Origin of the sequence: Streptomyces sp. NK15101 (assembly GCF_020400725.1) — a bacterium.
Taxonomy (GTDB): domain Bacteria; phylum Actinomycetota; class Actinomycetes; order Streptomycetales; family Streptomycetaceae; genus Streptomyces.
This window is the reverse complement of the sequence record NZ_JAINVG010000010.1, coordinates 114,316-157,512: the sequence shown is the minus strand read 5'-3', so window position 1 is coordinate 157,512 and position 43,197 is coordinate 114,316. Positions and strand designations below refer to the sequence as shown.

42 protein-coding genes, 5 tRNA genes and 3 pseudogenes (1 of these 50 only partly in view) are annotated in these 43,197 nt (G+C 71.8%); 37 read left to right on the top strand and 13 right to left on the bottom strand.

Features of this window, described 5'->3' with window-relative positions; genetic code table 11:
* From K7G60_RS08520 to K7G60_RS08485, 9 genes and pseudogenes are all read left to right on the top strand, one after another.
* Positions 1–471 (top strand): annotated as a pseudogene (locus K7G60_RS08520) (IS5 family transposase); the annotation flags it as partial.
* A 44-nt stretch (positions 472–515) separates the two neighbouring features.
* Positions 516–776 (top strand): annotated as a pseudogene (locus K7G60_RS39135) (DUF4241 domain-containing protein); the annotation flags it as partial.
* Between the two features lie 74 nt (positions 777–850).
* On the top strand, positions 851–1,189 hold the full coding sequence (locus K7G60_RS39130) for a DUF4241 domain-containing protein (protein ID WP_308080475.1): 339 nt from the start codon (positions 851–853) through the stop codon (positions 1,187–1,189).
* Positions 1,190–1,496: 307 nt separating this feature from the next.
* The gene (locus tag K7G60_RS08510; RefSeq protein ID WP_225800180.1) at positions 1,497–2,219 is read left to right on the top strand and encodes an HAD family hydrolase; all 723 of its coding nucleotides are present in this window, start codon (positions 1,497–1,499) and stop codon (positions 2,217–2,219) included.
* A 95-nt stretch (positions 2,220–2,314) separates the two neighbouring features.
* A tRNA-Gln gene (locus K7G60_RS08505) sits at positions 2,315–2,386 on the top strand.
* Between the two features lie 39 nt (positions 2,387–2,425).
* A tRNA-Glu gene (locus tag K7G60_RS08500) sits at positions 2,426–2,498 on the top strand.
* Positions 2,499–2,559: 61 nt separating this feature from the next.
* Positions 2,560–2,635, top strand: a tRNA-Glu gene (locus K7G60_RS08495).
* 19 nt (positions 2,636–2,654) lie between these two features.
* A tRNA-Gln gene (locus K7G60_RS08490) sits at positions 2,655–2,726 on the top strand.
* 42 nt (positions 2,727–2,768) lie between these two features.
* Positions 2,769–2,841 (top strand) — tRNA-Glu (locus K7G60_RS08485).
* Positions 2,842–2,967: 126 nt separating this feature from the next.
* Here the strand turns inward: K7G60_RS08485 and ndgR are convergent.
* Positions 2,968–3,684: an IclR family transcriptional regulator NdgR gene (ndgR, locus tag K7G60_RS08480; RefSeq protein ID WP_005311436.1), complete on the bottom strand. Its 717-nt coding sequence runs from the start codon at positions 3,682–3,684 to the stop codon at positions 2,968–2,970.
* A gap of 140 nt (positions 3,685–3,824) precedes the next feature.
* On the opposite strand from ndgR, the gene leuC reads away from it, so the two are divergent.
* The 4 genes from leuC to K7G60_RS08460 all read left to right on the top strand — a co-directional run bounded on the left by leuC (position 3,825) and on the right by K7G60_RS08460 (position 7,035).
* Complete coding sequence (gene leuC, locus K7G60_RS08475; protein WP_225800179.1) at positions 3,825–5,249, top strand: 3-isopropylmalate dehydratase large subunit; 1,425 nt, start codon at positions 3,825–3,827, stop codon at positions 5,247–5,249.
* 6 nt (positions 5,250–5,255) lie between these two features.
* Positions 5,256–5,849, top strand: a complete 594-nt coding sequence (gene leuD / locus K7G60_RS08470; protein WP_225800178.1) for a 3-isopropylmalate dehydratase small subunit — start codon at positions 5,256–5,258, stop codon at positions 5,847–5,849.
* Positions 5,850–5,953: 104 nt separating this feature from the next.
* The gene (locus K7G60_RS08465; protein WP_225800177.1) at positions 5,954–6,181 is read left to right on the top strand and encodes a hypothetical protein; all 228 of its coding nucleotides are present in this window, start codon (positions 5,954–5,956) and stop codon (positions 6,179–6,181) included.
* A 143-nt stretch (positions 6,182–6,324) separates the two neighbouring features.
* Positions 6,325–7,035, top strand: a complete 711-nt coding sequence (locus K7G60_RS08460) for an HU family DNA-binding protein (RefSeq protein WP_225800176.1) — start codon at positions 6,325–6,327, stop codon at positions 7,033–7,035.
* 61 nt (positions 7,036–7,096) lie between these two features.
* Here K7G60_RS08460 and K7G60_RS08455 read toward each other — a convergent pair whose 3' ends face one another.
* A complete protein-coding gene (locus K7G60_RS08455) occupies positions 7,097–7,306 on the bottom strand; it encodes a hypothetical protein (RefSeq protein WP_030551092.1) in 210 nt (69 codons plus the stop codon).
* Positions 7,307–7,316: 10 nt separating this feature from the next.
* On the bottom strand, positions 7,317–7,982 hold the full coding sequence (cofC, locus tag K7G60_RS08450; protein WP_225800175.1) for a 2-phospho-L-lactate guanylyltransferase: 666 nt from the start codon (positions 7,980–7,982) through the stop codon (positions 7,317–7,319).
* 126 nt (positions 7,983–8,108) lie between these two features.
* On the opposite strand from cofC, the gene K7G60_RS08445 reads away from it, so the two are divergent.
* The 3 genes from K7G60_RS08445 (at position 8,109) to K7G60_RS08435 (ending at position 11,080) form a co-directional block, all read left to right on the top strand.
* Complete coding sequence (locus K7G60_RS08445; RefSeq protein WP_225800174.1) at positions 8,109–8,861, top strand: 1-acyl-sn-glycerol-3-phosphate acyltransferase; 753 nt, start codon at positions 8,109–8,111, stop codon at positions 8,859–8,861.
* Positions 8,858–9,859 carry an NAD(P)H-dependent glycerol-3-phosphate dehydrogenase gene (locus K7G60_RS08440; protein ID WP_225800173.1) on the top strand — a complete coding sequence of 334 codons (1,002 nt, stop codon included), beginning with the start codon at positions 8,858–8,860 and terminating at the stop codon, positions 9,857–9,859. Before K7G60_RS08445 ends, K7G60_RS08440 begins: the two co-directional genes overlap by 4 nt.
* A gap of 81 nt (positions 9,860–9,940) precedes the next feature.
* Positions 9,941–11,080 carry a D-alanine--D-alanine ligase family protein gene (locus K7G60_RS08435; protein WP_225800172.1) on the top strand — a complete coding sequence of 380 codons (1,140 nt, stop codon included), beginning with the start codon at positions 9,941–9,943 and terminating at the stop codon, positions 11,078–11,080.
* A 22-nt stretch (positions 11,081–11,102) separates the two neighbouring features.
* On the opposite strand, the gene K7G60_RS08430 is transcribed toward K7G60_RS08435, so the two are convergent.
* Positions 11,103–11,600, bottom strand: coding sequence for a DUF3515 domain-containing protein (locus tag K7G60_RS08430; protein ID WP_225800171.1), 498 nt, complete (start codon positions 11,598–11,600; stop codon positions 11,103–11,105).
* A gap of 20 nt (positions 11,601–11,620) precedes the next feature.
* On the bottom strand, positions 11,621–11,854 hold the full coding sequence (locus K7G60_RS08425; protein ID WP_017947604.1) for an Lrp/AsnC family transcriptional regulator: 234 nt from the start codon (positions 11,852–11,854) through the stop codon (positions 11,621–11,623).
* A gap of 233 nt (positions 11,855–12,087) precedes the next feature.
* On the opposite strand from K7G60_RS08425, the gene K7G60_RS08420 reads away from it, so the two are divergent.
* On the top strand, positions 12,088–13,050 hold the full coding sequence (locus K7G60_RS08420) for a thiamine-phosphate kinase (protein WP_116158650.1): 963 nt from the start codon (positions 12,088–12,090) through the stop codon (positions 13,048–13,050).
* Positions 13,047–13,841, top strand: coding sequence for a bifunctional hydroxymethylpyrimidine kinase/phosphomethylpyrimidine kinase (thiD, locus tag K7G60_RS08415; RefSeq protein ID WP_225800170.1), 795 nt, complete (start codon positions 13,047–13,049; stop codon positions 13,839–13,841). The genes K7G60_RS08420 and thiD overlap by 4 nt, the downstream gene beginning before the upstream one ends.
* 160 nt (positions 13,842–14,001) lie before the next feature.
* On the opposite strand, the gene rpmB is transcribed toward thiD, so the two are convergent.
* Positions 14,002–14,187: a 50S ribosomal protein L28 gene (gene rpmB, locus K7G60_RS08410; RefSeq protein WP_003957616.1), complete on the bottom strand. Its 186-nt coding sequence runs from the start codon at positions 14,185–14,187 to the stop codon at positions 14,002–14,004.
* A gap of 237 nt (positions 14,188–14,424) precedes the next feature.
* Between rpmB and K7G60_RS08405 the strand changes: the two genes are divergently transcribed.
* The 9 genes from K7G60_RS08405 to mutM all read left to right on the top strand — a co-directional run bounded on the left by K7G60_RS08405 (position 14,425) and on the right by mutM (position 23,418).
* Positions 14,425–16,068: a DAK2 domain-containing protein gene (locus tag K7G60_RS08405; protein WP_225800169.1), complete on the top strand. Its 1,644-nt coding sequence runs from the start codon at positions 14,425–14,427 to the stop codon at positions 16,066–16,068.
* Between the two features lie 59 nt (positions 16,069–16,127).
* Complete coding sequence (recG, locus tag K7G60_RS08400; RefSeq protein ID WP_225800168.1) at positions 16,128–18,320, top strand: ATP-dependent DNA helicase RecG; 2,193 nt, start codon at positions 16,128–16,130, stop codon at positions 18,318–18,320.
* 61 nt (positions 18,321–18,381) lie between these two features.
* Positions 18,382–18,963, top strand: coding sequence for a 16S rRNA (guanine(966)-N(2))-methyltransferase RsmD (gene rsmD, locus K7G60_RS08395; protein ID WP_225800167.1), 582 nt, complete (start codon positions 18,382–18,384; stop codon positions 18,961–18,963).
* A 26-nt stretch (positions 18,964–18,989) separates the two neighbouring features.
* Positions 18,990–19,469, top strand: a complete 480-nt coding sequence (gene coaD / locus K7G60_RS08390) for a pantetheine-phosphate adenylyltransferase (RefSeq protein WP_225800186.1) — start codon at positions 18,990–18,992, stop codon at positions 19,467–19,469.
* A gap of 110 nt (positions 19,470–19,579) precedes the next feature.
* Positions 19,580–20,641 (top strand): ATP synthase F0 subunit B, encoded by a 1,062-nt coding sequence (locus K7G60_RS08385; RefSeq protein WP_225800166.1) that lies wholly within the window; start codon positions 19,580–19,582, stop codon positions 20,639–20,641.
* Positions 20,642–20,779: 138 nt separating this feature from the next.
* Positions 20,780–21,442 (top strand): DUF177 domain-containing protein, encoded by a 663-nt coding sequence (locus K7G60_RS08380; RefSeq protein ID WP_225800185.1) that lies wholly within the window; start codon positions 20,780–20,782, stop codon positions 21,440–21,442.
* A gap of 2 nt (positions 21,443–21,444) precedes the next feature.
* A complete protein-coding gene (rpmF, locus tag K7G60_RS08375; RefSeq protein WP_015036448.1) occupies positions 21,445–21,618 on the top strand; it encodes a 50S ribosomal protein L32 in 174 nt (57 codons plus the stop codon).
* A 19-nt stretch (positions 21,619–21,637) separates the two neighbouring features.
* The gene (gene rnc, locus K7G60_RS08370; protein ID WP_225800165.1) at positions 21,638–22,423 is read left to right on the top strand and encodes a ribonuclease III; all 786 of its coding nucleotides are present in this window, start codon (positions 21,638–21,640) and stop codon (positions 22,421–22,423) included.
* Between the two features lie 134 nt (positions 22,424–22,557).
* Positions 22,558–23,418, top strand: coding sequence for a bifunctional DNA-formamidopyrimidine glycosylase/DNA-(apurinic or apyrimidinic site) lyase (mutM, locus tag K7G60_RS08365; protein ID WP_225800164.1), 861 nt, complete (start codon positions 22,558–22,560; stop codon positions 23,416–23,418).
* A 4-nt stretch (positions 23,419–23,422) separates the two neighbouring features.
* On the opposite strand, the gene K7G60_RS08360 is transcribed toward mutM, so the two are convergent.
* Complete coding sequence (locus K7G60_RS08360) at positions 23,423–23,809, bottom strand: helix-turn-helix domain-containing protein (protein ID WP_225800163.1); 387 nt, start codon at positions 23,807–23,809, stop codon at positions 23,423–23,425.
* Between the two features lie 123 nt (positions 23,810–23,932).
* Here K7G60_RS08360 and K7G60_RS08355 point away from each other — a divergent pair, with 123 nt between their 5' ends.
* Positions 23,933–24,517, top strand: coding sequence for a flavodoxin family protein (locus tag K7G60_RS08355; RefSeq protein WP_225800162.1), 585 nt, complete (start codon positions 23,933–23,935; stop codon positions 24,515–24,517).
* A 52-nt stretch (positions 24,518–24,569) separates the two neighbouring features.
* Here the strand turns inward: K7G60_RS08355 and K7G60_RS08350 are convergent.
* From K7G60_RS08350 to K7G60_RS08340, 3 genes and pseudogenes are all read right to left on the bottom strand, one after another.
* Positions 24,570–24,710, bottom strand: a pseudogene (locus K7G60_RS08350) (IS481 family transposase); the annotation flags it as partial.
* 77 nt (positions 24,711–24,787) lie between these two features.
* Positions 24,788–25,294 (bottom strand): DinB family protein, encoded by a 507-nt coding sequence (locus K7G60_RS08345; protein ID WP_225800161.1) that lies wholly within the window; start codon positions 25,292–25,294, stop codon positions 24,788–24,790.
* Positions 25,295–25,435: 141 nt separating this feature from the next.
* Positions 25,436–26,380 (bottom strand): CAP domain-containing protein, encoded by a 945-nt coding sequence (locus K7G60_RS08340; protein WP_225800160.1) that lies wholly within the window; start codon positions 26,378–26,380, stop codon positions 25,436–25,438.
* A 201-nt stretch (positions 26,381–26,581) separates the two neighbouring features.
* Between K7G60_RS08340 and K7G60_RS08335 the strand changes: the two genes are divergently transcribed.
* From K7G60_RS08335 to K7G60_RS08320, 4 genes are all read left to right on the top strand, one after another.
* Positions 26,582–26,863: an acylphosphatase gene (locus K7G60_RS08335; protein WP_225800159.1), complete on the top strand. Its 282-nt coding sequence runs from the start codon at positions 26,582–26,584 to the stop codon at positions 26,861–26,863.
* A gap of 389 nt (positions 26,864–27,252) precedes the next feature.
* Complete coding sequence (locus K7G60_RS08330) at positions 27,253–27,471, top strand: hypothetical protein (protein ID WP_030690660.1); 219 nt, start codon at positions 27,253–27,255, stop codon at positions 27,469–27,471.
* A gap of 228 nt (positions 27,472–27,699) precedes the next feature.
* A complete protein-coding gene (smc, locus tag K7G60_RS08325) occupies positions 27,700–31,236 on the top strand; it encodes a chromosome segregation protein SMC (RefSeq protein ID WP_225800158.1) in 3,537 nt (1,178 codons plus the stop codon).
* A 180-nt stretch (positions 31,237–31,416) separates the two neighbouring features.
* Positions 31,417–32,850, top strand: a complete 1,434-nt coding sequence (locus tag K7G60_RS08320) for a sugar porter family MFS transporter (RefSeq protein ID WP_225800157.1) — start codon at positions 31,417–31,419, stop codon at positions 32,848–32,850.
* A 74-nt stretch (positions 32,851–32,924) separates the two neighbouring features.
* Here the strand turns inward: K7G60_RS08320 and K7G60_RS08315 are convergent, their stop codons facing one another.
* Both K7G60_RS08315 and K7G60_RS08310 read right to left on the bottom strand, forming a co-directional pair.
* On the bottom strand, positions 32,925–33,896 hold the full coding sequence (locus K7G60_RS08315) for an LLM class flavin-dependent oxidoreductase (protein ID WP_225800156.1): 972 nt from the start codon (positions 33,894–33,896) through the stop codon (positions 32,925–32,927).
* Between the two features lie 52 nt (positions 33,897–33,948).
* Positions 33,949–35,406, bottom strand: coding sequence for a cytosine permease (locus K7G60_RS08310; protein ID WP_225800155.1), 1,458 nt, complete (start codon positions 35,404–35,406; stop codon positions 33,949–33,951).
* A 273-nt stretch (positions 35,407–35,679) separates the two neighbouring features.
* On the opposite strand from K7G60_RS08310, the gene ftsY reads away from it, so the two are divergent.
* On the top strand, positions 35,680–36,894 hold the full coding sequence (gene ftsY / locus K7G60_RS08305) for a signal recognition particle-docking protein FtsY (RefSeq protein ID WP_225800154.1): 1,215 nt from the start codon (positions 35,680–35,682) through the stop codon (positions 36,892–36,894).
* Positions 36,895–36,957: 63 nt separating this feature from the next.
* Here the strand turns inward: ftsY and K7G60_RS08300 are convergent, their stop codons facing one another.
* Complete coding sequence (locus K7G60_RS08300) at positions 36,958–37,611, bottom strand: bifunctional DNA primase/polymerase (RefSeq protein ID WP_225800153.1); 654 nt, start codon at positions 37,609–37,611, stop codon at positions 36,958–36,960.
* Positions 37,612–38,036: 425 nt separating this feature from the next.
* Between K7G60_RS08300 and K7G60_RS08295 the strand changes: the two genes are divergently transcribed.
* The 4 genes from K7G60_RS08295 to K7G60_RS08280 all read left to right on the top strand — a co-directional run.
* Entirely contained in the window at positions 38,037–39,512 is a 1,476-nt protein-coding gene (locus K7G60_RS08295; protein ID WP_225800152.1) for a hypothetical protein, read from the top strand.
* Positions 39,513–39,914: 402 nt separating this feature from the next.
* The gene (locus K7G60_RS08290; RefSeq protein WP_225800151.1) at positions 39,915–41,261 is read left to right on the top strand and encodes an ammonium transporter; all 1,347 of its coding nucleotides are present in this window, start codon (positions 39,915–39,917) and stop codon (positions 41,259–41,261) included.
* On the top strand, positions 41,258–41,596 hold the full coding sequence (locus K7G60_RS08285) for a P-II family nitrogen regulator (protein WP_015036464.1): 339 nt from the start codon (positions 41,258–41,260) through the stop codon (positions 41,594–41,596). The genes K7G60_RS08290 and K7G60_RS08285 overlap by 4 nt, the downstream gene beginning before the upstream one ends.
* Before the next feature lie 20 nt (positions 41,597–41,616).
* Positions 41,617–43,197 carry the 5' portion of a [protein-PII] uridylyltransferase gene (locus K7G60_RS08280; protein WP_225800150.1) on the top strand. The gene runs 882 nt beyond the window's last position, so the window shows 1,581 of its 2,463 coding nt (coding positions 1–1,581); it begins with the start codon at positions 41,617–41,619; the stop codon falls past the right edge of the window.

The following is a 43,197-nucleotide window of genomic DNA, read 5'->3' as shown; positions in this document are numbered from 1 at the left end:
CACCTCGCCGTCGACGGCCGGGGCCTCCCGCCGTCCATCGTGCTCACACCCGGCAACGTCGACGATGCCACCGCGTTCGGTCAGGTCCTCGACAGCATCCGCATCCCGCGCGCCGTTACAGGCCGACCCCGCACGACACCGGCGCGGGTGCCGGCGACAAAGCGTATTCCAGCCGGGCGATACGCCACCCGCTGCGGCGCCGGGGCATCATTGCCACGATCTCCGAACGCCGCGACCAGACGGCCAACCGCCAGCGACGTGGAACCCAGGGTGGTCGCCCACCCTCCTTCGACAAAGGCATATATCGCGACCGCAGCGTGGTCGAACGATGCTTCGCCCGTCTCAAGCGGTTCCGTGCGATCGCGACGAGGTTCGACAAGCTCGCCGATCGTTACCGGGCTGGAATCGTCGTGGCAGCTCTGGTCCTGTGGCTCCGCGAACCCGCCGGGTGATCATTTGTCAGACAGGCCCTGGGGTCGGCGCTGTCGCGCACCACTTCCGAGAGGCCCACCGCCATGTCGAGTCCCGCCCCGGACTTCGCCCGGATCTTCACTCCCGGCACCTCCTTCTCGTACGGGGACGACGGACGGCGTGGAACCCTGTCCGTCGTCGAGGTCGGGAAACCGGGCCTGCCGACCGGCCGGCTGGTGGCCTGTGATCCCTTCGTGTACCTGGGCACCGGCGACGCCGAGCCCTTCACCGTCGAGGTGGACCCCGGCCGGTATCGCGTCGACGCCGCCGTCGCCACGCTCGTCCACCCCGCGGACCGGCCCGGGGCGCGGCCGCACACCCGGATCGCCGCCGCCCGGCTCGTCGTCCGCGACGTCCCGGCCGTTGCCGGGAGCTCGCCCTGGTTCCGGGCGACGATCCTGCCGAGCCGGGTGAGGACGAGGACTTCGGGTACGGCGTGGACGCCGGGACCGGCTGCTTCTACGACGCCTCCGCCGACGGCGCCTTCCCCGGCACGGAGGACGAGGAGGGAGCCGTATGGGCCGCGATGGAGACCGTCGGGTACGGACCGGCCGTCTTCATGGCCGAGGGGGACGACGGTCACAGTCTGGCCGGGTTCGCCTCGGGCTGGGGTGACGGCTGCTATCCGACGTGGATCGGACGGGACGCCTCCGGCGAGGTCGTGTGCTTCGTCACCGATTTCCGTGTCGCACCCCGCGATCTCGACCTCACGGCCTGACCGCCGCCCCAGGGGGAGGGAGCAGGGGGGCGGCCGCGAAGGTGCCGTTCCCGCACCGGGCGAGGAGTGGCGCGACCGCCTCGCGGAGAACCGGGCCGTCGCTCACCGCATCCACCTGGACGTGATCCGTGGCCGCCGGCGTCCCGGCGCCTCCTGGACTCGCAAGGCCCTCCCCGTCGTCCTCCTCGCCGCGCTCCGGGCAGGTGGGGTGGCCGGTGTGGACATGGACGGGATGCCGATCGCCTCGCCCAGGCGTGGGGCCGAGACCCACTCCTGCTCACTGCTCAGGAGCGGTACCGTCGTTCCCATGACCATCCGCGCGGTGCTCTGGGACATCGACGACACGATCTTCGACTACGCGAGCGCCGACCGGACCGGGATGCGGGCGCATCTCGCCGCCGAGGGGCTGCTGGACGCCTGGGGGTCCGCGGAGGAGGCCCTGCGGCGCTGGAAGGAGCTCACGGAGCTGCACTGGCGCCGGTACGAGGCCGCGGGCGGGGACTTCCGGGAGCAGCGGCGCGGCCGCGTGCGGGACTTCCTCGGTCGGCCGGCGCTCACGGCCGCCGAGGCCGACGACTGGTTCGACCGGTACGTGATCCACTACGAGGCCGCCTGGGAGCTCTTCCCCGACACCGTGCCCGTCCTCGACCTACTGGCCCGTGACTACCGTCACGGAGTGCTGTCCAACTCCAGCATCCACAACCAGGACCACAAGCTCCGCGCGCTGGGCGTACGGGACCGCTTCGAGGCCGTGGTGTGCGCCGCCGAGCTGGGGGTGGCCAAGCCGGCCCCGGAGGCCTTCCACGCCGCCTGCGCCGCCCTGGGCCTGCGCCCCCACCAGGTGGCGTACGTCGGGGACCAGCCGGACATCGACGCCCGGGGCGCCGTGGAGGCGGGGCTCCGGGGGATCTGGCTGGACCGCGCGGGGACCGGCGGGAGGCCCGAGCTGACCCGCATCACCGACCTCCGCCAGCTGCCCGCGCTGCTGCGTGCGGATACGCGTTTTGGAGCACCGTCCACCTTCGGGTAATGTTCTTTCTGCGCCGAGGGGAACGGGCCGAAAGGCCGGAAAGCCCCGGAAGCGCAAGCCGAGCAGGATCCCTTCTCGAAGTGATCAAGTTCCGGTGGCCTATGGTGTAATTGGCAGCACGACTGATTCTGGTTCAGTTAGTCTTGGTTCGAGTCCAGGTAGGCCAGCTCGCAGAGCTCATCTGCACCTGTGGATGGCATCCACAAGCCCCCGTTGTGTAGCGGCCTAGCACGCCGCCCTCTCAAGGCGGTAGCGCCGGTTCGAATCCGGTCGGGGGTACAGATCCTTCCCGCGGGATCACCTGGGTAGCTCCCGGTGATCCTGATGCAGGATCGCTAGGGCCCCCGTTGTGTAGCGGCCTAGCACGCCGCCCTCTCAAGGCGGTAGCGCCGGTTCGAATCCGGTCGGGGGTACCAACTGGTCCTAAACCACCAGTGGCCTATGGTGTAATTGGCAGCACGACTGATTCTGGTTCAGTTAGTCTTGGTTCGAGTCCAGGTAGGCCAGCGCAGTAAATCCAGGCGATCCGTCGCGTGGACGCAAGATCTTGCCCCCGTTGTGTAGCGGCCTAGCACGCCGCCCTCTCAAGGCGGTAGCGCCGGTTCGAATCCGGTCGGGGGTACGAGACGAAGAAGCCCTTCCCTTCGGGGGAGGGCTTCTTCGCTGTTCGGCACCGCGCGCACAACTCCGGCCCACCGCTGCGGCGTTGGAGCGGTGGGCCGGGGAACGTACAGGTGAAGAGGGAAGATCAGCCGTTGCGGCGGAGCGCCTCGGAGAGACGGGCGGCGGCGTCGATGACCGCCTGGGCGTGCATGCGGCCCGGGTGGCGCGTCAGACGCTCGATGGGGCCCGAGACCGAGACGGCGGCCACCACGCGGTTCGAGGGGCCGCGTACGGGCGCGGAGACGGACGCGACGCCCGGCTCCCGCTCGCCGATCGACTGGGCCCAGCCGCGGCGCCGCACGCCCGACAGGGCCGTCGCCGTGAAGCGGGCGCCCTGGAGGCCGCGGTGCAGCCGCTCGGGCTCCTCCCAGGCCATCAGGATCTGCGCGGACGAGCCGGCCTTCATGGTCAGCGTCGAGCCGACCGGGACCGTGTCCCGCAGACCCGAGAGCCGCTCGGCCGCCGCCACGCAGATGCGCATGTCGCCCTGGCGCCGGTAGAGCTGGGCGCTCTCGCCGGTGACGTCGCGCAGATGCGTCAGAACGGGGCCCGCGGTCGCGAGCAGGCGGTCCTCGCCGGCCGCGGCGGCGAGCTCCGCCAGGCGCGGTCCGAGGATGAACCGGCCCTGCATGTCGCGCGCCACCATCCGGTGGTGTTCCAGTGCCACGGCGAGACGATGTGCCGTGGGTCGTGCGAGTCCCGTCGCCGCGACCAGTCCTGCGAGGGTGGCCGGACCGGACTCCAGGGCGCTCAGGACAAGGGCTGCCTTGTCGAGAACGCCTACGCCGCTAGAGTTGTCCATGCAACGATATTCGCGTCTCACTCTGTGAAACGCAAGTTCAATTTTTCTCGGAACCTGTGACTCTGGTGAGGCGGCCGCACAACGGCCCGCGAAACGGGTCTCTAGTTGTGCCGGCGTAGACGTCGGCCGGAGGGAAAGCGATGGGTAGGACACTCGCGGAGAAGGTCTGGGACGACCACGTCGTCCGGCGCGCCGAGGGCGAGCCCGACCTCCTCTTCATCGATCTGCACCTGCTGCACGAGGTGACCAGCCCGCAGGCCTTCGACGGCCTCCGCCAGAACGGCCGACAGGTGCGGCGCCTCGACCTCACCATCGCCACCGAGGACCACAACACCCCGACCCTCGACATCGACAAGCCGATCGCCGACCCGGTCTCGCGCGCCCAGCTGGAGACCCTCCGCAAGAACTGTGCCGAATTCGGTGTCCGGCTGCACCCGCTCGGCGACGTCGAGCAGGGCGTCGTCCACGTCGTGGGCCCCCAGCTGGGCCTGACCCAGCCCGGCACCACCGTGGTCTGCGGCGACTCGCACACCTCCACGCACGGCGCCTTCGGCGCGCTGGCCTTCGGCATCGGCACCAGCCAGGTCGAGCACGTGCTCGCCACCCAGACGCTGCCGCTGGCCCGCCCCAAGACCATGGCGATCACGGTCGACGGCGAGCTGCCCGAGGACGTCACCGCCAAGGACCTGATCCTGGCGATCATCGCGAAGATCGGCACCGGCGGCGGCCAGGGCTACATCCTGGAGTACCGCGGCTCCGCCATCGAGAAGCTCTCGATGGAGGCCCGGATGACCATCTGCAACATGTCGATCGAGGCCGGCGCCCGCGCGGGCATGATCGCCCCCGACGAGACCACCTTCGCCTATCTGAAGGGCCGCGCCCACGCCCCCGAGGGCGAGGACTGGGACGCCGCCGTCGCGTACTGGAAGACCCTGAAGTCCGACGAGGACGCGGTCTTCGACGCCGAGGTCGTCATCGACGCGGCCGAGCTGGCGCCCTTCGTCACCTGGGGAACCAACCCCGGCCAGGGTGCGCCGCTTTCGGCGAGCGTCCCCGACCCGGCTTCGTACGAAGACGCTTCGGAGCGCCTGGCCGCCGAAAAGGCCCTGGAGTACATGGGGTTGACCGCCGGGCAGCCGCTGCGCGACATCAAGGTCGACACCGTCTTCGTAGGCTCCTGCACCAACGGCCGCATCGAGGACCTGCGCAACGCGGCCGCCCTGCTGGAGGGCCGCAAGGTCGCCGACGGCGTCCGCATGCTGATCGTCCCCGGCTCGGTCCGGGTCGCCCTGCAGGCCGTCGAGGAGGGCCTGGACAAGGTCTTCAAGGAGGCCGGCGCCGAATGGCGGCACGCGGGCTGCTCGATGTGCCTGGGCATGAACCCCGACCAACTGGCCCCCGGTGAGCGCTCCGCGTCCACCTCCAACCGCAACTTCGAGGGCCGGCAGGGCAAGGGCGGCCGGACGCACCTGGTCTCCCCCCAGGTCGCCGCCGCCACCGCCGTCCTGGGCCACCTGGCCTCCCCGGCCGATCTGTCCGACGTCGCCACCACCGCGGGGGTCTGAGGAACCATGGAAGCTTTCACCACGCACACCGGCCGGGCCGTCCCGCTGCGCCGCAGCAACGTCGACACCGACCAGATCATCCCGGCGCACTGGCTGAAGAAGGTCACCCGCGACGGCTTCGAGGACGGTCTCTTCGAGGCCTGGCGCAAGGACTCCGAGTTCGTCCTCAACCGCCCCGAGCGGCAGGGCGCCACGGTCCTGGTCGCCGGCCCCGACTTCGGCACCGGCTCCTCCCGCGAGCACGCCGTCTGGGCGCTCCAGAACTACGGCTTCCAGGCGGTCATCTCCTCCCGCTTCGCCGACATCTTCCGCGGCAACTCGCTGAAGAACGGCCTGCTGACCGTCGTCCTCCCGCAGGAGACGGTGGACGCCCTCTGGGAGCTGACCGAGGCCGACCCGACCGCCGAGATCACCGTCGACCTGGAGGCCCGCAAGGTCCTGGCCGCCGGGATCGAGGCCGACTTCGAGCTCGACGAGAACGCCCGCTGGCGACTGCTCAACGGCCTCGACGACATCAGCCTCACCCTTCAGAACGAAGCCGACATCGCTGCGTACGAGGCTGCTCGACCGGCCTTCAAGCCCCGTACAATTACGGTCTGAGCAGCGCTTTTCCAAGACTGCGCCCCCCACCGACCGGTGGGGGGCGCAGTCGCTTGTTGAGACCCTGTCGGGCGACAACTCGCCCTAGATGGCACAATCGGTGCATGGAACGCGACAGCCAACTCGAGCTCTACGAGGCAGTCGCCGCCCGATTGAAGGAAGCGCACACAAGGGTGCGCTCACTGCAAGTCCCGGAGGGCGTAAGGATGGCGCTGTCCCGGAAGCTGCTGGGCGTCACGGCAGCGGCGAAGCACGATCTCAAGGACGCGGCGACGCGTCTCGACCGGTTGATGAAGGACCTCGACGAGGGCCGATTCCCAGAGGACGACTGACACCAGGAACTCCGCAACGGAACTTCCGCGTTGCGGCACTAGGGTGATTAGACCGTTTCGTGTTTGATTTGCGGTATATACATGCCTAACGTGCGAAAAAGCTTGAACACTTTCGTTCTGGCAATGTCTCCGAAGGGGAAGACGTGAACAAGGCGCAGCTCGTAGAAGCGATTGCCGACAAGATGGGCGGTCGTCAGCAGGCCGCCGAAGCCGTCGACCACGTGCTCGACGCCATCGTGCGTGCCGTGGTGGCCGGTGACCGGGTCTCGGTCACCGGTTTCGGCTCGTTCGAGAAGGTCGACCGGCCGGCCCGCTACGCCCGCAACCCGCAGACGGGTGAGCGCGTCCGGGTCAAGAAGACCTCCGTCCCGCGCTTCCGTGCAGGTCAGGGCTTCAAGGACCTGGTCAGCGGCTCGAAGAAGCTCCCCAAGGGCGGCGAGGTCTCCGTCAAGAAGGCCCCCAAGGGCAGCCTCACCGGTGGCGCCTCCGCGACCGTGAAGAAGGCCGCCGCCAAGAAGGCCACCACCGCCAAGAAGGCCGCCGCGAAGAAGGCGACCCCGGCGAAGAAGGCCACGACGGCCGCGGCGAAGAAGACCACCGCCGCCGCCAAGAAGACCACCACGGCCGCCGCCGCGAAGAAGGCGCCGGCCGCGAAGAAGACCACGACGGCCGCGGCGAAGAAGACCACCGCCGCCGCCAAGAAGACCACCACGGCCGCCACCGCCAAGAAGGCGACCAAGGCCCCCGCCAAGAAGACCGCGCCGGCCGCGAAGAAGGCCACGGCGACGAAGGCGCCCGCCAAGAAGACGACGGCGCGCAAGACGACCGCCAAGAAGACCGCCGCCAAGAAGTAGGACGCGCGGTACCGACCCGCCGGGCCGGGCTCCCCCCGGGGAGCCCGGCCCGCGGCGCGTCTCAGAAGGTCTGCAGCGTCACCAGGGTGATCCGGAGCCCCGCCCCCGACGTGCCGGGCTCGGCCTCGATCCGCACCCGCTGCCCCGGCCGCAGCAGCCGCAGCCCGCCCGCCTCGAAGGCCTCCGCCCCGAACTCCACGGGGGTGCCGTCGTCGAGCAGCACACTGCCGCTGCGGGTCTCGGGGTCGTACGTGAACGCGGTCGCCTGCATGGACCGCAGCCTATCCGGCCGCCGTCGCCCACCGGGCGGCCGTCCGCGGACCGAGCCCCAGCGCCAGCGCCGCCGCCAGATCCTCCCCGGTGTCCACGTCCCGGCGTACGGAATCCACCCCGGCGAGCCGGATTTCGGCCGCCCCCGAAGACAAATGCCGAAGCCTCGACGGACCTCCGAATGCCGGTTCCAATTCCGCCCCCGGCCCCGCCGAGAGGAATGTCGTACCTATTTCGGCGGCATCCGCGAGAAATGCCCTCGGAAAATTGCCGGCCGCGTCCAGGACCCGGGTCAGCTCCGCGGGCCGCAGCGCCGGGAGGTCGGCGTTGAGCGCCGCCACGCGCGCGTACGGCCGCCCGGAGCGCACGGCGCGGGCCCCGTGCGCGAGCGCCGCGTTGAGCCCCGCCGCCGGGGAGTCCGGCACGATCCGCGCGCCCAGCGCCGCGAGCGCCGCGCCGGCCACCGGATCGTCCGTGACGACCGCCACATCGCGCACACGTGCGCAGTTCAGCACCGCCTCCACGGTGTCCTCGGCGAACGCCAGCGCGAGCCGGGGACGCAGCCGCGCGCCCGCCGCCGCGGCCAGCCTGCTCTTCGCCAGGTAGAGGGGCTTCAGGGGGACGACCAGGGACCAGCCGTCGTCGGCGCCGGTGCGCATCGGGGGCAGCGTCTTCATCGGGGCCATTCTGTCCCGCCCACGCGGTCCGCCGGAGGTCCCGGGGCGTACGGTGTCACTCGACAGACCAGGAGCATGGGGCGACACTTGACCCCCTGCCAGCCAGTCCCGGAGAAAGGTGTCCGAGTGCCCCGCCGCAGAATCGGCTTCTGGTACCGCCTCGCGGCGGTCATCGCCAAACCCCCCCTGGTGGTTCTGTTCAAGCGGGACTGGCGCGGTATGGAGCACATTCCGGCCGACGGCGGTTTCATCACCGCGGTCAACCACAACTCCTACCTGGACCCGCTGTCCTACGCGCACTACCAGTACAACACCGGCAGGGTCCCGCGCTTCCTCGCCAAGGCCGGCCTCTTCAAGGGCGGCTTCGTCGCCACGATGCTCCGCAACACCGGCCAGATCCCCGTCTACCGCGAGACGACCAACGCGCTCGACGCCTTCCGCGCCGCCGTCGACGCCATCGAGCGCGGCGAGTGCGTCGCCTTCTACCCGGAGGGCACCCTCACCCGCGACCCCGAGATGTGGCCCATGGCCGGCAAGACCGGTGCCGCCCGCGTCGCGCTGATGACCAAGGTCCCCGTCATCCCGGTGGCCCAGTGGGGCGCCAACCTCGCGATGCCGCCGTACGCCAAGGAGAACAAGCTCCGCCTGTTCCCCCGCAAGACGCTGATCGTGCAGGCCGGACCGCCCGTCGACCTCTCCCGCTTCCACGGCCTGGAGCCGACGCCCGAGGTCCTGCGCGAGGCCACCGAGGTCATCATGGCCGCCATCACCGCCCTCCTGGAGGAGATCCGCGGCGAGAAGGCGCCCGCCGAGCCGTACGACCACCGCAAGGCCCGCCTGGAGCAGCGGCGCAAGGCCGCGGGGGAGGGCACCAAGTGACCAAGGCAGCCGTCTTCGGCAACGGATCCTGGGGCACCGCCTTCGCCATGGTGCTCGCCGACGCGGGCTGCGAGGTGAGCCTCTGGGGCCGCCGCGCCGAACTCGCCAAGGAGATCAACGCCGGCCGGGTCAACCCCGACTACCTGCCGGGCGTCGAACTCCCGCAGGGGATCACGGCCACCGCGGACCCCGCCGAGGCCGCCGCGGACGCCGACTTCACCGTCCTCGTCGTCCCCTCCCAGACCCTGCGCGGCAACCTCGCCGCCTGGCGGCCGGTGCTCGCCCCCGACACCGTCCTCGTCTCCCTCATGAAGGGCGTCGAACTCGGCACCGCCAAGCGGATGAGCGAGGTGATCACCGAGGTCGCCGACGTGCCCGCCGACCGCGTGGCCGTCCTCACCGGCCCCAACCTGGCCAAGGAGATCGCCGCCCGGCAGCCCGCCGCCGCGGTCGTCGCCTGCTCCGACGAGACGGTCGCCCAGCGGCTCCAGACCGCCTGCATGACCCCGTACTTCCGCCCGTACACCAACACCGACGTGGTGGGCTGCGAGCTCGGCGGCGCCGTCAAGAACGTCATCGGCCTCGCCGTCGGCATCGCCAACGGCATGGGCCTCGGCGACAACTCCAAGGCCACGCTCATCACCCGCGGCCTCGCCGAGACCACCCGCCTCGGCCTCGCCATGGGCGCCGACCCGCTCACCTTCTCCGGCCTCGCGGGCCTCGGCGACCTCGTCGCCACCTGCTCCTCGCCGCTCTCCCGGAACAACACCTTCGGCACCAACCTCGGCCGGGGCATGACCCTCCAGGAGACCATCGCGGCCACCAGGCAGACCGCCGAGGGCGTCAAGTCCTGCGAGTCCGTGCTCGATCTGGCCCGGCGGCACGGCGTCGACATGCCGATCACCGAGACCGTGGTCTCGATCGTCCACGACGGCAAGCCGCCCGTCGTCGCCCTCAAGGAGCTCATGTCGCGCTCGGCCAAGCCCGAGCGCCGCTGAGCCCGGCCGTGTGAGCCATCCGCGCGCGGGGAGCGCGGGGCGCTCAGCAGTTCGGGAGTCGCAAGGTACGCTCAACGCGATATGAGCGAGAACACCCAGAGCCCCCGCAAGCCGCGCGTGGCCGTCGTCTTCGGCGGCCGCAGCTCCGAGCACGCCATCTCCGTCGTCACGGCGGGCGCCGTCCTGAGCGCCATCGACCGGGAGAAGTACGACGTGCTGCCCATCGGCATCACGACGGACGGGCGCTGGGCGCTCACCGCCGACGCCCCCGAGCGGATGGCCATCACCGACCGGAAGCTGCCCAACGTCGCCGAGCTGGCCGAGTCCGAGCAGGGCGGCGTCGTCCTCCCCGTCGACCCGTCCAGCCGCGAGGTCGTCCTCACCGAGCCGGGGCAGGTCCCCAAGGCCCTCGGCGAGGTCGACGTGGTCTTCCCCATGCTCCACGGCCCGTACGGCGAGGACGGCACCCTCCAGGGCCTCCTGGAGCTCTCCGGCGTCCCCTACGTCGGCGCGGGCGTCCTCGCCTCCGCCGTCGGCCAGGACAAGGAGTACATGAAGCGCGTCTTCGTCTCCTTCGGCCTCCCCGTCGGCCCGTACGAGGTCATCCGGCCGCGCGAGTGGGAGCAGAACCCCGCCGCCGCCCGCAAGAAGATCGTCGAGTTCGCCGCCGAGCACGGCTGGCCGCTCTTCGTGAAGCCGGCCCGCGGCGGCTCCTCCATGGGCATCACCAAGGTCGACGACCTCTCCGGCCTGGACGAGGCCATCGAGGAGGCCCGGCGCCACGACCCCAAGATCCTCGTCGAGTCGCTGCTGCGCGGCCGCGAGATCGAGTGCGGCGTCCTGGAGTTCGAGGACGGCCCGCGCGCCAGCGTCCCGGCCGAGATCCCGCCGGTCACGAACCACGACTTCTACGACTTCGAGGCCAAGTACATCGACTCGGCCTCCGGCATCGTGCCCGCCCCGATCGGGGACGAGGCCACCGCCGAGGTCCAGCGCCTCGCCGTCGCCGCCTACGAGGCCGTGTCCTGCGAGGGCCTGGTCCGCGCCGACTTCTTCCTCACCGAGGACGGCGACTTCGTCATCAACGAGATCAACACCATGCCGGGCTTCACGCCCATCTCCATGTACCCGCGCATGTGGCAGGAGAGCGGCGTCGGCTACTCGGAGCTCGTCGACCGGCTCATCCAGGCCGCGCTGAACCGCTCCACGGGACTGCGCTAGCCGGCACGCGGCCGGAGCGCGGTCACGCGCACGCCGGCTTCAGGGCGCACGGGACGGTCCGCTCCACGGGTCCCGCGAGATCCGTGAGCGGGCCGGCGTCGTGCGCGTACCGCTCGTCCAAGGTCACCTCGACGTACGTCTTCCGGTACACCGAGGTGAAACGGGGCCCGTCGCCCTCGCGCTGCTCCAGCATCCAGCGCACGCCGTTCGCGGAGACTCCCTGCGCCTTCGGGTCGCTCATCTTTTCGGGCCGGGGGACCCCGCAGCGCAGTACGATCGCACCGTCACCCCACCCGGCGGTCAACTCGGAGCCGGGCTCCGGGTCACTCCGCGCAAGACCCGCCACGGTGTCGGGAAGCTCCTTCGCCAGCGCCTGGCAGAGGGCGGCCTCCTCCGCCGGCGGTCTCGGGACCACGACGGACGCCGCGGCGTCCGGCGAGGAACAGCCGGCGGCGGCCGACAGCAGGACGGCGGCCGCGATGGTGGCGGGCAGGCCGAAGGGCCGGTGGGAAGACGTCACCGGCCAAGCGTAGACGGGGGCTACAGATGAACGACCGGGCAGGTGAGGGTGCGCGTGATGCCGTCCACTTGCTGGACCTTGGCGACCACCATGCGGCCCAGTTCGTCGACGGTGTCCGCCTGCGCGCGCACGATCACGTCGTACGGTCCTGTGACGTCTTCGGCCTGGATGACCCCCGGGATCTTGGAGATGGTGTCGGCGACGGTCGACGCCTTGCCCACCTCGGTCTGGATGAGGATGTACGCCTGAACCACGGAACCTCCAGGGCGACCACGAGGATCTTGTGGGAGAAAGGGACGCCACGGTACCGCGTCGCCGCGGGCCACGGGGAGACCCGCGCGTCCGGAGGCGCTCGGGGTGTGGCGTACGCAGGACAGAAGTTGACGGTCTACTTGACGGTACCCAGCACGGTGACGGCCCGCGACCCGCGGCGCGCACGGACGCGCCCCCGCCCGCCGGCCGGCACGAAGACACGAGGTGAGACGCGGTGAAGGGCACAGTCGGAGAGCTGGGAGAGTTCGGGCTCATCAGGGAGCTCACGTCCCGGCTCACCTCCACCCCGGCGGTACGGATCGGGCCCGGCGACGACGCCGCGGTCGTCTCCGCCCCCGACCGGCGGGTGGTGGCCAGCACGGACATCCTGCTCGAGGGGCGTCACTTCCGCCGCGACTGGTCGACGGCCTACGACGTCGGCCGCAAGGCCGCCGCGCAGAACCTGGCCGACATCGCCGCCATGGGCGCGGTCCCCACCGCGCTCCTCCTCGGCCTCGTCGTCCCCGCCGAACTCCCCGTCACCTGGCCCACGGAACTCATGGACGGGCTGCGCGACGAATGTCAGGTCGCGGGCGCGGCGGTGGTCGGCGGCGACGTCGTCCGCGGCGACACGATCATGGTCTCCATCACCGCGCTCGGCGACCTCCGCAACCACGACCCGGTGACCCGCGGCGGCGCCCAGCCCGGCGACGTCGTCGCCTACACCGGCTGGCTCGGCTGGTCCGCCGCCGGATACGCGGTCCTCTCCCGCGGCTTCCGCTCCCCGCGCGCCTTCGTCGAGGCCCACCGCAGGCCCGAGCCGCCGTACCACGCGGGCCCGGCCGCCGCCGGGCTCGGCGCCACCGCCATGTGCGACGTCAGCGACGGCCTCATCGCCGACCTCGGCCACATCGCCGAGGCCAGCAAGGTCCGCATCGACCTGCGCTCGGGACTCATCGACATCCCCACCCAGATGAACGACATCGGCCAGGCCGTCGGCGTCGACCCCATGCAGTGGGTGCTCACCGGGGGAGAGGACCACGCCATCGTGGCCACCTTCCCGCCGGACGTGAAGCTCCCCGCCCGCTGGAAGGTCATCGGCGAGGTCCTCCACCCCTCGGCGCTGCCCCAGGTCACCGTCGACGGCGCGCCCTGGCACAGCGTGGGCGGTTGGGACCACTTCGGAGAGACGGAGTGAATCCCCCGCTCGTGCTGACCGTCGCCGGATCCGACTCCGGCGGCGGCGCCGGCATCCAGGCCGACCTGAAGACGATGCTCGCGCTCGGCGTCCACGGCATGAGCGTCCTCACCGCCGTCACCGCCCAGAACTCGCGGGGCGTCCAGGGCGTCTGGGAGCTCCCCACGGAGGCCGTGCGCGCCCAGTACCGGGCCGTCGTCGACGACATCGGCGTCCAGGCCGTGAAGACAGGCATGCTCGCCTCCGCCGCCCTCGTGGAGACCGTCGCCGAACTCCTCGCGGACACCGGCGCTCCCGTCGTCGTCGACCCGGTCGGCGTCTCCAAGCACGGCGACCCGCTGCTCGCGGAGACCGCGCTCGACTCCGTACGCCGGCGGCTGCTGCCCCGGGCGACCGTCGCCACCCCCAACCTGGACGAGGTGACACAGCTCACCGGCGTCCGGGTCGGCCACGAGGACGACATGCGGACCGCCGCCCAGGCGGTGCTGTCGTACGGGCCGCGCTGGGTCCTGATCAAGGGCGGCCACCTGCCCACCGGTCGGGAGGCCGTGGACCTGCTCACGGACGGCACCGAGGAGCACTGGCTGCGCGCCCCGCGCCACGACAACCGGCACACCCACGGGACGGGCTGCACGCTCGCCTCGGCGGTCGCCTCCGGGCTCGCCAAGGGCCTGGCGGTGCCGGAGGCGGTGCGGCAGGCGAAGGAGTACGTGACGGGGGCCATCGCCGCGGGGTTCGCCCTGGGCTCGGGCATCGGACCGGTCGACCACGGCTGGCGGTTCCGCGCCTAGGGCCTGTCGGACAGGCCCTGGCGGCCCCTGCCGGTCTCCGGGCATGTACCGGTCTCCGGGCCCGGCAAAAGGCCGCCGGGCATGGCAAAAGGCCGGTTCACCGAGGTGAACCGGCCTTTCAAGGCAACCGCAGGGGCTGCGCTACGACGGAACGTCGCAATTAGCGCGAGACCTTGCCGGCCTTGATGCACGAGGTGCAGACGTTGAGCCGCTTCGGCGTCCGACCGACCACGGCACGCACGCGCTGGATGTTCGGGTTCCAGCGACGGGACGTACGGCGGTGCGAGTGCGAAATGTTGTTGCCGAAGCCCGGCCCCTTGCCGCAGACGTCGCAGTTGGCAGCCACGGGTCACTCCAAAGACTTCAGATTTACAGTGAAATCCGGCGCACCGGAATCAGGAGTCTGAAGTGGCTTGCCGGGGAACGGCCCGGTTTGAACCGGGCAACCGAAGCAGCATACAACGCCTGCCTCGGTGGAACGAAACTACCACGGTCTCCGCAGACCTCGCCCCGGGCCCAGGTCACGAGCGGGCCACCCCCGGTCTACCCTGCGGTGAGCTCACCGCCGAAGGAGGACCCCCCGTTGTCGCGAGCCCTTCAGCCTGACGAGGAGCTCGTCGAGCTCGACGCCGAAGCGGTCCGGACCTGGTGCGCACGGGCCCTCGACGCCCTCGGACGGGAGCGCGAGGAGATCGACGCGATCAACGTCTACCCGGTCGCGGACGGGGACACCGGCACCAACCTGTACCTCACCGCCGAGGCCGCCCGGCAGGCCGTCGAAGCCGTCTTCGCCGCCACCGAGCCCGACACCGCCGAGACCGTACGGGCCATGGCGCACGGCGCCCTCCTCGGTGCCCGGGGCAACTCCGGCACCATCCTCGCCCAGCTCCTGCGCGGCATGGCCGCCGTCCTCGTCGAAGGACGTGACGGTGATCACCTCGCCCGCGCCCTGGCCGAGGCGGCCGCCGCCGCCCGGCAGGCCGTCGCCCACCCCGTGGAGGGCACCGTCCTCACCGTGGCCGCCGCGGCCGCGGCCGGCTGCGCGGACGGCGGCACGCTCCTGGAGGTGGCCACCCGGGCCCACGAGAGGGCCAGGACCGCCCTGGAGGCGACCCCCGGCCAGCTGGCCGTCCTCGGCAGGGCCGGGGTCGTGGACGCCGGCGGCCGCGGTCTGGTCGCCGTCCTCGGAGCGCTCGTCGAGACCGTGGGCGGCCGGACGCCGGACCCCGCGGAGACCGCGGCGAGCGGGGCGCGGGCCCCCGGGGACGTACGGGCCGTGCCGGCCGCCTCCGCCCCGGCCTGCGAGGGCGAGGCCGGACCCGCCTACGAGGTGATCTACCTCCTGGAGGCCGAGGACGCCGCCGTGGACCTGCTGCGGGCCCGGCTCGACGCCCTCGGCGACTCCCTCGTCGTCGGCGGCGGCGACGGGCTGTGGAACGTCCACGTCCACGTCGACGACGCGGGCGCCGCCGTCGAGGCCGGCGTCGAGGCCGGCCGCCCCCACCGCATCCGCATCACCCACTTCGCGGCCGAGACGGCGGCCGCCACCGCGCGCGGGGAACGCGCCCAGCGCGCGGTCGTCGCCGTCGTCCCCGGCGAGGGCCTCGCCGGACTCTGCGCCGAGGCCGGCGCGACCACCGTCCGCAGCAGGCCCGGCGAACCGCCCGCCGGCGACGAACTCCTGGAGGCGATCCGGCGGGCGCACGCGCGCGAGGTCGTCCTCCTGCCCAACGACACCGAACTGCGCCAGACCGCGGCCGCCGCCGCCGAGCGCGCCAGGGCCGAGGGCATCCGCGTCGCCCTCATCCCGACCCGGGCCGCCGTCCAGGGCATCGCCGCCCTCGCCGTCCACGAACCCGACCGGCGCTTCGACGAGGACGTCGTCGCCATGACGGCCGCCGCCGGAGCCACCCGCTACGCCGAACTCGCCGTTGCCGAACGCCGGTCCTTCACCTCGGCCGGCGTCTGCCAGGCCGGCGACGTGCTCGGCCTCATCGAGGGCGACGTCGCCGTCATCGGCAAGGACCTGACCGAGACCGCCCGCACCGTCCTGGACCGCATGCTCTCGGCCGGCGGCGAACTCGTCACCCTCGTCGTCGCCGACGACACCCCGCCCGGACTCGCCCCCGAGCTGGAGGGCCACGTCCGGCGCGGCTACCTGGCCGTCGACACCACCACGTACCACGCGGGCGCGGGAGCGCCGCCGCTGCTCATCGGAGTGGAATAGGCCCCGATCCCGGCGGTCGTCCACGGGCTTCGGCACGACTGTCGGTCCCGTGGTCTTCAATGGAGGACGTGCCCGCGCTCGACGAACCACTCAAGAAGGCCCTCGGTCCCGCCACCGCCAAGGTCATGGCCGAGGCGCTCGACCTGCACACGGTCGGGGACCTGCTCCACCACTACCCCCGCCGGTACGCCGAGCGCGGGGAGCTGACCACCCTCTCCGACCTGCCGCTCGACGAGCACGTCACGGTGGTCGCGCGGGTCGCCGACGCCCGGGTGCTGACCTTCAACGGCTCCAAGGGGCGCGGTCAGCGCCTCGAAGTGACCATCACCGACGGAAGCGGCCGCCTCCAGCTGGTCTTCTTCGGCAAGGGCGTCCACAAGCCGCACCACGACCTGCTCCCCGGCACCCGCGCGATGTTCGCCGGCAAGGTCTCGCTCTTCAACCGGCGCCTCCAGCTCGCCCACCCCTCCTACGAGTTGCTCCGCGGCGGCGACGACGAGGCCGTGGACACCTGGGCGGGGGCGCTCATCCCGATCTACCCGGCCACCACCAAGCTGGAGTCCTGGAAGATCGCCAAGGCCGTCGACGCCGTCCTGCCCGGCGCGGGCGACGCCGTCGACCCGCTGCCGCCCGCCCTGCGCGAGGGCCGCGGCCTCGTCGAGCTGCCCGACGCCCTGCGGATGATCCACCGGCCCCGTACCAAGGCGGACATCGCCGACGCCCGCGCGCGGCTCAAGTGGGACGAGGCCTTCGTCCTCCAGGTCGCCCTCGCCCGCCGCCGGCACGCCGACACCCAACTGCCCGCCGTCGCCCGGCGGCCGGTCGCCGACGGCATCCTCGACGCCTTCGACGCCAAGCTGCCCTTCACCCTCACCGACGGCCAGACGAAGGTCTCCCGGGAGATCTTCGACGACCTCGCCACCGAGCACCCCATGCACCGCCTCCTGCAGGGCGAGGTCGGATCGGGCAAGACCATGGTCGCGCTGCGCGCCATGCTCGCCGTCGTCGACTCCGGCGGACAGGCCGCGATGCTCGCCCCCACCGAGGTCCTCGCCCAGCAGCACCACCGCTCCGTCGTCGAGATGATGGGCGAGCTCGCCGAAGGCGGGATGCTCGGCGGCGCCGAGCGCGCCACCAAGGTCGTCCTGCTCACCGGCTCCATGGGCACCGCCGCCCGCCGCCAGGCCCTGCTCGACCTGGTCACCGGCGAGGCCGGCATCGTCATCGGCACGCACGCGCTGATCGAGGACAAGGTCCGGTTCCACGACCTCGGCCTGGTCGTCGTCGACGAGCAGCACCGCTTCGGCGTCGAGCAGCGCGACGCCCTGCGCGGCAAGGGAAAGCAGCCCCCGCACCTCCTCGTCATGACCGCGACGCCCATCCCGCGCACGGTCGCCATGACCGTCTTCGGCGACCTGGAGACCTCCGTCCTCGACCAGCTGCCCGCCGGCCGCTCGCCGATCGCCAGCCACGTCGTCCCCGCCGCCGACAAGCCGCACTTCCTCGCGCGCGCGTGGGAGCGGGTCCGCGAGGAGGTGGGGAACGGGCACCAGGCGTACGTGGTCTGTCCCCGCATCGGCGACGAGGAGGACCAGAAGAAGAAGTCCAAGGCGTCCCCCGAGGACGAGGCCGAGAAGCGTCCGCCGCTCGCCGTCCTCGACGTCGCCGAGAAGCTCCGCACCGGCCCCCTCGCGGGCCTGCGGATCGCCGTCCTGCACGGCCGCATGCACCCGGACGACAAGGACGACGTCATGCGCCGCTTCGCCGCCGGCGAGCTCGACGTCCTCGTCGCCACCACGGTCATCGAGGTCGGCGTCAACGTGCCCAACGCCACCGTCATGGTGATCATGGACGCCGACCGCTTCGGCGTCTCGCAGCTCCACCAGCTCCGCGGCCGCGTCGGCCGCGGCTCCGCCCCCGGCCTGTGCCTGCTCGTCAGCGAGATGCCCGAGGCGAGCCCCGCCCGGCAGCGGCTGAACGCCGTCGCCACCACCCTCGACGGCTTCGAGCTCTCCCGCATCGACCTCGAACAGCGGCGCGAGGGCGACGTCCTCGGCCAGGCCCAGTCCGGCGTCCGCTCCTCCCTCCGGGTGCTCGCCGTCATCGACGACGAGGAGGTCATCGCCGCCGCCCGCGAGGAGGCCACCTCCCTCGTCCTCGCCGATCCCGACCTCGACGCCCACCCGGGCCTGCGCACCGCGCTCGACGCCCTCCTCAGCGAGGAGCGGGAGGAGTACCTGGAGAAGGGTTGAGCGCCGTGCCGCGGCCATATCCTGAGACGTACGCATTCGACGACGCAGGACGAGGACACCGATGACCCGCGTGATCGCCGGCAGCGCCGGCGGACGGCGCCTGGCCGTGCCCCCCGGCAACGGCACCCGCCCCACCTCCGACCGGGCGCGGGAAGGCCTTTTCTCCACCTGGGAGGCGTTCCAGGGCCTGGCCGGCGCCAGGGTCGCCGACCTGTACGCGGGCTCCGGCGCCGTCGGTCTGGAGGCGCTCTCCCGGGGCGCGGCCCACGCCCTCCTGGTCGAGGCCGACCCCCGCGCCGCGAAGACGATCCGGGACAACGTCCGGTCGATCGGCCTGCCCGGCGCCGAACTCCGCACCGGCAAGGCCGAGCAGATCGTCACGGGACCGGCCCCGGCCGACCCGTACGACCTGGTCTTCCTCGACCCGCCCTATGCCGTCGGGGACGACGAGCTCCGCGAGATTCTCCTCACACTGCGCTCGGGGGGCTGGCTGAGCGAGGATGCCCTCGTCACCGTGGAGCGCAGCACCCGAGGCGGGGAGTTCGGCTGGCCCGAGGGCTTCGAACCCCTGCGGTCCCGTCGCTACGGCGAGGGAACGTTTTGGTACGGTCGCGCCGCCTCTACGTGCGAAGACGCACGATGACCGGACCGGAGAGCGAGGGACCCAAGTTGCGCCGCGCCGTCTGTCCGGGGTCATTCGACCCCATCACCAACGGACACCTCGACATCATCGCCCGCGCCTCCAAGCTGTACGACGTCGTGCACGTGGCCGTGATGATCAACCAGTCGAAGAAGGGCCTCTTCACGGTCGACGAGCGGATAGAGCTGATCCGCGAGGTCACCGCCGACTTCGGCAACGTCGAGGTGGAGTCCTTCCACGGCCTCCTCGTCGACTTCTGCAAGCAGCGCGACATCCCCGCGATCGTCAAGGGTCTGCGCGCCGTCAGCGACTTCGACTACGAGCTGCAGATGGCCCAGATGAACAACGGCCTCTCGGGCGTGGAGACCCTGTTCGTCCCCACCAACCCGACGTACAGCTTCCTCTCCTCCTCCCTGGTCAAGGAAGTGGCCGCCTGGGGCGGGGACGTCTCCCACCTGGTCCCGCCGACGGTCCTCCCGCGGCTGACCGAGCGGCTCGCCCGGAAGTGACGCGCGGCCACCGCCGCTGACGCTCCGTCACCTGGTGTCGGACGGGCGCCGACTGCCCTTACAGTCGTCCCGTCCGTCTCCATCCAGCTGTAGAGAGTGGCGAGCACCAGGTGGACGTGCAGAAGAAGCTCGACGAGATCGTCGCGACCGTGCAGGGCGCCCGCTCCATGCCCATGTCGGCATCCTGCGTGGTCAACCGCGCCGAGCTGCTCGCCTTGCTCGAAGAGGTGCGCCAGGCCCTGCCCGGCTCCCTGGCCCAGGCCCAGGAGCTGATCGGCGGCCGCGAGCAGATGGTCGAGCAGGCCCGCCAGGAGGCCGAGCGGATCATCGAGGCCGCCCACGCCGAGCGGGGCTCGATCGTCTCCGACACCCAGGTCGCCCGCGAGTCGCAGGAGGAGGCCGACCGGATCCTCGCCGAGGCCCGCCGCGAGGCCGAGGAGGTGCGGGCCGAGGCCGACGACTACGTGGACTCCAAGCTCGCCAACTTCGAGGTCGTCCTCAACAAGACCATCGGCGCCGTCGACCGCGGGCGCGAGAAGCTCCTCGGTCGCGGACCCGGCCTCGACCGGGACGGCTACGCCGACGCGGACGCCCCCGAGTACAGCGCCGACCCGGGGACCCTCATCCAGCGGGCCGACGAGTACGTGGACGCGAAGCTGGGCGCCTTCGAGGCCGTCCTCAGCAAGACCCTGGAGGCCGTCGGCCGGGGCCGGCAGAAGCTGCACGGCCGGATCGCCACGGACGCCCTCGGCGAGCACATGGCCGCGCAGGACGGTCTCGGCGGCGCGGTCCACACCAGCGACGCGGACTACCTCGCCGGGCTCGCGGAGCTCTCCGACCCCGAGCCGGCGCAGACCCCGCAGATCCCCGCGCAGCAGCCCGACCCGTACGGCTACCCGCAGCAGCCCCGGCAGGACCCGGCCTACGCGGGCTCCGGCTCAGCCGGAGCGGCCTACGCCACGCAGTACGAGGCGCAGGACGCCTACGGCTACCAGCAGCAGGACCCCTACGCGTACCAGGGGCAGTACGGCTACGAGCAGCAGCAGTACGACCCCCGGGCCCAGGGCCAGCCCCACCAGCCGCAGCAGGCCGCCGCGCTCGACGAGACCAGCTTCTTCGACACGAGCATGATCGACCTGGAGCAGCTGCGCCGGTACGAACAGGGGCAGTGAGGGGCGAGGAGCCCGGATTGGGCCCTGGGCGAAGCGTCCAGTATCCTGGCTGTTCGGTCGCGCTATGTCCGCGATCTCCGCTGCCCACGTCCGGCAGCCTCCTCCACGCCGCAGAACGATCCGAAAGCAGGAAGAGCCCTGAGCACGCGCCTCGACCACCGCAACCCCCTCGTGTTCGACACGCACGAGCTGGGGCGGCGTCCTGGTGCCCTGCAGCGGCTCTCGCGTTCGGTCGAGGCGCCCGGTGGCAACGCCGCGTTCGGCGTCGAAGGAGTGATCGGAGTGCCCGAGGGCTCTCCGGTGGAAATCGATCTCCGTCTTGAGTCGGTCATGGAAGGGGTGCTTGTCACAGGCACCGCCCGTGCATCGGCCGAGGGGGAGTGCGTAAGGTGTCTGGAGCCCGTCGAGCTGGATCTCGACGTGGACTTCCAGGAGATGTTCTCGTACCCCGACTCCGACGACCGGGGCCGCTCCAAGGCGGCCGCGGACGGCGAAGCCGAGGACGACGAGGACATGATCCCCCTCGAGGACGGCATGTTCGACCTCGAACCCGTGCTGCGTGATGCGGTGGTGCTCGCACTGCCGATGCAGCCGGTGTGCCGGGAGGACTGTGCGGGTCTGTGTTCCGAGTGCGGAACCAACCTGAACGAGAACCCGGACCACCACCATGAAGCCGTCGACATCCGTTGGGCGGCACTGCAGGGACTCGCCGGTTCGCTGGGAACCGATGAGAAGGACAACATGAGCGGCAAAGCCTCTGACGGGGACGTCCGAAGCGCCGCCGAGAAGCAGGAGAAGTAGCCGTGGCTGTTCCGAAGCGGAAGATGTCGCGCAGCAACACGCGCCACCGCCGGTCGCAGTGGAAGGCTGCGGTCCCCACCCTGGTTTCGTGTGAGCGTTGCCAGGAGCCGAAGCTGCAGCACATCGCGTGCCCGAGCTGCGGCACCTACAACAAGCGCCAGGTCCTCTCGGTCTGAGTGGCTGGTGAGAGGCACGATGTCTGAGAGCATCAGCGCAGCCTCGTCCCACACGCTTCTGGAAGGGCGGCTCGGGTATCAGCTCGAGTCCGCCCTTCTGGTGCGTGCGCTGACCCACCGCTCGTACGCGTACGAGAACGGCGGTCTGCCCACCAACGAGCGCCTCGAGTTCCTCGGGGACTCCGTGCTCGGCCTGGTGGTCACGGACACGCTGTACCGCACCCACCCCGACCTGCCGGAAGGCCAGCTGGCCAAACTGCGGGCCGCGGTGGTCAACTCGCGTGCGCTGGCGGAGGTCGGCCGCGGCCTCGAACTCGGCTCCTTCATCCGGCTCGGCCGGGGCGAAGAGGGCACGGGCGGCCGGGACAAGGCGTCCATCCTCGCCGACACCCTCGAAGCGGTGATCGGCGCGGTCTATCTCGACCAGGGCCTCGAAGCGGCGTCCGAGCTGGTGCACCGGCTCTTCGACCCGCTGATCGAGAAGTCCTCGAACCTCGGTGCCGGCCTGGACTGGAAGACCAGCCTCCAGGAGCTCACCGCGGCCGAGGGCCTGGGCGTCCCGGAGTACCTCGTCTCCGAAGAGGGTCCGGACCACGAGAAGACCTTTACTGCTGCCGCCCGCGTCGGTGGTGTCTCGTACGGCACCGGCACCGGCCGCAGCAAGAAGGAAGCGGAACAGCAGGCGGCGGAGTCCGCGTGGCGCGCGATCCGCGCGGCCGCGGACGAGCGCCTGGCGGCGGCGAAGGCCGCGGCGGACGCCGGCACGATTGGCGAGCAGGACGGGGCCACCCCGGCCACCGCCTGACCGCGACCCCGCGCTCCCGCGTTCCTTCGGCGAAATCTTCCCGCCCGCCCCCGCCAGGGGCGGGCGGAGCCGTTTCCGGGTGACCGCCGGGCGGTAGGGTTGAGCCGCTGTCGAAGACGTCCCGGAGGAGTCCCGTGCCCGAGCTGCCCGAGGTCGAGGTCGTACGGCGCGGTCTGGAGCGCTGGGTCGCCGGACGGACCGTGGCCGAGGTCGAGGTGCTGCACCCCAGGGCCGTGCGGCGCCATCCGGCGGGCGGCGAGGACTTCGCGGCCCGGCTGAAGGGGCAGCGCTTCGAAGGGGCGCGGCGGCGCGGGAAGTACCTCTGGCTGCCGCTGGCGGAGACCGGGACCTCCGTCCTGGGGCACCTCGGCATGAGCGGTCAGCTGCTCGTGCAGCCGGAGGACGCCCCGGACGAGAAGCACCTGCGCATCCGGGTCCGCTTCGACGACTCCCTCGGCACCGAGCTCCGCTTCGTCGACCAGCGCACCTTCGGCGGCCTCTCGCTCCACGACCAGACCCCCGACGGGCTCCCGGACGTCATCGCGCACATCGCCCGCGACCCGCTGGACCCGGCGTTCGACGAGGCCGCCTTCCAGGGCGCGCTGCGGCTGCGCCGTACGACGATCAAGCGGGCCCTGCTCGACCAGTCGCTGATCAGCGGCGTCGGGAACATCTACGCCGACGAGGCGCTCTGGCGGTCGAAGCTGCACTACGACCGGCCGACCGCCACCCTGACCCGGCCGCGCTCGGCCGAGCTCCTCGGGCACGTCAGGGACGTCATGAACGCGGCCCTGGAGGTCGGCGGCACCAGCTTCGACAGCCTGTACGTGAACGTCAACGGCGAGTCCGGCTACTTCGACCGCTCGCTCGACGCCTACGGACGCGAGGACCAGCCCTGTCGCCGCTGCGGTACGCCGATGCGGCGACGCGCCTGGATGAACCGGTCCAGCTACTTCTGCCCGCGCTGCCAGCGCCCGCCGCGCACCACCCTCTGAGCCGTCAGGCGGTGACGCTCCCGGCGCGTTCCGCGTCGTAACTCTCGCGGGCGGTCAGGACCTGGTCCATCCGTCCCTCCACCAGCTCGATCAGGCCGATCAGCCGCTCCGCGACCTCGCGGCCGAGCGGGGTGAGCCGGTAGTCGACCCGCGGCGGGTTCGTGGGCTGGGCCTCGCGGTGGACGAGGCCGTCGCGCTCCAGGGCGTGCAGGGTCTGCGACAGCATCTTCTCGCTCACGCCGTCGACCCGGCGCCGCAGCTCGTTGAAGCGGAACGTCCCTTCGTGCAGGGCGCCGAGGGTCAGGCTGCCCCAGCGGCCCGTCACGTGCTCCAACGTGCCGCGCGAGGGACAGGCGCGCGCGAAGACGTCGTAGGCGAGGTCGTCAGTCATGCCTCCACCGTACTCCGCCACAGCGCTTACCGTCATGAGGACGCTAACTTCTGGCTTGCGCTATCTAAAAGTTAGTGCTCTACTTCTGGTCATCACCCCGTACGTCTCTTCGAGGAGCCTTCTGTGACCACCCCCGTCGTCTCCATCGCCTACCACTCCGGCTACGGCCACACCGCGGTCCTGGCCGAAGCCGTCCGTGACGGCGCCGCCGACGCGGGCGCCACCGTCCACCTGATCAAGGTCGACGAGATCACCGACGCCCAGTGGGAGCTGCTCGACGCCTCCGACGCGATCGTCTTCGGCTCCCCGACCTACATGGGCACCGCCTCCGGCGCCTTCCACCAGTTCGCCGAGGCCACCTCGAAGCGCTGGTTCACCGACGCCTGGCTGGACAAGCTCGCCGCCGGCTTCACCAACTCCGGCTCCAAGAGCGGCGACAAGCTGCACACCCTGCAGTTCTTCCAGACCCTCGCCGGCCAGCACGGCATGACCTGGGTCAACCTCGGCCTGAAGCCCGGCTGGAACACCAGCGAGGCCTCCGAGAACGACCTCAACCGCCTCGGCTTCTTCGCCGGCGCCGGCGCCCAGACCCCCAACGACCTCGGCCCGGAGGGCGTCCACAAGGCCGACGTCGCCACCGCCGAGCACCTCGGCCGCCGCGTGGCGCAGACGGCCCGCACCTTCGCGGCGGGCAAGGCCGCGGTCTGACACTCCCGCGCCCGTACGCGAAAGGGCCCCGTCACCTCGTGGTGACGGGGCCCTCGCACGACCCGGCGACGCCGAGCTGCCGGTAGCGGGCGGCGGTGATGTGGCTGACCTGGAAACGCTCGGCTGCCCGGCGCGGCGGCCGGCCGTCCTCGACGACGCGGCGGGCCGGGCGAAGACGCCCGGTCTGGGTCAGCGGGGCATTACGGTGAGGCCCTCACCCGTTCAAGAGCCCAGCACGACGCGTGTCGCCGACGTCCCCGGACAGCGCGCCTAGTCGCCGGTCGTGCCGTCGAGCATCTCGCGCAGGATGTCCAGGTGGCCGTTGTGGCGGGCCGTCTCCTCGGTGAGGTGGAGGAGGATCCAGCGCAGGTCGACGTGGAGGCCGTTGCGGACGGTTCGCCGGGCCCGCTCGTCCAGGCCGCTCCCGGCGACCAGTTCGCGGTAGCGGGCGCTCTGTTCGGCGTACTCGTCGAGCAACTGGGTGAGCGGGAAGTCGACGGCGATCCGCATCTCGCGGTCGGGGTCCTCCTCGGTCCAGGGGCCCCGGTCCTCCTCGCCGAGGAAGACCACCTGGAACCAGTGGTACTCGACCCAGCGGAGGTGGTTGATCACTCCGCTCATGGTCATCAGGGGCGAGCCCGGCAGGAGCGCCTTGCGCGCGTTCTCCGGGGAGACGCCGTCGCATTTGGCGCGGGCGGTGTCACGGGCGTAGTCGAGGAACGTGGTGAGCTGGGTGCGCTCGTCCCACGCGGGCGGCGTGTCGTCGATTCTGGTCATCGAGCGAAGCGTCCCCGACCGCCGCGACCGATGTCGAGGCAATTACCGACGGACCCGTCCCGCCCCCCTGGCCGTCCCAGGTGTCGATCGCGGCCCCGGGACGGCCCACACGCGTGCGTGGAGGTCTGACCCGCGGGAGTCTCAGTACCCGAAGTCCTGGGTCCACCAAGGGCCGCCGTCGCCGAAGACGACGCCTACGCCCATGGTGGTGAAGTCGCAGTTCAGGATGTTGGCGCGGTGGCCGTCGCTGTTCATCCAGGACGTCATCACCGCCGCCGCGTCCACCTGGCCGCGGGCGATGTTCTCGCCGCCCATGCCCGAGATGCCCGCCTGCTCCGCCCGGGCCCACGGGGTGTCGCCGTCCGGGTCCGTGTGGTCGAAGAAGCCGCGGGTCGCCATGTCCGCGCTGAAGGCGCCGGCCAGCGCCGCGAGCCGCGCGTCCGCGCGCACCGGCGTGCAGCCCACTTTGGCGCGCTCGGCGTTGACCAGGCGGAAGACCTCGGCCTCGGCGGCCTCGCCCCGGTCGGCGGTGGAGGTGACCGGGGGCTTCTCCGCCGGCGCCGCCGTCGTCGGGTCCGGCTTCGGCGCGGGCGCCTTCGTCGTGGGCGCGGCCGAGGTCCTCGGTGCCACCGGCTTCGTGGTGGGGGCCTTCGTCTTCGGCGGCGTCTTCGAAGGGGTCTTCGAGGGCGTCGGCGTCGGCTTCGGGGTGGCCTTCGGGCTCGGCTTCGTGGACGGGGTCGCCGAGGGGGAGGCGGGGGCGCTGTTCTTCCCCGTGCCCGCGCCGGTCACCGCACCGCCCGAGCCCCCGGCCGGGCTCTGCGTGGAGCCGCCCTGCGTCGTCAGCTCCGGGGTCTGCCGGGACTGGACCTGGTGCTCGCTCGTACGGGCGCTGCCGACGGTGAACACGTCCCCGCCGGGGAGCAGGCCCGAGGCGACGGCGACGGCGCCGACCGCGACGGCCGCGGAGGCACCGAGCAGACCGGTGCGCACGGGGCGTCGCCGACGGGCACCCTGGTGCGGGCGGCCCGAACCGGCCGCGTAGTCTTCTGCGGCGGGTGCGGCGCCGGAGCGACGGTGGCGTCCCATCTGCTCTGCCTTCCTCTTGCTGGTCTCGCTGTCTTCGCTGGTTCTTCGCCGGGCTTTGCTGATCTTTGCTGCCGGTACCGTTCCGGAGGGACAGTCGAACGGCGCGCCCCCGAACGGGTGAGGTGTGTTCGGTCGGGACTGTACGCGATGGAAAGCGGGGGCGATGTGCTCATCTGGGAATCCGCCCGTTAGCGTGCAGTCATGAGCGACGACGTACGGATGACCGCCTGGGTGCGCGGCCGGGTACAGGGAGTGGGCTTCCGTTGGTTCACCAGGGCAAATGCCCTGGAGATCGGCGGCCTGGTGGGCTTCGCCCTGAACCTCGACGACGGCCGGGTGCAGGTGGTGGCCGAGGGGTCGCGTGAGAATTGCCACCGTCTGCTCGACTGGCTCCGCTCCGACGACACACCCGGACGTGTGGACGGCGTCACTGAGATCTGGGACACCCCGCGCGGCGGTTACGACGGCTTCGCCATCCGCTGACGACCACGCTCCGACACCCTGCCCGGTGACCCAGAGCGGTGCCGGGTGGACGTGCGGTAACAGGGGCGTGACCAGCGAAGCACCTGATGGTTGCCATCTGGCGCCGGTCGTGCGAGGCTGCCCCGTAAGGATGATCGCGACGCCCCCGAGGCACCGAGTTCGAAGGCCCCGCCGCCCCCTGAGCGGCCGTGGACTCCTCGGTAGCCCTTCAAACGGGGCGTGATCGTGTTGACCGTCAAACTTTTTGGTGAGACTCTGGAAGCCCCGCGCACCTTAGCTGTTTGGCAGTGGAACCGGCACGACAAGCAGTACTGCCGAGCACCGCGGGTGCGAATCCCTCACGACCCACACCGCTTCGGTCGGTCACTCATTGTGGAGGACCATCCATCATGGCAAAGGCGCTTCTCGGTTACGTCGGCGGCTCCGACCCGCGACTCCTCGCCGAGATGCGACGGCTCCAGCAGCGCGTCCAGGACCTCGAATCCGAGCTGGTACGGATCCAGTCCGAGAACGACACGCTCGCCGCTGCCGCCGCTCAGCACCAGGGAGAGTCGCTGCTGAACAGCATCGATCTCGACGTACCCCAGGCAGAGCCTGCGCTCACCTGACAACCCAGCCCCCAGGGGCCAGGTGGAAAGCATTCTCGTCGGCGCAGCCGGACACCCAGCTGATCGTGCGGATCGACGCACGTGCATGACGGCTGGACATGCAAGGGACGCTTCGGCGTCCCTTCTTTCTTTCACCCGTCGTTTCCCCCGCGTACCACCCCTCCTCATCCGAGGATCTGCCCCACGTCATCGCGGGCGAAACGCACGGGCCCCGGTAGAGTCGCATGAGTGCACCTCAAGGCCCTGACCCTCCGCGGATTCAAGTCGTTCGCATCGGCCACCACGCTGCGGTTCGAACCGGGAATCACCTGTGTCGTGGGGCCCAACGGCTCGGGCAAGTCGAACGTCGTGGACGCCCTCTCCTGGGTCATGGGCGAGCAGGGTGCCAAGTCGTTGCGCGGCGGCAAGATGGAGGACGTCATCTTCGCCGGCACGACCGGGCGCCCCCCGCTCGGCCGCGCGGAGGTCTCGCTGACCATCGACAACTCCGACGGCGCGCTGCCCATCGACTACGCCGAGGTCACCCTCACCCGGATCATGTTCCGCGGCGGCAGCAGCGAGTACCAGATCAACGGCGACACCTGCCGGCTGCTCGACTTCCAGGATCTGCTCTCCGACTCCGGCATCGGACGCGAGATGCACGTCATCGTCGGGCAGGGACAGCTCGACTCCGTGCTGCACGCCGACCCGATGGGCCGCCGCGCCTTCATCGAGGAGGCCGCCGGCGTCCTCAAGCACCGCAAGCGGAAAGAGAAGGCGCTGCGGAAGCTGGACGCGATGCAGGCCAACCTCGCGCGCGTGCAGGACCTCACCGACGAGCTCCGCCGCCGGCTCAAGCCGCTCGGCCGGCAGGCCGCCGTCGCCCGCCGGGCCGTCGTCATCCAGGCCGACCTGCGCGACGCCCGGCTCCGGCTCCTCGCCGACGACCTCGTCCGGCTCCGGGCGGCGCTGACCGCCGAGGTCGCCGACGAGGCGGCCCTGCTCGCCCGCAAGGAGGCCACCGAGTCCGAGCTGCGCGCCGCCCTCGCCGAGGAGGCCGGGCTTGAGGCGGAGGCCCGTGCCCTCGTGCCCCGCCTGGAGCGCGCACAGCAGAACTGGTACGACCTCTCCCAGCTCGCCGAACGCGTGCGGGGCACCGTCTCCCTGGCCGACGCGCGCGTGAAGAGCGCCACCACCGCCCCCGCCGAGGAACGCCGCGGCCGCGACCCGGAGGACCTGGAGCGCGAGGCCGCCCGCGTCCGCGAACAGGAGGCGGAGCTCGAAGCCGCCCTGGAGGCCGCCGAGCGCGCCCTGGAGGACAGCGTCGCCCACCGCGCGGACCTGGAGCGCACGCTCGCGGCCGAGGAGCGCCGCCTCAAGGACGCCGCCCGCGCCATCGCCGACCGGCGCGAGGGCCTCGCCCGGCTCCACGGCCAGGTCAACGCGGCCCGCTCGCGCGCCGCCTCCGCCCAGGCCGAGATCGACCGGCTCGCCGCCGCCCGCGACGAGGCCGCGGAGCGGGCCGCCGCCGCCCAGGAGGAGTACGAGCAGCTGAAGGCCGAGGTCGACGGCCTCGACGCGGAGGACACCGAGCACGGCGAGCGGTACGAGGCCGCCCGCCGTGAACTCGCCGACGCGGAGGCCGCGCTCGGCGCCGCCCGCGAGGCCGCCGCCACCGCCGAACGCCGCCGCGCCGCGACCGAGGCCCGGCACGACACCCTCGCCCTCGGGCTGCGCCGCAAGGACGGCACGGGTGCGCTGCTCTCCGCGGGGCTCACCGGACTCCTCGGCCCGGCGGCCGAACTCCTCACCGTCACCCCCGGATACGAGATCCCCGTCGCCGCCGCCCTCGGCGCCGTCGCCGACGCGCTCGCCGCCGACGGGCCCTCGTCAGCCGCCGAGGCCCTGCGCCTGCTGCGCAAGCAGGACGCGGGCCGGGCCTCGCTGGTCCTGGCCGGAGCCCCCGAGCCCGAGCCCCTGACGGCGGCCGAAAGACACCCGTACGCCGCCGACCTGGTCAGCGGGCCCGCCGAACTCCTGGGCGCCGTCCGCCGGTTGCTCGCCGGAGTCGTGGTCGTCGGAGACCTCGACGAGGCCGTCGAGCTGGTCCGGAACCGGCCCGCGCTGACCGCCGTCACCGCCGAGGGCGACCTGCTCGGCGCGCACATCGCGCACGGCGGCTCCGCCGGGGCTCCCAGCCTCCTCGAAGTCCAGGCCTCGGTCGCCGAGGCCGCCGCCGAGCTCGACGAACTGGGCCTGCGGTGCGAGGAGCTGACGGCCGCCCAGCAGGAGGCCGCCGAGCGGCGCCGTGTCGCCGGCGCGCTCGTCGAGGAACTCGACGCCCGTCGCCGCGCCGGCGAGCGCGAGAGGTCCGCCGTCGCCCAGCGGCTCGGACGGCTCGCCGGGCAGGCCAGGGGAGCGGCGGGGGAGGCCGAGCGGACCGCCGCGGCCGCCGCCCGCGCCCAGGAAGCCCTGGAGAAGGCCACCGTCGAAGCCGAGGAACTGGCCGAACGGCTCCTCGTCGCCGAGGAGATGCCTGCCGAGGACGAGCCCGACACCTCCACGCGCGACCGGCTCGCGATCGAGGGCGCCCAGGCGCGCCAGGCCGAGATGGAAGCGCGGCTCCAGGTCCGTACCCACGAGGAGCGGGTCAAGGGGCTCGCCGGACGGGCCGACTCGCTCGACCGGGCCGCCCGCGCCGAGCGGGAGGCACGCGCGCGTGCCGAGCAGCGCCGGGCCCGGCTGCGCCACGAGGAGCGGGTGGCGGGCGCGGTCGCCGCGGGCGCCCGGACCCTCCTGGCCCATGTCGAGGTCTCCCTGGTGCGCGCCGAGCGGGAGCGTGCGGCGGCCGAGGCGGCGCGGGCCGAGCGGGAGCGGGGCCTGACGGCCGCCCGGGCCAGGGGCCGGGACCTCAAGGCCGAGCTCGACAAGCTGACCGACTCGGTGCACCGGGGGGAGGTGCTCGGCGCCGAGAAGCGGCTGCGGATCGAGCAGCTGGAGGCGAAGGCGCTGGAGGAGTTCGGCGTGGAGGCGACCGCCCTGGTCGCCGAGTACGGTCCGGACCAGCCCGTGCCCCCGTCGCCGACCGTGGAGGGCGAGGAGGCGGAGGACCCGGAGGCCGGGAAGCCGCGTCCGTTCGTCCGTTCGGAGCAGGAGAAGCGGCTGAAGGCCGCCGAACGGGCGTACCACCAGCTCGGCAAGGTCAACCCGCTGGCCCTGGAGGAGTTCGCCGCCCTGGAGGAGCGGCACCAGTTCCTCTCGGAGCAGCTGGAGGACCTGAAGAAGACCCGTACCGACCTGCTTCAGGTCGTGAAGGAGGTCGACCTGCGGGTCGAGCAGGTCTTCACCGAGGCCTACCGGGACACCGCCCGCGAGTTCGAGGGCGTCTTCTCGCGGCTCTTCCCGGGTGGCGAGGGCCGGCTGGTCCTCACCGATCCGGACAACATGCTCACCACCGGCGTCGAGGTGGAGGCCCGCCCGCCGGGCAAGAAGGTCAAGCGGCTCTCGCTGCTCTCCGGCGGCGAGCGCTCGCTCACCGCCGTGGCGCTCCTCGTCTCGATCTTCAAGGCCAGGCCCAGCCCGTTCTACGTGATGGACGAGGTCGAGGCGGCACTGGACGACACCAACCTCCAGCGGCTGATCGGGCTCATGCGGGAGCTCCAGGAGTCCTCGCAGCTGATCGTGATCACGCACCAGAAGCGGACGATGGAGGTCGCGGACGCGCTGTACGGCGTGTCCATGCAGGGCGACGGCGTCTCCAAGGTGATCAGCCAGCGCCTGCGCTGAAGGCGATCGTTCAAGTCATGAAGCCACTCGGCCTTGCTGTGCTCATAAAGTCACACGACATCGGCTATTGACTTCGAAACTTGAAGGCATAGTCTCTGCAACGTTGCTTTTACCTTCACGTGGTGGGCGGCGTGAAGTTGTGCGCCACTGGAAGGGCTCGCCCCCCACCGAGGAGTCCATGTGACCGACACCGCGCAGGCGCCCACGCCGCCGCCTTCCGAAGGCCGAGCCGCCCACCCGGACCATCTCGGCCACGTCATCTTCATCACGGCCTCCGCGGCGATGGGCGGATTCCTCTTCGGCTACGACAGCTCCGTCATCAACGGCGCCGTCGAGGCGATCCGGGACCGCTACGACATCGGCTCCGGCACCCTCGCCCAGGTCATCGCCATCGCCCTGATCGGCTGTGCCATCGGCGCCGCCACCGCCGGCCGGATCGCCGACCGCATCGGCCGCATCCGCTGCATGCAGATCGCCGCGGTGCTCTTCGCCGTCAGCGCCGTCGGCTCCGCGCTGCCCTTCGCCCTCTGGGACCTCGCCCTCTGGCGGATCATCGGCGGCTTCGCCATCGGCATGGCCTCCGTCATCGGCCCCGCGTACATCGCCGAGGTCGCCCCCGCCGCCTACCGGGGCCGCCTCGGCTCCTTCCAGCAGGCCGCGATCGTCATCGGCATCGCCATCTCCCAGCTGGTCAACTACGGCATCCTCCAGCTCGCCGACGGCGACCAGCGCGGCGAGATCGGTGGCCTGGAGGCCTGGCAGTGGATGCTCGGCGTGATGGTCGTCCCCGCCTTCCTCTACGGCATGCTGTCCTTCGCGATCCCCGAGTCCCCGCGCTTCCTGATCTCCGTCGGGAAGGTCGACCGGGCCAAGGAGGTCCTCGCCGAGGTCGAGGGCCACGGCGTCGACCTCGACCACCGCGTCGCCGAGATCGACCGGGCCATGCGCAGCGAGCACAAGTCCACCTTCAAGGACCTGCTCGTCGGCGGGAGCAAGGTCAAGCTGCTGCCGATCGTCTGGGTGGGCATCGGACTCTCGGTCTTCCAGCAGCTCGTCGGCATCAACGTCGCCTTCTACTACTCCGCGACGCTCTGGCAGTCCGTCGGCATCGACCCGTCCAGCTCGTTCTTCTACTCGTTCACCACGTCGATCATCAACATCATCGGCACGGTGATCGCGATGGTCCTGGTCGACCGGGTCGGCCGCAAGCCGCTCGCCCTCGTCGGCTCCCTGGGCATGGCGATCGCCCTCGCCGTCGAGGCCTGGGCCTTCTCCGCCGACCTCGTCGACGGCAAGCTGCCCGAGACCCAGGGCGTCGTGGCCCTCGTCGCCGCCCATGTCTTCGTGCTCTTCTTCGCCCTCTCGTGGGGCGTGGTGGTCTGGGTCTTCCTCGGCGAGATGTTCCCCAACCGGATCCGCGCGGCGGCCCTCGGCGTCGCCGCCTCCGCCCAGTGGATCGCCAACTGGGCCATCACCGCCAGCTTCCCGTCCCTCGCGGACTGGAACCTCTCCGGCACCTACGTCATCTACACGGTCTTCGCCGTGCTCTCGATCCCCTTCGTGCTGCGGTACGTCAAGGAGACGAAGGGCAAGGCGTTGGAGGAGATGGGCTAATCCCCGCTGCCCCTCTCCTCGCGACGACCGCCCCGGCCGGAGGCCCCACGCCACCGGCCGGGGCGGTGCGCGTTTCACGCCGCGAGCCGCGGCAGCACGTCCTCGCAGAACAGCCGCAGGCTCCGCCACCCCTCCTCGACCGGCATCCCGCCGCACAGCGGGTGCAGCACCGGGCTCTCCAGGCCGAGCGCCAGGCACTCCTCCGGGGTGACCACCCGGTACACCCCCTCCGCCCGCAGCTCCGCCACCGTCGTCGCCGTCGACCGCACCGCCGAGCGGATGTCCTTCGACTGCCAGGAGGCGTACGTCCGCGCCTCGTGCAGGAAGTGCCCGCCGTACTCGGCCCAGGTCCGGCCCGGGTCCTCCGACAGGTGCAGCAGCGGGGTCTCCTCGGCCGGCATCATCGTCCAGCCCTCCGTGCCGTACTCCGCGCACCGCTCCCGGTAGTACTCCTCGAGCTCCGGCAGGTGCGCGCTCGGGAAGAACGGCAGCCCGAGCCGGGCCGCCCGCCGCGCCGCCGCCCGCGAGGAACCCCCCACCAGCAGCATCGGGTGCGGCCGGGTGAAGGGCCGTGGGGTGACCCGTACCGTACGGCCCTGATGGGTGAACGGCTCCCCGGTCCAGGCAGCGAGCAGGGTCTCCAGGAGGAGGTCCTGGAGCTTGCCGCGCCGTCCCCAGTCGACCCCGCGCTCCTCGTACTCCTCCGGCCGGTAGCCGATCCCGGCCACCGTCACGAGCCGGCCCCCGCTCAGCAGGTCCAGGACCGCGATGTCCTCGGCCAGGCGCAGCGGATCGTGCAGCGGGCCGATGATCGCCGAGACGGTGACCGCGATCCTGCGCGTCGCGCCGAAGACCGCGCCCGCGAAGGCGAAGGGGGAGGGCAGCCAGTTGTTCTCGACCCCGTGGTGCTCCTCGGTCTGCACGGTGTCGACGCCGTGCTCGTCGGCGTACGCGGCCATGGCGAGCGCGGCCCGGTAGCGCTCCGAGAGGGAGTCCGGGGTCGCACGGGGATCGACGAGGTTGAACCGTACGACGCTGAACGGCATGGGAAGTCCCCCTTCGCGGGTGTGCGGAAGGGGGACGTTATCTGACGAAGCGTCAGATGGAAACGGTCTCGCGCACTTCGGCGGGCGCCGCCGGCGCCTTCTCCGGGGTGCGCGGCAGCACCGCGTACAGCGCGCCGGCGACCACGGTCGTCGCCGCCCAGCCCAGACCGTTCTCGCCGATCCAGGACGAGGCGAGCGGACCGGAGAACCAGTCGACCTTCGTGAACAGCAGGCCCACAGCCAGTGCCACGGCCCACGCCGTCATCGCCTGCCAGGCGAAACCGCCTCGGTACCAGTAGGCGCTGGTCCTCGTCGTGTCCATCAGCGCCGCCGCGTCGTACGACCTCCGGCGCAGCATGTCCACGCCGAAGACGCCGATCCACGCCGAGAACGCCACCGCGAGCAGGGTGAGGAAGGAGATGAACGAGCCGATGAAGCTGGTCGCCACGACCATCAGGAGGAAACCGAAGACCAGGCTGATCAGGGCGTTCACGCTCACCGCCGCCGCACGCGACACCTTGATGCCCAGGGTCTGCGCGGTGAACCCGGCCGAGTACATCGACATCGAGTTGATCAGCAGCATCCCGATCAGGGCGATCACCAGGTACGGCACGGAGATCCACGCCGGCAGCAGCTCGCCGATGAAGGAGACCGGGTCCTGAGCCGAGGCCAGGTCCGGTGTGGACACCGCCATCACCGCGCCCATCAGCACCATCGGGAGCACCACGATGCCCGCGCCGCCGATCGTCGAGCCGACCATCGCCCGCGAGGAGGCCGTCCGGGGCAGGTAGCGCGTGAAGTCGGGGCCCGAGGGCACCCAGCTGATGCCGCCGGCCGCGATCGTGCCGATGCCCGCGACCGTCATCGCCGTCGAACCGGCCGGCTTGTCGAAGACCGCCGACCAGTCGGTGTCGGCCACCAGGTAGACCAGGACCAGCACGGAGAAGGCGCCGAAGAGGTACGTCGACCACTTGCTGCACGCCCGCAGCGCGTTGATGCCGAGGCCCGAGACCAGGAAGGTGCAGGTCACGAAGAGCAGCAGGGTCACCACGATGAGGAGCGTGTTCGACTTCACGCCGAAGAGCAGGTCGAGGACGGTCAGCACCGCGTAGGCCCCGGTGACCGCGTTGATGGTCTCCCAGCCCCAGCGGGCCACCCAGATCAGCGCACCGGGAAAAAGGTTTCCGCGCTGACCGAACACGGCCCGCGACAGCGCCATGCCGGGCGCCCCGCCGCGCTTCCCCGCGATCGAGATCAGTCCGACGATCCCGTACGAGAGGACCGGCGCGGCGACCGCCACCGTCAGGACCTGCCAGAAGTTCAGGCCGTTGAAGACGATCAGACCGGCGCCCATCGTGAGCAGCAGCACGCTGATGTTGGCCGCGACCCAGGTCGGGAACAGCTCGCGGACCCGGCCGGTCCGCTCGGCGTCGGGGACGGGTTCGAGACCGCGGGTCTCCATCGCGCCGTCGTGCGTCGCGCCTGCGGCTTCGGAGGCGTCGTGGGGCATGGGGGTACTCCGTACGAATGGGGGGGAGGCGAAACATCGTACATTCGTGCCACACCGAGCAAAGGGCGCGTCGAACCACAGAAGGGGCCGGCCCACCCTTCGGGTACGCCTCGCGCGTCTGAACGGGATCCGGTACCGGACCCGTCGTGACTCCGGCCCGAGGGGCTTCCGGTCGGCGCTCGGCCGAACGGCGGACCGGCCCGGCCCGGAGGTCCGTGCCCCGGCGGGGAGAACGAGGGGACGCGGGCGAGGTCACGCCATACTGGGAGCGTTATGGAACTCATCCTTGCTGTAGTCATCGCTCTGGTCGTCGCGGTCGCCGTGACGAGCGGGCTCGTGATCAGCGGTCGCAAGAAGAAGCAGCTGCCGCCGGCCGAGCCGCCGTCCACCACGCCGACCATCACCGCTCCGCCCGCCGAACCGCACGTCGGCGAGGAGGCGGAGACACCGCGGGAGGAACCACGCCGCACGGTCGAGGAGGTCGAACTCCCCACCGAGCCCTCCGGTGCCACGCTCGTCGAGGAGCCGCTCGTCGTGGAGCCCGAGGCTCCCGAGATCGAGGTGCCCGAGCCGACCGCCGGCCGGCTCGTGCGGCTCCGGGCCCGGCTCGCCCGCTCCCAGAACTCGCTCGGCAAGGGGCTGCTCACGCTCCTGTCCCGCGAGCACCTCGACGAGGACACCTGGGAGGAGATCGAGGAGACCCTCCTCACGGCCGACGTCGGCGTCGCGCCCACCCAGGAGCTCGTCGACCGGCTGCGCGAGCGCGTCAAGGTGCTCGGCACCCGCACCCCCGACGAGCTGCGCGGCCTGCTCCGCGAGGAGCTCGTCACCCTCCTCGGCGACTTCGACCGCACGGTGAGGACCGAGAGCCCCGAGGACACCCCGGGCGTGGTCATGGTCGTCGGCGTCAACGGCACCGGCAAGACCACCACCACCGGCAAGCTGGCCCGTGTACTCGTCGCCGACGGCAAGTCCGTCGTCCTCGGCGCGGCCGACACCTTCCGCGCCGCCGCCGCCGACCAGCTCCAGACCTGGGGCGAGCGCGTCGGCGCCCGGACGGTGCGCGGACCGGAGGGCGGCGACCCGGCGTCGATCGCCTTCGACGCGGTCAAGGAGGGCATCGCCGAGAAGGCCGACGTCGTCCTCATCGACACCGCCGGCCGGCTCCACACCAAGACCGGCCTCATGGACGAGCTCGGCAAGGTCAAGCGCGTCGTCGAGAAGCACGGCCCGCTCGACGAGGTGCTCCTCGTCCTCGACGCCACCACCGGCCAGAACGGCCTGATCCAGGCCCGCGTCTTCGCCGAGGTCGTGGACATCACCGGCATCGTGCTCACCAAGCTCGACGGCACCGCCAAGGGCGGCATCGTCGTCGCCGTCCAGCGCGAGCTGGGCGTCCCGGTCAAGCTGGTCGGCCTGGGCGAGGGCCCGGACGACCTGGCGCCCTTCGAGCCGGGCGCCTTCGTCGACGCCCTGATCGGCGACTGACCCGCGGTCCGCGCGCACGCGTGAGGGCCCCCGCCACCTGGTGGCGGGGGCCCTCACGCGCGTCTAGAAGTGCGTCCGGTGGCAGATGTACGCCAGGGTGCCGAGCAGCAGCCGGGCCTGCGGGGGCGCGCCCGCCGTGTCCAGTGTCGGCGGCCGCAGCCAGCGCACCGGCCCGAGCCCGCCCAGGTCCGACGGGGGAGCGGTGACGTGGGAGCCGGGCCCCAGACAGTGCAGGTCCAGATCGGCGTCGTCCCAGCCCATCCGGTACAGCAGCTGCGGCAGCTCGGCCGCCGCACCCGGCGCCACGAAGAACCGCGCCCGGCCGGTCGGGGTCGCGCACACCGGGCCCAGCGGCAGCCCCATGCGCTCCAGGCGCACCAGCGCCCGCCGGCCCGCGGCCTCGGCGACCTCGATCACGTCGAAGGCCCGGCCGACCGGGAGGAGCAGCGCCGCACCCGGGTACTCGGACCACGCCTTGGTGGCGACGTCGAGGCCGGCGCCCGCCGGGACCGGTTCCGCGAAGGAGAGGGGGTGCGCGCCCGGGGCGGCGCAGGCCGGGTCCCCGCAGGAGCACTGGCCGGAGACGGCCCGCGCGCCGGGGACGACGTCCCAGCCCCAAAGTCCCGTGTACTCGGCCACCGCTGTGCACTCCGTGGTGCGTACGCGGCGGCGTGCGCCGGACCGCATCTCACGAATGCCGCCGATCGTGAAACCCATGCCCCCTCCAACGGGTCGAGCGCGCCGGTGGTTACGACCCGGAGCACCGTCGTCACCCTTCGTCACGGTCCGTCGCCGAATGTGGCGCACGGTCGTGAGTGGGGTGGTGCGGACCCTGGCGCACGCCTCTCCGCGCTCCCGTCCGCCGACTCCGGTTCGTCGCATGTCAAGTGAATCGCGTTCCGCGCGTGGCGAGTTCATTCGAAGGGGTGGCGAATGGTGGCGTTTCTTGAATCGCCCTCGTGGAGGGGTGATCGTAGGATTACTTTCGGTACTCGAACCCCGGGTCCGCTTGCACGCGTGGGTATGCCGGAGGCAACCCGGTTTCCAGTTCGAAGGAGTATGAACGTCGGACGGGTGCCGCGAGAGGCGGCATTCTGATAGGGGTTCGGACGACAGGTAATCAGGTGGATGGGGGCGTTCCAGTGAGCGGCAACGGCGCAGACGGTACGACTGCCGGCAAGCGCCCGAACGAGCAGCTGGGTTCGTGGTTCGTGCGCAGCGGCTGGTCCAAGGGCGAACTGGCACGCCAGGTGAACCGCAGGGCACGCCAGATGGGCGCGCACCACATCTCCACGGACACCTCGCGGGTGCGCCGCTGGCTCGACGGCGAGCAGCCCCGCGAGCCGATCCCGCGGATCCTCTCCGAGCTCTTCTCCGAGCGCTTCGGCTCCGTGGTCGCCATCGAGGACCTCGGACTGCGCACCGCCCACCAGTCGCCCTCCGTCTCCGGCGTCGACCTGCCGTGGGCCGGCCCGCAGACCGTCGCCCTGCTCAGCGAGTTCTCCCGCAGCGACCTCATGCTCGCCCGCCGGGGCTTCCTCGGCTCCTCCCTCCAGCTCGCCGCGGGACCCGCCCTCATCGAACCGATGCAGCGCTGGCTCGTCCCCACCCCCGCCGGCGACACCGAGCGCCCCGAGCCCCTCGTGGACCCCCGCCGCCCCCACCGGCTCTCCGAGGTCGAGCTCGACCTCCTTGAGTCCACCACCGCCATGTTCCGCAAGTGGGACGCCCAGTGCGGCGGCGGACTGCGCCGGAAGGCCGTCGTCGGCCAGCTCCACGAGGTCACCGACCTCCTCCAGGAGACCCAGCCCGCCGCCACCGCCAAGCGCCTCTTCACCTGCGCGGCCGAGCTCGCCGAGCTCGCCGGCTGGATGAGCTACGACGTCGGCCTCCAGCCGACCGCCCAGAAGTACTTCGTGCTCGCCCTGCACGCCGCCAAGGAGGCCGGCGACAAGCCCCTCGGCTCGTACATCCTCTCCTCCATGAGCCGCCAGATGATCCACCTCGGCAGGCCCGACGACGCCCTCGAACTCATCCACCTCGCCCAGTACGGCAGTCGGGACTGCGCCACCGCCCGCACCCAGGCCATGCTGTATGCGATGGAGGCCCGCGCCTACGCCAACATGGGGCAGCCCTCCAAGTGCAAGCGGGCCGTCCGGATGGCCGAGGACACCTTCGCCGACGCCGGCCTCGACGGCGAGCCCGAGCCCGACTGGATCGGCTTCTTCTCCGAGGCCGAGCTCAACGGCGAGAACTCCCACTCCTACCGCGACCTCGCCTACGTCGCCGGCCGCTCCCCGACCTACGCCTCGCTCGCCGAACCCGTCATGGAGCGGGCCGTCGAGCTCTTCGAGAAGGACCCCGACCACCAGCGGTCGTACGCGCTCAACCTGATCGGCATGGCCACCGTCCACCTCCTCAAGCGCGAGCCGGAGCAGTCCGTGGTCCTCGCCGAGAAGGCCCTCGGAGTCGCCCGCAGCATCCGCTCCGAGCGGGTCAACACCCGGCTCCGCAAGACCGTCGACCACGCCGCCCGCAACTACAGCGACGTCGCCGAGGTCGTCCGGCTCACCGACCGGCTCACCCAGCTCCTCCCCGAGGCCGCCGAAGCGGTCTGACCCCTCCCGGGCCCCGCTCCCGCCCCGCCCCCGCCCCGCTCCGGGGCCCGCACAGTCCCCGGCCGCGCCGGCCGTCCCGTAAAGCCCGACTCGGCTCCCCCGCCGCAAGGTCACACGGACGCCCGGCGCGGCCGGTTCGTTTCCCCCGGGCACGGCCCGCGGCGTCTCCTCGGCGTGGCCCGTCCGTTCCCCGGGCACGGCCCGTAGCCGTTCCCCCGTCGCGACACGGCCGTTCACGGCTGCGTAACACGCCCCACCCCTTCGTCACCGCCGCGAAACATCGAGCGGCATCGTCGGAAACCGCGCTGCGCGAATCTCTGGCTCATAACCGGCCACCCCTCAGGGCCGGACGCTCCCCGGCCCCGCCCCGCACAGGCCGCATTCGACGACGAGGAGACGCCGATGGCTCCAGCCATCACGACCCTGGCAGCAGACGCCCCCGAGCTGTCTGCCGCCAACACCGGGTTCATGCTCATCTGCTCCGCCCTGGTCATGCTGATGACCCCGGCACTCGCCTTCTTCTACGGAGGCATGGTCCGCGTCAAGTCCACCCTCAACATGCTGATGATGAGCTTCATCAGCCTCGGGATCGTCACGGTCCTCTGGGTGCTCTTCGGCTTCAGCGTCGCCTTCGGCACCGACTCGGGCTCGCTGATCGGCTGGTCCTCCGAGTACGTCGGCCTCAGCGGCATCGGCATCACCGAGCTCTGGGACGGCTACACCATCCCGGTCTACGTCTTCGCCGTCTTCCAGCTGATGTTCGCGATCATCACGCCCGCCCTCATCAGCGGCGCCCTCGCCGACCGCGTCAAGTTCACCGCCTGGGCCCTCTTCATCACCCTCTGGGTCACGATCGTCTACTTCCCCGTCGCCCACTGGGTCTGGGGCGCGGGCGGCTGGCTCTTCGAGATGGGCGTCATCGACTTCGCCGGCGGCACCGCCGTCCACATCAACGCCGGCGCCGCCGCCCTCGGCGTCATCCTCGTCATCGGCAAGCGCGTCGGCTTCAAGAAGGACCCGATGCGCCCGCACAGCCTCCCGCTGGTCATGCTCGGCGCCGGTCTCCTCTGGTTCGGCTGGTTCGGCTTCAACGCCGGCTCCTGGCTCGGCAACGACGACGGCGTCGGCGCCGTGATGTTCGTCAACACCCAGGTCGCCACCGCCGCCGCCATGCTCGCCTGGCTCGGGTACGAGAAGATCCGCCACGGCTCCTTCACCACCCTCGGCGCCGCCTCCGGCGCGGTCGCCGGCCTCGTCGCCATCACCCCCTCCGGCGGCTCCTGCTCCCCGCTCGGCGCCATCGCCATCGGCGCGATCGCCGGCCTCCTGTGCGCCATGGCCGTCGGCCTCAAGTACAAGTTCGGCTACGACGACTCCCTCGACGTCGTCGGCGTCCACCTCGTCGGCGGCATCGTCGGCTCCCTCCTCGTCGGCTTCTTCGCCACCGGCGGCGTCCAGTCCGACGCCAAGGGCCTCTTCTACGGCGGCGGCCTGGACCAGCTCGGCAAGCAGGCCGTCGGCGTCTTCGCGGTCCTCGCCTACTCTCTGATCGCCTCCGCGGTCCTCGCCCTGATCATCGACAAGACGATGGGGATGCGGGTCAGCGAGGACGACGAGGTCTCCGGCATCGACCAGGTCGAGCACGCCGAGACCGCGTACGACTTCAGCGGAGCCGGCGGGGGCGTCACCGGGCGCAGCACCGCCGTGGCGACGCCCGTCCTGAGCGAGAACAAGAAGGTGGACGCATGAAGCTCATCACCGCGGTCGTGAAGCCGCACCGGCTCGACGAGATCAAGGAGGCCCTCCAGGCGTTCGGCGTGCACGGCCTCACCGTCACCGAGGCCAGCGGCTACGGCCGCCAGCGCGGCCACACCGAGGTCTACCGGGGCGCCGAGTACACCGTCGACCTGGTCCCCAAGATCCGCATCGAGGTCCTCGTCGAGGACGAGGACGCCGAACAGCTCATCGACGTCGTCGTGAAGGCCGCCCGTACCGGCAAGATCGGAGACGGCAAGGTGTGGAGCGTGCCGGTCGAGACCGCCGTACGGGTCCGCACCGGCGAACGCGGTCCGGACGCACTGTAAGCACGGATGGGAGCCGCCGGGTGACGAACCTCGACACGAGCGACACGACCGAAGAATCGGGACCCGGCGGTTACGCGGCGGCCCGGCTGTTCCTCCTCCAGGAGAAGGAACAGGCCGGGCCGCCGCGCCGTGCCGCCCTGGCCCGGCTCACCGACGACTGGCTGGCCGGCCTCTTCGCCGCCGCCGCACCGCCCCGCGGGACCGCCCTCGTCGCCGTCGGCGGCTACGGGCGCGCCGAACTCTCCCCGCGCAGCGACCTCGACCTCCTCCTGCTCCACGACGGCACCGCCGACAAGGCCGCCGTCGCCGCCCTGGCCGACCGGATCTGGTACCCCGTCTGGGACCTCGGCCTCGCCCTCGACCACTCCGTCCGCACCCCCGCCGAAGCCCGCGCCACCGCGGGCGAGGACCTCAAGGTCCACCTCGGCCTCCTGGACGCCCGGACCGTCGCGGGCGACGCCGGCCTCGTCGCCGCCCTGCGCACCACCGTCCTCGCCGACTGGCGCAACCAGGCCCCCCGGCGCCTCCCCGAACTCGACGCCCTCTGCCGGGAGCGCGCCGAACGCGTGGGGGAGCTGCAGTACCTCCTCGAACCCGACCTCAAGGAGGCCAGGGGCGGACTCCGCGACGCCCAGGTCCTGCGCGCCGTCGCCGCCTCCTGGCTCGCCGACGCCCCCCGCGAAGGCCTCGACGTCGCCCGCCGCCGTCTCCTCGACGCCCGTGACGCCCTCCACCTCGTCACCGGCCGCGCCACCGACCGGCTCGCCCTCCAGGAACAGGACGCCGTCGCCGCCGGACTCGGCCTCCTCGACGCCGACACCCTGCTCCGCGAGGTGTACGAGGCCGCCCGGACCATCTCGTACGCCACCGACGTCACCTGGCGCGAGGTCAACCGCGTCCTCAAGGCCCGCTCCGCCCGCCCGGCCCGGCTGAGGAGCCTCCTGAGCCGGAGCGGCGGCGCGAAACCCCCCGTGGAACGCACCCCGCTCGCCGAGGGCGTCGTCGAGATGGACGGCGAGGCCGTCCTCGCCCGCAGCGCCCGGCCGGAACGCGACCCCGTCCTGCCCCTGCGGGCCGCCGCCGCGGCCGCCCAGTCCGCCCTCCCGATCTCCCTGCACGCCGTGCGCCGCCTCGCGGCCGCCGCCAGACCCCTCCCGGTGCCCTGGCCCGCCGAGGCCCGCGAGGAACTCGTCACCCTGCTGGGCGCGGGCGAGGCCACCGTCCCCGTCTGGGAGGCCCTGGAGGCCGAAGGGCTCGTCACCCGGCTCCTGCCCGACTGGGAGCGCGTCCGCTGCCGGCCCCAGCGCAACCCCGTCCACACCTGGACCGTCGACCGGCACCTCGTCGAGACCGCCGTACGCGCCTCTTCGCTCACCCGCCGCGTCGGCCGCCCCGACCTCCTCCTCGTCGCCGCCCTCCTCCACGACATCGGCAAGGGCTGGCCCGGCGACCACTCCGTCGCCGGCGAGACCATCGCCCGCGACCTCGCCGCCCGTATCGGCTTCGACCGCACCGACACCGCCGTCATCGCCACCGTCGTCCGCCACCACCTGCTCCTCGTCGAGACCGCCACCCGGCGCGACCTCGACGACCCCGCCACC

Coding starts and splice junctions, on each gene's coding strand:
- K7G60_RS08510 (WP_225800180.1), top strand. CDS start 1,497: ATGACCATCCGCGCGGTGCTCTGGGACATCGACGACACGATCTTCGAC.
- ndgR (WP_005311436.1), bottom strand. CDS start 3,684: ATGGACAACTCTAGCGGCGTAGGCGTTCTCGACAAGGCAGCCCTTGTC.
- leuC (WP_225800179.1), top strand. CDS start 3,825: ATGGGTAGGACACTCGCGGAGAAGGTCTGGGACGACCACGTCGTCCGG.
- leuD (WP_225800178.1), top strand. CDS start 5,256: ATGGAAGCTTTCACCACGCACACCGGCCGGGCCGTCCCGCTGCGCCGC.
- K7G60_RS08465 (WP_225800177.1), top strand. CDS start 5,954: ATGGAACGCGACAGCCAACTCGAGCTCTACGAGGCAGTCGCCGCCCGA.
- K7G60_RS08455 (WP_030551092.1), bottom strand. CDS start 7,306: ATGCAGGCGACCGCGTTCACGTACGACCCCGAGACCCGCAGCGGCAGT.
- cofC (WP_225800175.1), bottom strand. CDS start 7,982: ATGAAGACGCTGCCCCCGATGCGCACCGGCGCCGACGACGGCTGGTCC.
- K7G60_RS08435 (WP_225800172.1), top strand. CDS start 9,941: ATGAGCGAGAACACCCAGAGCCCCCGCAAGCCGCGCGTGGCCGTCGTC.
- recG (WP_225800168.1), top strand. CDS start 16,128: ATGGAGGACGTGCCCGCGCTCGACGAACCACTCAAGAAGGCCCTCGGT.
- rsmD (WP_225800167.1), top strand. CDS start 18,382: ATGACCCGCGTGATCGCCGGCAGCGCCGGCGGACGGCGCCTGGCCGTG.
- rnc (WP_225800165.1), top strand. CDS start 21,638: ATGTCTGAGAGCATCAGCGCAGCCTCGTCCCACACGCTTCTGGAAGGG.
- K7G60_RS08360 (WP_225800163.1), bottom strand. CDS start 23,809: ATGACTGACGACCTCGCCTACGACGTCTTCGCGCGCGCCTGTCCCTCG.
- K7G60_RS08345 (WP_225800161.1), bottom strand. CDS start 25,294: ATGACCAGAATCGACGACACGCCGCCCGCGTGGGACGAGCGCACCCAG.
- K7G60_RS08340 (WP_225800160.1), bottom strand. CDS start 26,380: ATGGGACGCCACCGTCGCTCCGGCGCCGCACCCGCCGCAGAAGACTAC.
- K7G60_RS08335 (WP_225800159.1), top strand. CDS start 26,582: ATGAGCGACGACGTACGGATGACCGCCTGGGTGCGCGGCCGGGTACAG.
- K7G60_RS08330 (WP_030690660.1), top strand. CDS start 27,253: ATGGCAAAGGCGCTTCTCGGTTACGTCGGCGGCTCCGACCCGCGACTC.
- K7G60_RS08315 (WP_225800156.1), bottom strand. CDS start 33,896: ATGCCGTTCAGCGTCGTACGGTTCAACCTCGTCGATCCCCGTGCGACC.
- K7G60_RS08310 (WP_225800155.1), bottom strand. CDS start 35,406: ATGCCCCACGACGCCTCCGAAGCCGCAGGCGCGACGCACGACGGCGCG.
- ftsY (WP_225800154.1), top strand. CDS start 35,680: ATGGAACTCATCCTTGCTGTAGTCATCGCTCTGGTCGTCGCGGTCGCC.
- K7G60_RS08300 (WP_225800153.1), bottom strand. CDS start 37,611: ATGGGTTTCACGATCGGCGGCATTCGTGAGATGCGGTCCGGCGCACGC.
- K7G60_RS08290 (WP_225800151.1), top strand. CDS start 39,915: ATGGCTCCAGCCATCACGACCCTGGCAGCAGACGCCCCCGAGCTGTCT.
- K7G60_RS08285 (WP_015036464.1), top strand. CDS start 41,258: ATGAAGCTCATCACCGCGGTCGTGAAGCCGCACCGGCTCGACGAGATC.